The 57,671-nt window shown below is 40.4% G+C and carries 48 protein-coding genes and 1 pseudogene (2 of these 49 running past the window's edge); 25 read left to right on the top strand and 24 right to left on the bottom strand.

Translation table 11 applies throughout. From position 1 onward, the window contains the following. Positions 1–1,619: the 3' portion of a TonB-dependent receptor domain-containing protein gene (locus IEE83_RS15230; protein WP_194121400.1), read on the top strand. 844 nt of this gene lie to the left of the window's left edge; only the last 1,619 of its 2,463 coding nucleotides appear in the window; its start codon lies off the left edge, out of view; the stop codon is at positions 1,617–1,619. 5 nt (positions 1,620–1,624) lie between these two features. Here IEE83_RS15230 and IEE83_RS15225 read toward each other — a convergent pair whose 3' ends face one another. The 6 genes from IEE83_RS15225 to IEE83_RS15195 form a co-directional block, all read right to left on the bottom strand. Beyond that, positions 1,625–2,356: a DUF2490 domain-containing protein gene (locus tag IEE83_RS15225; protein WP_194121399.1), complete on the bottom strand. Its 732-nt coding sequence runs from the start codon at positions 2,354–2,356 to the stop codon at positions 1,625–1,627. Between the two features lie 22 nt (positions 2,357–2,378). After that, entirely contained in the window at positions 2,379–3,566 is a 1,188-nt protein-coding gene (locus IEE83_RS15220; protein WP_194121398.1) for a chromate transporter, read from the bottom strand. Positions 3,567–3,658: 92 nt separating this feature from the next. Continuing rightward, positions 3,659–4,648, bottom strand: a complete 990-nt coding sequence (locus IEE83_RS15215) for a DUF1259 domain-containing protein (protein ID WP_194121397.1) — start codon at positions 4,646–4,648, stop codon at positions 3,659–3,661. An 87-nt stretch (positions 4,649–4,735) separates the two neighbouring features. Continuing rightward, positions 4,736–5,581 carry a chromate resistance protein ChrB domain-containing protein gene (locus tag IEE83_RS15210; RefSeq protein ID WP_194121396.1) on the bottom strand — a complete coding sequence of 282 codons (846 nt, stop codon included), beginning with the start codon at positions 5,579–5,581 and terminating at the stop codon, positions 4,736–4,738. Between the two features lie 585 nt (positions 5,582–6,166). Further along, entirely contained in the window at positions 6,167–7,693 is a 1,527-nt protein-coding gene (locus tag IEE83_RS15205) for a sulfatase family protein (protein WP_194121395.1), read from the bottom strand. Between the two features lie 957 nt (positions 7,694–8,650). Further along, positions 8,651–8,965: a hypothetical protein gene (locus tag IEE83_RS15195; protein WP_194121393.1), complete on the bottom strand. Its 315-nt coding sequence runs from the start codon at positions 8,963–8,965 to the stop codon at positions 8,651–8,653. Between the two features lie 645 nt (positions 8,966–9,610). Here IEE83_RS15195 and uvrA point away from each other — a divergent pair. Continuing rightward, positions 9,611–12,148: an excinuclease ABC subunit UvrA gene (uvrA, locus tag IEE83_RS15190; protein WP_194121392.1), complete on the top strand. Its 2,538-nt coding sequence runs from the start codon at positions 9,611–9,613 to the stop codon at positions 12,146–12,148. Between the two features lie 376 nt (positions 12,149–12,524). On the opposite strand, the gene IEE83_RS15185 is transcribed toward uvrA, so the two are convergent. The 3 genes from IEE83_RS15185 to IEE83_RS15175 form a co-directional block, all read right to left on the bottom strand. After that, on the bottom strand, positions 12,525–13,283 hold the full coding sequence (locus tag IEE83_RS15185) for an SDR family NAD(P)-dependent oxidoreductase (protein ID WP_194121391.1): 759 nt from the start codon (positions 13,281–13,283) through the stop codon (positions 12,525–12,527). Between the two features lie 77 nt (positions 13,284–13,360). Continuing rightward, on the bottom strand, positions 13,361–13,984 hold the full coding sequence (locus IEE83_RS15180) for an NADPH-dependent F420 reductase (protein ID WP_194121390.1): 624 nt from the start codon (positions 13,982–13,984) through the stop codon (positions 13,361–13,363). A 15-nt stretch (positions 13,985–13,999) separates the two neighbouring features. Further along, on the bottom strand, positions 14,000–14,752 hold the full coding sequence (locus IEE83_RS15175; protein WP_194121389.1) for an SDR family NAD(P)-dependent oxidoreductase: 753 nt from the start codon (positions 14,750–14,752) through the stop codon (positions 14,000–14,002). 106 nt (positions 14,753–14,858) lie between these two features. Between IEE83_RS15175 and IEE83_RS15170 the strand changes: the two genes are divergently transcribed. The 7 genes from IEE83_RS15170 (at position 14,859) to IEE83_RS15140 (ending at position 23,906) form a co-directional block, all read left to right on the top strand. Further along, the gene (locus IEE83_RS15170; RefSeq protein WP_194121388.1) at positions 14,859–15,239 is read left to right on the top strand and encodes a winged helix-turn-helix transcriptional regulator; all 381 of its coding nucleotides are present in this window, start codon (positions 14,859–14,861) and stop codon (positions 15,237–15,239) included. A 251-nt stretch (positions 15,240–15,490) separates the two neighbouring features. Further along, positions 15,491–15,736, top strand: a complete 246-nt coding sequence (locus tag IEE83_RS15165; RefSeq protein ID WP_194121387.1) for a DUF3253 domain-containing protein — start codon at positions 15,491–15,493, stop codon at positions 15,734–15,736. Between the two features lie 442 nt (positions 15,737–16,178). After that, on the top strand, positions 16,179–16,907 hold the full coding sequence (locus tag IEE83_RS15160; RefSeq protein ID WP_194121386.1) for an MBL fold metallo-hydrolase: 729 nt from the start codon (positions 16,179–16,181) through the stop codon (positions 16,905–16,907). A gap of 208 nt (positions 16,908–17,115) precedes the next feature. Further along, entirely contained in the window at positions 17,116–17,862 is a 747-nt protein-coding gene (locus IEE83_RS15155; protein ID WP_194121385.1) for an SDR family oxidoreductase, read from the top strand. A gap of 374 nt (positions 17,863–18,236) precedes the next feature. Continuing rightward, positions 18,237–20,528, top strand: coding sequence for a DUF1549 domain-containing protein (locus IEE83_RS15150; RefSeq protein ID WP_194123420.1), 2,292 nt, complete (start codon positions 18,237–18,239; stop codon positions 20,526–20,528). A gap of 105 nt (positions 20,529–20,633) precedes the next feature. After that, positions 20,634–22,055, top strand: a complete 1,422-nt coding sequence (locus IEE83_RS15145; protein ID WP_194121384.1) for a DUF1501 domain-containing protein — start codon at positions 20,634–20,636, stop codon at positions 22,053–22,055. A 153-nt stretch (positions 22,056–22,208) separates the two neighbouring features. Then, entirely contained in the window at positions 22,209–23,906 is a 1,698-nt protein-coding gene (locus IEE83_RS15140) for a hypothetical protein (RefSeq protein WP_228101823.1), read from the top strand. Positions 23,907–24,155: 249 nt separating this feature from the next. On the opposite strand, the gene IEE83_RS15135 is transcribed toward IEE83_RS15140, so the two are convergent. Together IEE83_RS15135 and IEE83_RS15130 are read right to left on the bottom strand one after the other, a co-directional pair. Continuing rightward, the gene (locus IEE83_RS15135; RefSeq protein WP_194121383.1) at positions 24,156–24,749 is read right to left on the bottom strand and encodes a TetR/AcrR family transcriptional regulator; all 594 of its coding nucleotides are present in this window, start codon (positions 24,747–24,749) and stop codon (positions 24,156–24,158) included. Between the two features lie 119 nt (positions 24,750–24,868). Continuing rightward, a complete protein-coding gene (locus tag IEE83_RS15130; protein WP_194121382.1) occupies positions 24,869–25,234 on the bottom strand; it encodes a hypothetical protein in 366 nt (121 codons plus the stop codon). Positions 25,235–25,666: 432 nt separating this feature from the next. On the opposite strand from IEE83_RS15130, the gene IEE83_RS15125 reads away from it, so the two are divergent. From IEE83_RS15125 to IEE83_RS15110, 4 genes are all read left to right on the top strand, one after another. Beyond that, positions 25,667–28,042: a TonB-dependent receptor gene (locus tag IEE83_RS15125; RefSeq protein ID WP_194121381.1), complete on the top strand. Its 2,376-nt coding sequence runs from the start codon at positions 25,667–25,669 to the stop codon at positions 28,040–28,042. Positions 28,043–28,087: 45 nt separating this feature from the next. Beyond that, positions 28,088–29,320, top strand: a complete 1,233-nt coding sequence (locus tag IEE83_RS15120) for a DUF4374 domain-containing protein (protein ID WP_194121380.1) — start codon at positions 28,088–28,090, stop codon at positions 29,318–29,320. Positions 29,321–29,455: 135 nt separating this feature from the next. Beyond that, on the top strand, positions 29,456–30,757 hold the full coding sequence (locus IEE83_RS15115) for a PepSY-associated TM helix domain-containing protein (protein ID WP_194121379.1): 1,302 nt from the start codon (positions 29,456–29,458) through the stop codon (positions 30,755–30,757). Positions 30,758–30,912: 155 nt separating this feature from the next. Beyond that, complete coding sequence (locus IEE83_RS15110) at positions 30,913–31,797, top strand: helix-turn-helix domain-containing protein (protein ID WP_194121378.1); 885 nt, start codon at positions 30,913–30,915, stop codon at positions 31,795–31,797. 28 nt (positions 31,798–31,825) lie between these two features. On the opposite strand, the pseudogene IEE83_RS15105 reads toward IEE83_RS15110, so the two are convergent. Beyond that, positions 31,826–32,125: pseudogene (locus IEE83_RS15105) on the bottom strand (zinc-binding dehydrogenase); the annotation flags it as partial. Between the two features lie 221 nt (positions 32,126–32,346). Between IEE83_RS15105 and IEE83_RS15100 the strand changes: the two are divergent. Continuing rightward, the gene (locus tag IEE83_RS15100; protein ID WP_194121377.1) at positions 32,347–33,255 is read left to right on the top strand and encodes an RpnC/YadD family protein; all 909 of its coding nucleotides are present in this window, start codon (positions 32,347–32,349) and stop codon (positions 33,253–33,255) included. Between the two features lie 348 nt (positions 33,256–33,603). On the opposite strand, the gene IEE83_RS15095 is transcribed toward IEE83_RS15100, so the two are convergent. Next, positions 33,604–38,646, bottom strand: coding sequence for an ExeM/NucH family extracellular endonuclease (locus tag IEE83_RS15095; RefSeq protein WP_194121376.1), 5,043 nt, complete (start codon positions 38,644–38,646; stop codon positions 33,604–33,606). Between the two features lie 367 nt (positions 38,647–39,013). Between IEE83_RS15095 and IEE83_RS15090 the strand changes: the two genes are divergently transcribed. Further along, entirely contained in the window at positions 39,014–39,226 is a 213-nt protein-coding gene (locus tag IEE83_RS15090) for a hypothetical protein (protein ID WP_194121375.1), read from the top strand. Positions 39,227–39,233: 7 nt separating this feature from the next. On the opposite strand, the gene IEE83_RS15085 is transcribed toward IEE83_RS15090, so the two are convergent. The 3 genes from IEE83_RS15085 to IEE83_RS15075 form a co-directional block, all read right to left on the bottom strand. Then, positions 39,234–39,884 (bottom strand): HD domain-containing protein, encoded by a 651-nt coding sequence (locus IEE83_RS15085; RefSeq protein ID WP_194121374.1) that lies wholly within the window; start codon positions 39,882–39,884, stop codon positions 39,234–39,236. A gap of 91 nt (positions 39,885–39,975) precedes the next feature. Continuing rightward, a complete protein-coding gene (locus tag IEE83_RS15080) occupies positions 39,976–40,845 on the bottom strand; it encodes a helix-turn-helix domain-containing protein (RefSeq protein ID WP_194121373.1) in 870 nt (289 codons plus the stop codon). Between the two features lie 13 nt (positions 40,846–40,858). Continuing rightward, complete coding sequence (locus IEE83_RS15075; RefSeq protein WP_194121372.1) at positions 40,859–41,731, bottom strand: tetratricopeptide repeat protein; 873 nt, start codon at positions 41,729–41,731, stop codon at positions 40,859–40,861. Between the two features lie 339 nt (positions 41,732–42,070). Between IEE83_RS15075 and IEE83_RS15070 the strand changes: the two genes are divergently transcribed. After that, complete coding sequence (locus tag IEE83_RS15070) at positions 42,071–45,049, top strand: glycosyltransferase family 117 protein (RefSeq protein WP_194121371.1); 2,979 nt, start codon at positions 42,071–42,073, stop codon at positions 45,047–45,049. Between the two features lie 67 nt (positions 45,050–45,116). Here IEE83_RS15070 and IEE83_RS15065 read toward each other — a convergent pair whose 3' ends face one another. The 4 genes from IEE83_RS15065 to IEE83_RS15050 all read right to left on the bottom strand — a co-directional run bounded on the left by IEE83_RS15065 (position 45,117) and on the right by IEE83_RS15050 (position 48,134). Further along, on the bottom strand, positions 45,117–45,557 hold the full coding sequence (locus IEE83_RS15065) for an SRPBCC family protein (RefSeq protein ID WP_194121370.1): 441 nt from the start codon (positions 45,555–45,557) through the stop codon (positions 45,117–45,119). Between the two features lie 18 nt (positions 45,558–45,575). Further along, a complete protein-coding gene (locus IEE83_RS15060; protein WP_194121369.1) occupies positions 45,576–45,902 on the bottom strand; it encodes an ArsR/SmtB family transcription factor in 327 nt (108 codons plus the stop codon). A 239-nt stretch (positions 45,903–46,141) separates the two neighbouring features. After that, complete coding sequence (locus tag IEE83_RS15055) at positions 46,142–46,774, bottom strand: YiiX/YebB-like N1pC/P60 family cysteine hydrolase (protein ID WP_194121368.1); 633 nt, start codon at positions 46,772–46,774, stop codon at positions 46,142–46,144. A 34-nt stretch (positions 46,775–46,808) separates the two neighbouring features. Beyond that, positions 46,809–48,134 carry a cytochrome P450 gene (locus IEE83_RS15050; RefSeq protein ID WP_194121367.1) on the bottom strand — a complete coding sequence of 442 codons (1,326 nt, stop codon included), beginning with the start codon at positions 48,132–48,134 and terminating at the stop codon, positions 46,809–46,811. 136 nt (positions 48,135–48,270) lie between these two features. Here IEE83_RS15050 and IEE83_RS15045 point away from each other — a divergent pair, with 136 nt between their 5' ends. The 5 genes from IEE83_RS15045 (at position 48,271) to ybiA (ending at position 51,338) form a co-directional block, all read left to right on the top strand. Then, the gene (locus tag IEE83_RS15045) at positions 48,271–48,936 is read left to right on the top strand and encodes a class I SAM-dependent methyltransferase (RefSeq protein WP_194121366.1); all 666 of its coding nucleotides are present in this window, start codon (positions 48,271–48,273) and stop codon (positions 48,934–48,936) included. 19 nt (positions 48,937–48,955) lie between these two features. After that, entirely contained in the window at positions 48,956–49,870 is a 915-nt protein-coding gene (locus IEE83_RS15040; protein ID WP_228101822.1) for a helix-turn-helix domain-containing protein, read from the top strand. A gap of 70 nt (positions 49,871–49,940) precedes the next feature. Then, positions 49,941–50,405: a hypothetical protein gene (locus IEE83_RS15035; RefSeq protein WP_194121364.1), complete on the top strand. Its 465-nt coding sequence runs from the start codon at positions 49,941–49,943 to the stop codon at positions 50,403–50,405. Then, on the top strand, positions 50,357–50,725 hold the full coding sequence (locus tag IEE83_RS15030) for a DUF3817 domain-containing protein (RefSeq protein WP_194121363.1): 369 nt from the start codon (positions 50,357–50,359) through the stop codon (positions 50,723–50,725). The genes IEE83_RS15035 and IEE83_RS15030 overlap by 49 nt, the downstream gene beginning before the upstream one ends. A 61-nt stretch (positions 50,726–50,786) precedes the next feature. After that, on the top strand, positions 50,787–51,338 hold the full coding sequence (gene ybiA / locus IEE83_RS15025; protein WP_194121362.1) for a riboflavin biosynthesis intermediates N-glycosidase: 552 nt from the start codon (positions 50,787–50,789) through the stop codon (positions 51,336–51,338). Between the two features lie 18 nt (positions 51,339–51,356). Here the strand turns inward: ybiA and IEE83_RS15020 are convergent, their stop codons facing one another. Continuing rightward, positions 51,357–52,544 (bottom strand): esterase, encoded by a 1,188-nt coding sequence (locus IEE83_RS15020; protein WP_194121361.1) that lies wholly within the window; start codon positions 52,542–52,544, stop codon positions 51,357–51,359. 191 nt (positions 52,545–52,735) lie between these two features. Here IEE83_RS15020 and IEE83_RS33435 point away from each other — a divergent pair, with 191 nt between their 5' ends. Then, positions 52,736–53,212: a response regulator transcription factor gene (locus tag IEE83_RS33435; protein WP_194121360.1), complete on the top strand. Its 477-nt coding sequence runs from the start codon at positions 52,736–52,738 to the stop codon at positions 53,210–53,212. Positions 53,213–53,328: 116 nt separating this feature from the next. Further along, entirely contained in the window at positions 53,329–53,853 is a 525-nt protein-coding gene (locus tag IEE83_RS15010) for a DUF4199 domain-containing protein (protein WP_194121359.1), read from the top strand. 90 nt (positions 53,854–53,943) lie between these two features. Here IEE83_RS15010 and IEE83_RS15005 read toward each other — a convergent pair whose 3' ends face one another. Next, positions 53,944–55,266, bottom strand: coding sequence for an acetyl-CoA hydrolase/transferase family protein (locus IEE83_RS15005; protein ID WP_228102028.1), 1,323 nt, complete (start codon positions 55,264–55,266; stop codon positions 53,944–53,946). Between the two features lie 423 nt (positions 55,267–55,689). Here IEE83_RS15005 and cysC point away from each other — a divergent pair, with 423 nt between their 5' ends. Continuing rightward, complete coding sequence (gene cysC / locus IEE83_RS15000; protein WP_194121357.1) at positions 55,690–56,277, top strand: adenylyl-sulfate kinase; 588 nt, start codon at positions 55,690–55,692, stop codon at positions 56,275–56,277. Then, positions 56,267–57,094, top strand: coding sequence for a sulfotransferase family protein (locus tag IEE83_RS14995; RefSeq protein WP_194121356.1), 828 nt, complete (start codon positions 56,267–56,269; stop codon positions 57,092–57,094). Before cysC ends, IEE83_RS14995 begins: the two co-directional genes overlap by 11 nt. A 27-nt stretch (positions 57,095–57,121) precedes the next feature. On the opposite strand, the gene IEE83_RS14990 is transcribed toward IEE83_RS14995, so the two are convergent. Together IEE83_RS14990 and IEE83_RS14985 are read right to left on the bottom strand one after the other, a co-directional pair. Continuing rightward, positions 57,122–57,364, bottom strand: coding sequence for an Atu4866 domain-containing protein (locus tag IEE83_RS14990; protein ID WP_194121355.1), 243 nt, complete (start codon positions 57,362–57,364; stop codon positions 57,122–57,124). 49 nt (positions 57,365–57,413) lie between these two features. Further along, positions 57,414–57,671, bottom strand: partial view of an oxidoreductase gene (locus tag IEE83_RS14985; RefSeq protein ID WP_194121354.1) — the final stretch only. It continues 591 nt past the right edge of the window; the window shows 258 of its 849 coding nt (coding positions 592–849); its start codon lies beyond the right edge, outside the window; its stop codon occupies positions 57,414–57,416.

Here is a 57,671-nt window from a genome sequence, read left to right as displayed (position 1 = left end):
TACGTAACGACATCGCCGGCCGAAGAATAGGGGATGTCAACACGACTATCAATGATGTTTTTACCTCTTTTCCCTCAACCGGTGAGAGAAGTTTTGTCCGCTACAATTATACAGTGAGAAGCGCGGTTTCATTTACTCCAAATGCTCAAAATGTATTCTCTGCCGGCTTTTACAGAGGGTACCGGAAGCAGTCACGCCGTGCCGACCTAGTTTACAATAACATCAAAACCGACCTTGCCAGTGGCGAAGTTCTTGGCCGGATTACCTATTTTAATTCAAACCTCGCCCGTAAATCGGGAGGCGTCACACTAGGAAATCTGGACTACACACACACTTTTACCAATAAATCTTTTGCTGTTGTTTCCGGTCTTTTTGAACAGGGAAATATGGTGGGGTTGACGACAAACGTTAATCTTGATGAGCCAGACAGGCATAATATTTTGCAAAGCACCCGTAATCCCAGTACAAATCCGCTAAGAGCTTTTCGGCTCAGGGCAGATTATACACTGGCTATCGGAAAGGGAAAGTTTGAAACTGGCTATCAATACCGAAACCAGGTTCAAAAAGGAAACTTTCAGTACCTGGATCTTGACCTTGAAAGCGGATTGTTCATACTTGTTCCCGAATTTAGCAGCAGCACCAAAGTGATCAATCATATCCATGCTGTTTACGGGCAATATTCCGCCAAAACCGGAAAGTTTGACTATGTTGGCGGGCTTCATTATGAGTATGCTGCGCGCGCATTTACTGCAGGCAGTCAAAATACCCGCAACCTGAATTTGTCCAATCTTTTTCCAACGCTGAATTTACAATATCAGGTTAGTAAATCGTTTCGGGTCAAAGCCGGATATAGCAGGCGCGTACAGCGCTCGACCAACAACGAACTGAATCCATTCCCAGAGCGCGAGCATTCAGAAACGCTCGAATCAGGAGATCCCAATATTCTCCCCGAGTTTATTGATCTGACCGAAGTAGGCGGAGTTAAAGATTTTCAAAAAGGAAGTGTTTACGCTACGCTTTACAACCAGCGTATCAAAAATGTTGTCAACCGGGTGAATAGTGTATACAATGATACGATCTTAAACCGAATCTATACCAATGCGGGACTGGCAACTTCCTGGGGAATCGAGGCAGGAACTACACTGAATCTTACCAAATGGTGGCAATTTTATGGTGGAGGTAATGTTTACAACTATAAAATTAAAGGATCTCTTTTTAACAATAAGGTAGATGTCAATACTTCGAGTCTGGCTTATTCGGTTAATGCAAATACTACTTTCAAGTTTTCTGCCGGCTTTCAGCTCCAATTGGCGGTGAATTACCTTTCAAAAAGAGTTACAGCCCAGGGAGAAGATTCGCGTTTTATCACGCCGGGAGCTTCCGCTAAAAAAACATTTTTGAAAGGCAGGCTTGCGGCAACACTTCAATGGCAAAATATCGATTTGGGCTTGTTTGGTTCCAATAAGCAAAGGATAACAACTTTTGGGAAAGACTTTTTTACGACAACCAATTACATTCAGGAGACCGATATTTTTCTTATTAACCTAAGCTACAACCTAAACCAAACTTCGAAGAAAGCTAAACTTCCTTCGAGTGAGTTTGGTGAAAAAGAGTTTTGATCACTTTACTTTTTAGACCGGAGGTCCAGGTTGTGGAATACGAAAATGCGAAGCACGTTATTGCTGTTAAAATGATTTCCCGAAGGAAGCTGCTGAAACTGGTTCATATAACCGGCCTGCACATTAAGCCCTTTTGTAAACTGATAACCAAGTCCGACAAAAAAGCGGTTTTGATCAAACAGGTTGTAGGTAATCTGTTTGCCTGCATTGATATGGATCTCATCGTTGAAGGCAAAAAACAGGGTATTAGGTTCTAAAAAATCCCGGTTCAAAGGCACCATCAGATTCAAAAGATAACGAAACCTGAAATTGAAGTTTGAGCCGTTTTGCAGCTGGTCATTCGAAATTTTTCTGTTAAACCGTTCCTCTAAACGTATCCATTGCTGGGTCTGCAAACGCTTTTGCTTGCTGGTCCAAAGGACCTGTTGCCATAGTCTGTTTTCTGGCCTTACGGTATGAAGTCCTGCCGCAGGGAAACTACGAGCATAGGTGTAGCCGGCGGTAAAACGAAGATGATCATTAGCATAATAAGTGATTCCCGGACGAATAAGCTGGGCGGACCAGCGGTCGAGGAATTCTGTCCTGCGGGCGTGAACGTCTAGCCAGATGCCCCACTTATCTGTAAGTCTGGTTTGATTAAAATAACCCAGCCATACACCGCTTTGTTTATTAATCTGTTTTTGACCAAACACAGGAATCGTAAAAAATAGAAGGGAAAGAAGGAAATATTTTTTCATAAGGGATGTTGATATGGATACCTTAAAAATAGGTTTTTAGTAAAAAGCCAATGATGGCAGCGGCAAGTATCAGATAAGGTTCTTGTATTTTTTTTACATAGATCAGCGCAAGAATTGTAAAAATCGCCATGATGCCGGAGGGTATATCGACGATGGAGCGGGTTGCTATCACAAATACAGAACCCACCAGGGCTCCGACAACAGCAGCTGTAATTCCATCTACAAAGGCCTTGATGCTACCATTTTTTGCGATCTTTTTGAAATAAGGTGCCGGTAGCACTGTGAAGACATAACAAGGAAGAAAAACACCAGCGGCCGCCACAAGAGCACCTGCAAATCCGGACACCAGATAGCCGATAAATCCGACGGTAATCACAACAGGCCCGGGTGTAATCATCGCCACTGCTACCGAATCCAGAAATTGTTTCTCATTGAGCCAGCCCATCTGGTCGACAACGCCTGCCTGTAAAAAAGGGATAATCGCCAGTCCGCTGCCAAAAACAAAGGCGCCGGCTTTGGTAAAAAACCAACCGATTTTTAAGAGCTGTAAAGGCTCATATTGCCAGAAACCAATTCCAGTTAAAAACACGGTTGAGAATGCTGTTCCTTTCTTGATCAGCCATTTCGGCGGTGCTTTAACCGCCATGTAAATAAAACCCATCAATATAAAAAGATAGACTTCTTCGCGCTGGGTGATTGCGGTAACGATCGCCATAACTGTAAAGAAAATCCATAAAAGCCACCGGCCTTTGATGGCTAAAATTTCGAGCTTACTCACTGATTTAATTGTGAGTTTGTAACAACTTAGTGTAATGATGCCAATGACCGAAGCGCCAACACCGTAAAAAACGGCCTGCATCCAAGGCAAGCCGCCATAAAGTTTATAGGCCATTCCCAGCAAAACGACCATCACAAAAGAGGGGAGTACAAAGGCTAGTCCGGTCAAAGTTGCGCCCAAAACTCCATAATGCACATAACCTAGATAGATCCCAAGCTGAGCCGCCAGAGGGCCAGGGGCAAGCTGAGCCAATGCCAGCCCTTCGCGGTACTCATCTTCACTGATCCATTTCCGGTCTTCTACCAAATCCCGGTGCATGTATCCGATTAGTGCCACCGGCCCCCCAAATCCCAATGTTCCCAGTTTTAAAAAATAACGGGTAAGATCGCCAAGGCTGTATTGGGTGGTTTGTACATCAGTTACGGTTTCCATACGCTTTTTAGTTTTTGAAGAGTTCCATGCAGTATCCGTCAGCAGATCCAAAAATTGTTGACATACAAATGGGGTTATTACTTTCTGATCTCTTAGTGGGTTGGATGTAAGTTCTTTGTTGGTATCGTCCCCAAAATATTAAGCGCCTGCCGAAATCCTGTCGCCAGTGTCAAAGCCGGACCGCGGCCGTAATAATGCAGAAAAATAATTCTTGGATTTTCTCCAAACATATGGTTATGTAAGGCCACAACTTCAAGATTATTTTCACGAAGGACTTTGATAACAGCGTTTACTTCACCTTCAAGCATTGCAATGTCTCCAGCTATATGCGCACTTTCTTTATCTCCGGCAAAACTTGCCCAGGAATTTAGACCGATGGCTGATGTCATTTCAGCGCCCATGGCTATCACCGAAAGATCATCTCTGCCTACTGTGTATTTGTAGGTTGGACCATTTACTATGCCGGTATATTTTACAGCGCCATCAAGCGTAGAAAGGTCGAATAAATCTTTAGCTGTAACTGCCGGTAGTGAGGCAGGAGCGGGTTGATTTTTAGGTGATATTTTAGCATCTTTTATCGTTGAAGCAAATTTTTTAGCAAGATCCTCCGGTGTTCCCATGCCATGAAGATGCATGTAGAAAATACGCGGCTGCTCATAGAAAAAATGGTTGTGGATTGCCCCGATTTCAAGGCCACTAGCCTGAGCAGCTGAGATTAAAGGATTGACCTCCTCTTCCAATAGGACGGTATCACTCATCAGTACGGCCGATTTTCCATCGACTGTTTTCTTAATCGAGACCCATCCCCCGAAACCGAAAGGAATCGGCACTGGCTCTCCTTTTATCGTCAATTTAAGATCATTACGCGGTAGTGGTGTAGTGTGCACGGACTGGCCTTCATTGTAATTTCCCTTTTTGCCAATAGCTGTTTCAATGGCCGAAATTTCTTCTTTAGTCAGCGGCGGTGTTTTGGCGGAAAGATTTTTGGCGATCGAATATTTAAGGCCAAGCAGCTGGACCGTGCCTGCCAGTCCGCTTGCAAGCAGCCAATTTCTCCTTGAAAAAATTGTGTCTTTACTCATATCATTATTGGTGGTTGCTTTATGAAGTACAATACTAACCTGCCTCCGCACCAAATGATAGAATGAAAATGACGATTTGTACAGAAATTACTTTTTAGGCAAACTTTTCCTGTAATCAGACGGGTTTTGCCCTGTATGGGCTTTGAAAATCCGGTTGAAATGACTTTGGTCCGAGAATCCGGTCAGATAGGCAACCTCAGATAAGGTGTGATCCGGATTTGCCAAAAGATCAATTGCCTTCTCAATCCGGAGTTTACGGATGTATTCTCCGAAAGAAAGATTACTGAAATATTTGGAAAACTCCCTGGATACATAGGATGGATGAATCTGCAAGCCTTCTGAAATTTCTTTCAGGCTCAAACTAAGGTTTGTATCAATCTGGTCCTGTATAATTTCCTTAAGCTCTTTTGCCCATTTAGGCGTTTTAAGGTTTTCAGATTTTTGTTTATCCAGATAAGTGTTAAAAACCGCTAGCAGCAGTTTTTCGGAAGGGCTCTGTGTATGTTTTTGTTTTTGAAGATTTTTAGCCCAGCTATAAAGCGCGTCGTAAATCAGCATTCCCTTTTCTAACAACTCATGATCGTCCGTAATGTTGTATGCAAGACCGGACGAAATAGCCCATAGTCCGGAGGATTGGCTGGCAAGCGAATGATCATCGGTATCAGCGCCACGGATGATTACGGCCATATCTTTTAAAGCCTGGTCTTCCAGTTCATACCTTTCAAGAAAAAAATCGAAGGTGCAGCGGTCTTCATAATGGGTGAACTCTGTGTCGGGAATATCAAAAGGAGTTGCGTCCAGTTCCCGCGCTTTCACCCGGACCTGATCGAAAGGAACATAATAGATCTTCGCTTCCGGATCAATGAACCTTTTAATCAGCCAAGGGCAGGCAATGCGGTCAATTTTTGGGCGTTCGCGGGTGATCCAGTTCATTTGATACCAATTATTACGATTTACGTTAGCCATGTTATCATTCAATGCAAAGTAACAATCACTTTGGCAGCGGTTACATAGATTTGCAAAATTATAGATAAAGCTGGGTTCATTGATCGGTTTTACCAAAGGATCAGAATGAAATTTGGCCGCCTTCTCAAATAAGCATGAGGCGATTCGAATCTCATTCTTTCTCATGCCTATTTTTTCATTAAGTCATGTGATGGTTGTTTTTCTGTTAATCTGTACTACATATTATTATTCCTTAACTATGGAAATGCTGGGCGTGATAGCTGATCTGGTTGGATTTCTTGGCTCCGGGTGAGTAATCAGCTCTCACCAGACATTCGCCACAGTAATAAATGAAATAGGTATAAAATATTCTGATTTCAGATATCACAGTGCCGGTTAAGATTTAAAAGTTGCTGACAAACACCCTTCGGCAGTGATCGAAGAATTGGATAATCGTAGAAGTTTGTTGGCCAAATGGAGTTGAGAAATCGTTCTTTTAAATTTTCTTCATCAGCTATTTTGATCAATTGATGATACGTCAATTTACCGTGCTAGGTATTGGAAACCGATTTTTTATTTTGGCGCTGGAAAATTCCGTATTTCACCGTTGAGCCTTGGAAAAGATTCGAGATAGTCGCCGTTACCGGTTTCACGAGGATCTTTGGTTGCCAGCTGGTATGTTGTCAGCTTGGTTCTTAAACTACTGATCTGCTGTCTGTACTTTTTGTTGCGGATAAGATTTTTAAGACAGGCCGGATCGCTGAGAATGTCGTAGAACTCTTCTGCTGGCCGCTTATCGGTTGCCAAATGGAAGTAGGGTGCAATATTTGGATCCTTCCATTGCCTGATGACGATGTTATCGGTAGACTCATCTATATCGTGAAAAGCGGTGTTAGGCGCCTCCAGATTTCCGTTTGCATCAAATTTTTGGGGATCGCCGGCGGGCCATCTTTCCGGTTTATAGTTTTTAATAAACAAATATTGCCTGGTCCGAATACTACGCTGTGGATAGCCGAGATTATTATAGCGTGAGGAAGAATGCCGTTCGCGTGATGAAAAAACGGCATCACGGATGTTGGTCCCGTATTTCAGTAAGGGTATTAAGCTCCTGCTTTCAGTGGCATAGGGTGGCATAGCGGCCCTTCCAACGTCAAGAAAAGTTGCATAAACATCGATCAGGCTTACCACATTATTAGCTGTAACTCCTTTTCGAATATGATTCCCCCAGCGGATCGCCAAAGGCACATGTATTCCATACTCATATACATTAGCTTTGGCACGGGGAAACGACATGCCATTGTCAGCGGTAACAACAATCAGGGTATTATCAAGCTCGCCCGAGTGTTCTAACTGTGCTAGCACTTTTCCCAGTTGCGTATCAAACCATTGTATTTCAAAAAGATAATCAAGAATATCGCTTCGCACTTCCGGCACATCAGGCAGAAACAACGGGACTTTTGCGTTTTTGATATCAAAACCATTGGCGGCTCCTATTCCTTTTTTGTAAGTCCGGTGGGGTTCGTGGGTACCCAGCCAGAAAAAGAAGGGCTTACCTTTTTCTTTTTTATCATAAAAATCTTTAAAATTTTCTGCATAATCAATATCAGAAATACCTTCCGGACTTTTTTGCTTTTTCTCCAAAAACGCATCTCCGGCAGGGTTCCTGTATCTGCCGGAAGCTTTGAAATCACCCGGTGCCCATCCTTTCCCAGTGTATCCGACTTGATAGCCAGCTTTTTCCAATAAGTCAGGAAATACCACAAATTCAGTTGGAAAACTGCTGGCGTGTGTTCCGGCTTCTTTAATCTGCCAACAATTCAGGCCTGTCAAAATTGCGGCCCGTGATGGACTGCATCCTGGGGAGGCTGCAAAGGCATTGCTGAAAAGTATTCCTTCCCTGGCGACTCGGTCAAAATTAGGTGTTCTTGCAGCTTTATCCCCATAAGCTCCTGCGTAGGGATACGATTGATCATCAGCAATTACAAAAAGGATATTAGGCTTTTTATCTGGTTTTTTTCTGGCAGGGATTTGAGAAACCAGAGTAAAGCCAAATATAAACACAGATGTTAAAATATAAACTGCTTTATTGCCGTTCCGCATAATCCAATGTCTAGAAATCACGATTAACAAATTTTAAGTACATACTATCTATAATTTCGTTTTTTACCTTAGGGTTTTATTCTACGGCAAATGTTTTACCACCGTGTGATAATATGCAAAAAGACCAATAATGGCTCAGCAATATTATAAATAACTTGGTTATATGATTGATATTAATTTCTTTGTCTACCAACTTAATAGAATAATTTCTTTTAACCACTAAAAGGAAAGAATATCATAATCTGTAATGCTGAAAATAATGATTCTTTCCATCCTTTCGAAACAGTCGCTTCGTATAAAAACGTAGCTTTCTCTGACATCCAGGTCACTTTATAAAGAATTATTGTTGAAACGGTATTATTCTGGATTGATAAGTGCCCTTCGCACATTACTGATGAAAGCATCTATGGATATTAAAGCTATACTGACCAGGGCATAGAGATCAATCGACTAGTTCTGTTGCCAATCATGACATATTTCTAATTTCGTATACAAGAATGGGTTCGCGCATTGTCTGTTATTTATTTGTCTTATTTCGACCTTAATCACCAAGTCGCAAGATCTCTTAAATTGGCCACAAGGACCATATCGCTGGCATTTTTTATGTTCATTTCTAAACAGAATTACTATGAAAAGATAACAATCCTTGCTGTGGCAAGCTGTCTCACTATTTGACGTAATAGGAAAAGGCTTATTTATAAATGTAATCCAAATAATACCAGGTCAAATGAAAATAATCCCTACCAAAAGAATAGCCGGAATGTTATATTTTACCCTTCTAATAACATGAAGCTTGTCTGCACATTACAGCCCAACATCTGCTTTGAGGAAAATAAGGCGTTCTGCAAAATCAGAAGAAAAGCGTGGAGGATATAGGTTACGTTTGATACCGGAGTAAGTAAGTTTTTAAAAGTGCTGATATAATTGAAGATCTTATTGCCCCGACTTTATGCGTTTCTATATTCTTCTGTAAACCATCAATGGAGGTAATGAAGAAATTTTGCATCTTAAACTGCATAGTAACGCGCAGTCATCATCGGTGCTTGCCTCAGTCGGCCAAACTAATGCTTCATCTTTCGTTTTGTCCGACAATCCATGGATAACTTCGGCCATTTTGATCTTCGGAGAAGTCTGAGCTAATTCCGACTCAGTGATTTTCTTGTATGCGTAATTACCATGCATACCCAGGTAGCCAACATCATTTGGATGGTCAACCGGAGTAGAAGAAAACCCAAGGAGCGTAGAAGCTGCCGGGAATATCTGTTTTTTCAATAAGGTGAATGAGTACTTGCTCTGCACTTGAATTTGCACGCCGTTCCCTAAAAGAGGGAAATGTTTTAGGATTCGTTAATGAGCTTACCTGCGGCTTCAATCTGATAGGACTTTAAAACAACGCGTAGGCAGTAATAACGATGCTTTCCCATTTTTTTAAGATTGCTTATAAATCAATGCCTGCTGCATCCTTGGTGATGTCAGGCAGGAATGGCCAGGGCTTCCGGGACCGGGCAGTACAAAATGCTTTTGCTCCAATCCACGGAATTTCATCAGTGTTACCAACATTAATCCCATTTGTAACCGAATAGTCCTTCCCGTCAAAACAGTTTTCCAGAAAAACATCGCTTATTATTGCGCTGATATGATTATATTACTCGGGAAAATTGTATTTCTAATCGACGTCTATTAAAGTTTGTTGGTTGTATCCGGATTTTCAGGCAGTGCCTGATATGAATTTTTTATACTGCTTAGCAATCTTTTGATCCAAAATAAACTAATTGGGCATCATCTGCCTACTATTGGGCTTGGTACGTAATTTATAAGAATGTCCATCAAGCCCATTTTTGCCATCAGTATTATCCCACAGGATTCTCGCCGATATAACCCGGACTCCATACAATTGATAATTTAATCCTTGATTTAATGTCGAAAGAATCAACAGAATTCCCAATCTCAAACTTTGTTAGCGTGCGGGGTGCCAAAGAAAATAACCTCAAAAATGTTGATCTGATCATTCCAAGGGGCGCACTGGTGGTATTCACGGGTGTTTCCGGGTCGGGAAAATCTTCGCTTGCTTTCGGAACCCTGTATGCAGAAGCGCAGCGCCGTTACCTTGAATCTGTTTCTCCATATGCAAGACGGCTTTTTAATCAAATGGCCATTCCCCAAGTCGAAAGCATCGATGGTCTTCCGCCCGCTATCGCCTTACAACAGCAGCGGGGAGCGGCTAGCACACGTTCTTCGGTTGGCAGTGTAACTACGCTTTCCAATCTGATCAGGATGCTATATTCCAGGGCGGGAGATTATCCTCACGGTCAGTCCATCATCTATGCTGAGTCCTTTTCACCGAACCGGCCGGAGGGTGCCTGCCCGGAATGTCACGGCCTGGGAGTCGTTTATCAGGTAACAGAGAAATCCATGGTGCCCGATGATTCACTCTCGATCCGGGAAAAAGCCATAGCTGCGTGGCCAACAGCGTGGCAGGGGCAGAACCTGCGGGAAATATTGATGACACTTGGTTATGACGTGGACATTCCATGGCGTGATTTGCCAAAGAAGGACAGGGAATGGATCCTGTTTACGGAGGAGCAGCCTGTCGTTCCGGTTTATTCAGGACTTTCGGCGGCGCAGGTTCGACAAGCCATTGAACGCAAAATGGAGCCCAGCTACATGGGGACTTTTACCGGTGTCAAACGCTATGTAATGCAGACATTCGCAAATTCCCAAAGCCAGGCGATGAAAAAGCGTGTGTCAAAATTTATGCTGAGCGCAGCGTGTCCGGTTTGCCATGGAAAGCGCCTTCGCGCTGAACCGCTGTCTGTGAAATTTGCGGGGATGGATATTGCCGAAATTTACCGTTTGGATATTAAGGGCCTGCACAGGATTATCTCCTCATCTTTGAGCACTGCAAGTAAAGGGTCAGACCAGGTTCGTCCCGAAAAAGTATTGGTTCGTCAACGGATAGGGGATGATCTTATATCGCGTCTGAATGTACTTATCGATCTGGGACTTGGGTATTTGACTTTGGAAAGGAGTACACCGACACTTTCGCCGGGTGAGTTGCAGCGCCTGAGGCTGGGGACGCAAATACACTCTAATCTTTTTGGTGTTGTGTATGTGCTTGATGAGCCGTCCGCAGGTCTTCATCCGGCTGATACGCAATCTTTGCTCAGGGCACTTGATCGACTAAAAGCAGCAGGTAATTCGCTTTTTGTCGTTGAACATGAGGTTGAAATTATACGCCATGCCGACTGGATTGTGGATGTCGGACCCGGAGCGGGCGAAAAGGGCGGCGAAATACTTTATAGCGGCCCGTTTGACGGACTGGAAAAAATTGAAAGATCCGTCACAAAAAAATATCTGTTTAATGCAGAGTCGAAGCAAAGGGTTGATAGGAAGCCAACCGGGTGGCTGAAGATAAAAGATGTATCGCGCAACAATCTAAAAAATGTTGACGCTGATTTTCCATTAGGCGTACTCACCAGTGTTACAGGCATATCAGGTTCAGGCAAAAGTAGTTTGATCAGTCAGGTCCTTGTCGAGCTTGTTTCAGAAAAACTAGGACAAAGGGTAGCCAACGAGGAAGTACAGGAGGATAATCTGCTAAGTACAGAAAAAGTACAAACAACGAGTGGGTATATTGCCGAAGGTATGGATCAGGTTCGCAGACTAATTCCGGTAGATCAGAAACCCATCGGGCGTACACCAAGATCAAATCTGGCAACTTATACGGGTTTGTTTGATCATGTCCGAAAATTATTTGCAGAAACAAAAATGGCAAGGGAAAGAAAATATGATGCCGGCCGTTTTTCCTTTAATGTCACAAAAGGCCGCTGTGCAAACTGTGAAGGAGAAGGTTTTGTGATGGTGGAGCTTTTATTTCTTCCAAGCGTCTATGCTCCCTGCCCGGTCTGCAAGGGGACCCGTTATAATGAAAAGACCCTGGAGGTTACCTATCACGACAAAAATATCGCTCAGGTATTGGCGCTTAATGTGGATGAGGCATTTGTTTTTTTTAAGTCTGAACCCCAGATCAACAGGGCGCTTGATGTTGTTCGTCAGGTAGGTCTTGGTTACCTGCGGCTGGGACAACCCGCTACCGAACTTTCAGGAGGGGAGGCTCAGCGGATTAAATTAGCGACCGAGTTGCAGAGGGCGCAACGTGGTGATACCTTGTATATTCTGGATGAACCCACCACAGGGCTACATCCTTCTGATGTTGAAAATTTACTTCTTCAGTTGAATAAATTAGTGGATCAGGGAAATACGGTCATTGTGATCGAACATGATATGCACGTTGTTGCTAGCAGCGACTGGGTCATTGACGTTGGTCCGGGAGCAGGAAACGAAGGGGGTAAAATAGTAGTCTGCGGTCCAGCGCCAAGTGTTGCTGCCGAGCCGGTAAGTGAAACGGGAAAATACCTTAAAGCTTATTTGAAGAAGACTAGTGAACATAAATGATAAAGTGAATTTTCGTTGATTATATAAATGAATCGGTTTGCCGGGCAGCAGCATCCAGCTTGGGTAGATATTCCTGCAAAGGTGAGGGTTTGAAACACTATAAATTCAATAATTGTCAAGTGGCCAGGCACCTAAACTCAGTTTTTATGTCTCAGCCGCACTAACGCAAAAATTATTGCAACGAAACAAGGTCTTGTCATCAGTTTCGTTTGTCAGTTTAAATTGTGGTTTGAAAATCAAGAAAGTCACAGATCTCAAAATGTCTGTGGCTTTCTTGTCTAAGTTATGGCACTGATGATTTCGTTTAGTTCATAACCGGTAGATCACCGTTAATCCATTGTGTTGGACCATTAATTTTATTTTTTTCGCGGATGAATTAAAAACCATACATTCCACCCGAAACAGAAAGTTGCTCCCCTGTAATCCAGGCTGCATCATCGGAAGCCAGAAATACAGCAGCTTTCGCAATATCTTCCGGCTGACCTCTGCGACCAAGCGGTGTTTTTTCGATAAACATTTTTTCATACTCACTACCTGCGGTAACACCGGCACTGGCTGCGCCTTCAGTATCCGTAGCTCCCGGCAAAATGGAATTGATACGAACTTTCTTTGCACCCAATTCTTTGGATAACGCAATGGTGAAAGCATCTAATGCTGCCTTAGTTGACGAGTAAAGTGAAGCATTCGAAAGCGGATATTTACTTGCTCCTGAGCTGATATTGATAACATTGCCGCCCTTACCGCCGAAAAGTTTTAAAGCTGCCTGGATAGTCAAGATTGGTCCTAAAACATTGACGTCAAAGCTTTGACGGAAAGCTTCTACCGATATTTGTTCGACAGGTGCATATCCCTGAGAAACTGCATTATTGACTAAAATATCCAACGAACCGAAAGCGTTCTTTGTTTCGTAAAACAACCTGGTTACATCTGCCTCATTGGATACATCGGCCTGAACTGCAATGGCTGTACCTCCATCATCGGTTATAGATTTCACTACTTGATCCGCTGCTTCTTTACTTGAAGCATAATTGACAACAACTTTTGCACCTTCTTTGGCAAATGCTTTTGCAATTCCTGCACCAATTCCTTTTGATGCACCTGTCACTATCGCTACTTTGTTTTCTAACTTACTCACTTTTTTATTTTTTAAGAATTATTACTGTATATCTCTGCTCACAGCAAAATCGCTTTGAAGTTTGCTATCATGGTTCATTAGTTGAATTTCACCAGGTCCTTAAAGATCAGTTGTCCCCAGGTGTTTCCGTGCGACTGCACAAGCAGTCCACCTTCCGAAATACCGCCAAGGTTGATTGGCGCAAAACCAAGATTGTAAGCCAAGGTACTAATCTGCGTTGCAGCGTTGTCATCGTCGCTCGCCAAGAATACGACTCGCCTGCCACCATGAACGGCCGGATCTTGTGCAAGTATGGCTGCACCCAAATGGTTGAACCCTTTAACCACTTTTCCACCTGTAAATGCCTGCGCTACAACCCTGGCAGAAGAGCGTCCTCCCAACTCATCAGAGGACATGGCGTAGGTGTTAGTTACATCAACAATGATCTTCCCCAGCCAGCTAGGTAGCGCTTTGGCGACATCCGGGTGAGACTCGAAACGTACAGCCAAAAAGATTACATCAGCTTTGACCGCTTCTGACAGGGTTGTGGGAATGATTGTTGATCCGATCGCGGCCGCATCGGCGGCAAAGCTTTCCGGGTCACGCGTGGTTGCAACGGATACCTCTATATCTTTGCGGGCAAATGCCCTGGCCAGGGCATGGCCGATCTTACCAAAGCCGAGAATGGCGTAGCTCGCTTCTTTATTTTCTGAATTCCTCATTTGAAAATTATTTAATTATTTAGCCAGATAGGTCATTCCGCCATCGACAAGGAGTTCGGCGCCAATCATAAACGATGAATCATCAGAAGCAAGGAAAACAGCAGTTTTGCCAATGTCAGATGGCTGCCCAATTCTGCCAATCGGCATTTCACTTGCAAAGTGTTTTTTTAAACCTTCAATTTGTTCTGAGGGAACAAACTTTTCAAATGCGGGTGTATCTGTTGTACCTGGGGTAATAACATTTGCTCTGATCTTCCTTTCTAATAGGTCACTTGAAAATCCTTTTGCAAAATGGATCACAGCGGCTTTTGCAGCCCCATAAAGTGAAAAATTCGGATATGCCCGATGTGCTGCATTTGACCCAATCAATATAATAGAGCCGCCATCATTCATATAGGGCAGTGCATTATGAACCGTGAAATAGACACTTTTCAGGTTTAAATCAATTGTTTTGTCAAAGTCGGTTTCACCAAGTGTAGATACAGTGCCAATAGCTCCACCACCCGCATTGGCAACAACCACGTCAACATTACCGAATTTTTCAGAGGTTTCTTTAAACACTCTTTCCAGATCCGCCAGATTGGTTACATCGGCATTTATGGCTATAAAATTACCGCCAAGCTGAGCCACAGCACTATCCAGAGTTTCCTGATTTCTTCCGACAATAGCTCCTACAGCACCTTCATTTTCAAATTCCTGGGCAATGCCAAACCCGATACCGCTATTACCACCCGTAATCACGGCTACTTTGTTATTTAATTTACTCATTATCAATCTATTTTAAATTTGTCTTGCAAAGGAAATCTAATTAGTTTAGTTTTGAAACCAAATTAGTTTATTCTGGTTACCATTGGGTAACTACAAATTTCTAGACATGAAAGACGAAAGATTTTGCAATTCGAACTGTCCCTTTACGAGAGCAATTGGCACTATTGGTAATAAGTGGAAGCCAATGATAATAAATGTAATGGGCACCCGCACCATTCGTTTTGGACAGTTGGATGCCATTGTACCACATATTTCAAGGAAAGTACTAACGGAACAGTTAAAAGAGCTGGAAGAGGATGGACTGTTGGAAAGGGTTGCCTATAAGGAATTACCACCAAGGGTAGAATATAAGTTATCTGAAAAAGGCTTAGCTTTTTTGCCAATCTTAGAAAGTATCAAAGAATGGAATCTGAAATATGAAGTAGCTACAATTTCTCACGAGACGCACTATCAATGGAGCAAACCTCCGCAAGATTGCTTATCCTAAAAAGACTGAAGTTAAAAGATTGGTAGCATGCGATTGTTTTCTTTTTTGACAATGGTTCGTGCGTATAAGAAAACGGCGATTTTTTTAAGAATTATAGTGGAGAACTCGAACAGCTTGGCCAACAGATTCTGCGGCAGGTCAGACATCGAAGATTATTTTGAAAAAAATGGAGAATGGCAAGATTCCAGCATCTGGTTTAGCAATTATCTGAATCTTTGATGTAGTATTATCGACAACCTTTTTAGCGTAGCATGCAGCATTCCGAAAAAATAAAAACAACCATCCTTTCTACTGCCATTCATCGTGGCGCAGAGAAAAGTACCTGCCCCTCTGAAATTGCACGCATGCTTTTTCCTGACGACTGGCGTGAGCATATGAAAGATGTACTCGCGGTCGCGATTGATTTGCATAACAAAGGTAGCGTAGTGATAACCCAAAAGGGAGAGCCTGTTGATGTTAAGCATTTCAAGGGGCCGGTCCGCATTAAAATTGTCTGAAACTAGACTATATCCGTACCACTTGCCCCAAGAGCGGAAATAGTCCTTTGGCAATCGCCGCTCCTCCCTGGACACTTAGAATGGATAAAAGAACAGCCGGAATTGGAGATATTTTTATTAATGATATTTTCATAAGAATTATAAGACATTCATATTAATTCCGAAATGTCAGGCTTGTGCTAATCAATTATTTGACAGGAATTACCAGTTTTATAACTACGTTCTTATACTTAAAGTTTTTCTTCGTTGCATTTATCCAAGGTATTATTCTCAGCTCTGACAATCCGTAAAAAACCTGATTTATAGATTACATTTTCTGTTAGCATAAGGCTGTGTAAATTTATGGGTAAAAGCAGACTTGATAATTATTATCAAGGTCTCTTACAAACCTGATTGAGGTTTTTTACCGTAAGACCTGACAGTATTAAATTTTAGACGATACATGGAAATATTTCCCATTGAGGAAGGAATATACAACGTTGATAAAGAAAAGAACTTGACAATATTAACGGAGGTAAATAAACCTGTTCCAGAATCGATACGAATGGCGGTCCGTCCGTTTTTGATCAAGTTGAAAAATGACGTTGTACTTTTGGATTGTGGTCTTGGAATCCGGAAACAAGGCAGTTTCATGATTACTTCTCTTTTAAAACAACACGGTATAGAAGCAAATCAGATAACGAAAATATTATTATCTCACCTTCATAAAGATCATGTTGAAGGTCTGGGCTATTTCCAGGACGGTTTATTTGTACAACATTTTCCAAACGCAAGTGTTTACGTAAACAGACAGGAATTAGAATATTCGCTGATGCAAAGAGGTAATCCATCTTACAATTACAATTTGCTTTTCCAATTATCTGTAATGCCGAACCTGCAAATCATGACTGAATTACAGGGTTATATCAATCCCGAAATATCGTTTGAGGTAGTTGGAGGCCATACGCCTTACCACCAGGCATTCTGGATTTCAGAAATGGATGAAACGATCTTTTATGGAGGAGACAATCTGCCTCAGGCACATTACCTTGATTTCCCTATAGCCTATAAAACTGATTATGACGGCAGAAAAGCCAGGGAGTTGAGGCAACTTTGGGAGCGGCAGGCGAAAAGTAATCATTGGAAAATTCTTCTGTATCATGACTTGATTCTTCCAAAGCTCACGTATTAGGTTCATTAAAAAGCGAACCGAAGAGTCGTCATTTCATGTCAGAAAAAATTCTATAATTATAGATTGAAATTCGTAATTCCAGGATTGAATTTTGCAAATACCAGGAGTCGATTTCGTGACAACTTTGTATGGCCGGGCATTAATATTTTAGAGTGACGGTATTCTTCATTTCATCAAAAAAATATTTAGATAATAATCAAAGAGAATCATGAAATTAACGGGAAACACAATCTTAATCACAGGAGGTACATCAGGCATAGGCCTCGCTTTTGCTGAGGAATTTCTAAAAGAAGGCAATAAAGTCATCATCACCGGCCGCAGGGAAGAAAAATTGAAAGAAATCAAAAATCGTTTACCGGAAATCATTGTCCGGTTATCTGATGTTTCAGATGCGGCGCAAAGAATTGAATTGGCTGATTGGATATTAAATAGCCATCCTGATACAAATATTTTGATCAATAATGCTGGTGTACAGTTAATTACAGATTTGACAAGTGAAATTGATCTCAACCGGGTTGGGACAGAAATCGAAACAAATTTTACCGCTCCTGTGCATTTAACCTCTTTGTTTGTAACCCATCTGAAAGGCAAAGAAAATGCATCAATAATTAATATCACTTCCGGACTAGCCTTTGTACCTATTGCAGCTATGGCGATTTATTGCGCTACAAAAGCTGCCATGCATTCCTTAACATTATCTCTTCGTTTTCAACTAAAAGATACTGGAATAAAAGTTTTTGAAATTGCGCCACCATCCGTAGATACAGAACTTGGGCATGACCGACGTGAAGATAAAACCCAGTCGCATGGAGGAATTCCGGTTTCAGAATTTATCGAAGGCGCAATGTTAGCTTTGAAAAATGATGAACTTGAAGCAGCAGTTGGCCAATCGGCTGGATTACGTGCAAAACGTGAGACTTTATTCGAGCAGATCAACAGTGGTTTTAACGCCTGATAACTAGAATCTTTTAGTCTTAACACTTTTGGAAAACTTCATAAAAGGTACTTGTAATTATTTTGCTGGTACCTTTTTATTGTCAATTCAAATTAATTCTTACCGATATTCCGGTTCGTAATCTTCTAAAATTTTGAAAGTGTGTTTATTGAATTCTGGTAATTCAATAAACAAGTTCTGTTTTTGGGTAAAAATCTTATTCTTTTGACTTATTTGATTGGAAAATAAAATTGAAATTCGGGCTAATTAAGCCAAAGAATCATCGTTTTATTTTAATTAGGAAGATTGATTTTATAACCCTTATTTTCACCGTGTTACTTCAAACTACTGAAACATTCTGGCTTTGGCAATTCTTGGGGAGGCTTCACCCGCTCATGGTCCATTTTCCGGTTGGTTTACTCTGCATTGCCCTGCTCTTAGAAATTATAGATTGGCGAGGTAAAAGCGGGAAACTAAAAGATGCTATCAATATTCTGGTTTGGGTTGGTGCAGGAAGTGCTGTGCTGGCAGTAGGTTTTGGCTGGCTTTTGGCAAGTGAAGGAGAATATGGCGGAGAGAGTCTTGAAATTCACCGGTGGTCGGGTATTGCCACAATGGTACTTTCGTTGGTAACTGCATTTTTAATCCGGTATAATAAAATTGCTGCCTTCCGTTCATTTTTATTCCTGACTGTTTTTGGAGTTTCATTTGCCGGACATTACGGAGCCATGCTGACACATGGAGACGATTATTTATCCAGTGTTCTTCCATTTGCAAAACCCCAAAAGCCTGACGCTGAGGAAGCTGATTTTGTTTTGACAAATAATGGTGCCTTAAATCCACAGCAGATCCAGGAGCTGAATGTTGAAGTCAGAACAATTCTGGCACACAACTGTTACAGCTGCCACGGAGAGCAAAAAATGAAAGGTGATTTAAGGCTGGACAGCAAGGATGGAATTATGAAAGGCGGTGAAGGCGGCGTTGTTGTAATCCCAAATCATCCCGACAAAAGTGAGCTGATTAGAAGAATATCACTGCCGGCGGGAGATAAGGACGCGATGCCGACAAAAGGAAAAAGATTGACAGAAAAGGAAGTGACGGTACTCAAATTCTGGATAGAAAAAGGTGCGCTCTGGCCTGACGGTAAAGAAAAGAGTATTTACCGTGTTGCCGCTTTGGAACCACGTTTGCCTGCTCTTCCGGCAGCAAGCGGAGATATCGTCCAGCCTATTGACAGGTTTGTCAATGTATATTTTCAAAAAAATAAAATTGAATGGAAACCAGTGGTTGATGACCGGGTTTATATCCGTCGTGTGTATCTGGATATAATCGGATTACTTCCGCCGCCAGAAAAAGTGGAAGCTTTTGTAGCGGATAAAAATCCTGAAAAAATAGCTGCACTAGCCAAAGAATTATTGAACAGAAATGATGATTACGCCCAACATTGGCTTTCATTCTGGAATGATGCGCTTAGAAATGACTATACCGGAACGGGTTATATCACAGGCGGGCGTTTTGATATCACCAAATGGCTATATACATCTTTGGAAGTAAACAAGCCTTACAACTGGTTCGTAAAGGAATTGATAAGTCCGGTTAAAGGTTCAGAAGGTTTTATAAAAGGAATAAAGTGGCGCGGAACAATTAATTCAAGTCAACGTACTGAAATGCAGGCTGCACAAAATGTTTCCCAGGTTTTGCTGGGGTTAAATTTGAAATGTGCATCCTGTCATGATAGTTTTATCAGTGACTGGAAATTGGCTGATTCCTATGCTTTTGCCAATATTTTTGCGGATACATTACTGGAAATAAACCGTTGCGACAAACCAATCGGAAAAATTGCCGGTACTAAAATCCTGTATCCTGAACTTGGTGAAATTACGGTGAATGCCAGCACTGAAAAACGTTTGCGCCAACTTGCTGATTATCTCGTCCAACCAAAAGATGGCCGGCTTTACAGGACGGTTGTGAACCGGATCTGGGCGCAGCTTCTGGGGCGTGGAATTGTCGAACCCGTTGATATGATGGATAATATGCCATGGAGCGAAGATCTTCTCGACTGGCTTGCTTCCGATTTTGAGAAAAACGGATACGATATGAAGAAACTGATTTTCGCCATTGTTACTTCAAAAACGTATCAGCTTCCGTCGTCATCTGTTAAAGAGCCGGGCGATATCATGGCGAACTCTTTTAAATTCACAGGTATGGTAAGAAGAAGATTGACTGCGGAACAATTCTCCGATGCGATCAGCACTTCTTTTAAACCGATGTATGCAGATTCGGCCATTGTTTTTAATCTTTTACCTGAAAAAATAAAAACAAAAATTCCATTTGCGCGTGCCGCTTTGGTTAAAAATGATCCTTTTCTTACTTCTTTGGGCAGACCAAATCGGGAAACGGTCAGTACAAGTCGTACTTCCCAGGCCAATTTGCTGCAAGCGCTGGAACTTACTAATGGAAATAAATTTACCCAGACTTTGAAAACCGGGGCAAAGGAATGGATTGTAAAATATCCGACTACCGATACTTTGGTAACAGCGCTTTATAAACGCGCGCTGGGAAGAAATCCTGTGCCAAAAGAATTGACAGCCGCCCGGAAAATCCTTGGGCCTAAACCAAGTGAAGAAGGGATTCAGGATCTTGTCTGGGCGCTGGCACTAGTGCCGGAATTTCAGTTAATTTATTGATATATTAATACTTGTCATAAATGATATAGGGTTTCAATATAAAATATCGTTAATAATAAAGGTGCGTCAAGCTAAATCCTAAACGCTAAAAGTTAAGACCTAAAAATGAAATCCACCTGGAACAGAAGAGAATTCCTGCAAAGAACCAGCGCTGCGACTTTGGCCGCTCTGGCCGCAGGTTCGCCGTTAGCAAACGTTTTGACAGGCTGTAAACCCGGAGCAAAATCCACCGCCGACACCGTTATTCTATTATGGATGGCTGGCGGCATGGCGCATACCGAAACTTTTGACCCCAAACTTTACACGCCTTACAAAACAGGTATGGAAGGCAACCGGGTACTAAGTACTTTTAAATCAATGCCGACTGTCCTGGATGGGATTCATTTTTCGGAAGGTCTGCAATCGATTGGAAAAGTAATGGACAAAGGAACTTTGATCCGTTCCTACACCGCCGCAGATATGGGTCATATCCTTCATTCACGTCATCAATATCACTGGCATACCTGTTATGAACCGCCTCAGACGGTTGCAGCACCACATTTGGGTTCATGGATTGCAAAAGAATTGGGTCCTAAAAATCCGGTAATTCCGGCTTTTATAGACATCGGACAGCGTTTTACTTTGGGAGAAGGAGAGGAACTGAAAGCATTCCATACCGCAGGGTTTCTTGGAAATGAATTTGGGCCCTTTTTTATTCCGGATCCAAGTCAGGGATTGGACAGTGTGCGTCCGCCGGTTGGTATGGATGCAAAACGTTTTGAAAGAAGAAACCAGCTTTATAATGAACTGATTAATAACAGTCCGGTGGGAGAGTTTGGCAGCGATTATCAGCGAGAATCATTGAAACGTTCCATGGAGCAAGCTTATGCTTTGTTGAATTCGCCGGAATCCAAAGCATTTGACCTGAGTACTGAGCCGAAGGAAAGTTATAATATTTACAACACCGGTAAATTTGGTTTGGGTTGTCTGCTTGCAAGAAGATTGACTGAACAAGGAGCCAGGTTTATCAGTGTTACTACTGAATATGAGCCATTTAAAGGATGGGATACACATGAAAATGGTAACACCCGGCTTGCTGACATGAAAAAACAAATCGATGGTCCGATTGCCCAATTAATCAAAGATCTGGACAAACAGGGATTGCTTGACAGAACAATGGTGGTTTTGGCCAGTGAATTCAGTCGGGATATGATGGTGGAGGGCAGTCCGGATTTGAAAGTACAGGAGCAGGTACCACAGCCGGATATTTTATCGGACATGAAATTTTACGGAATGCATCGTCATTTTACAGATGCAGGTTCCATGTTAATGTTTGGCGGAGGAATTAAAAAAGGCTTTGTTTATGGTAAAACAGCAGATGAGCGGCCTTGTAAAACCATAGAAAATCCTATTAAAATTGATGCCGTTCACCAAACTATTTATCACGCTTTGGGTATCGCAGAAGACACGCAATATGAAGTTGAAAAACGCCCGTTTTATACAACACCAGATGGAAAAGGTAAGGCTGTCATGGAACTTCTAACCTAGAATTTAATTGGAATTGTCTTTAAAATTATATTTAAGACAGAATTCAAAAGCGTAGATTATTTTGAAATGCAGCTTTGTGTTTGAAAATAATCTACGCTTTTGAATTATACCAGTTGTGTTATTTGAATTTTGAAAAATCTGTCAATCTTGACCATGCGATTAAATATTAAATTCCTTTTTTTACCGTTGCTGATAGCTTTTACCGCTCCTGTATTCAGCAAGAATTTTGATGACAAGAAAAAGGAAAAAGCCAATTCCGCCCCACGCATATTAAATATTGTCAACTTTATCAGACAATCCGAACCCCGGGACGAAGCGATCACGGAAACCGTTCTTCTTGAAACGACACATTTAGAAATGCAGCTTTTGGCAAAATACAAATTGCCGGGAACCTGGCTTATACAGTATGACGCGCTGATCAATCCCCGCTATCAAAAAATGTTAAAAGAAGAAATCGGAGCGGATTCGGAAGTTGGAGCCTGGTGGGAAATTACGCAGCCACATGTGGAAGCAGCGGGATTAAAATGGCGAGGAAGATATTCGTGGGACTGGCATGCCAATGTCGGATTCGCAACCGGATACAGTCCGGAGGAAAGAGAAAAACTGGTTGATGTTTATATGGCAAAATTTAAATCGATCTTTGGGAAATATCCAACGGCCGTAGGGTCATGGTTTATCGATTCGCATTCCCTTGCCTACATGTATGACAAGTACCATATTGTTGCATCCAGTAATTGCAAGGACCAGATCGGGACGGATGGTTATACACTTTGGGGAGGATACTGGAATCAGGCTTATTATCCAAGTCGCCTAAACGCATACATGCCCGCGCAAACAACTGCCGGACAAATTGGAGTTCCTATTTTCAGAATGTTGGGTAGTGATTCTATTTATCAGTACGACAGCGGTTTAGGAGATGGTTCATCAGGTGTAGAATCCCTCGAACCGGTCTATCCAAGAAGTGGGGCAAATCGTAAATGGGTTGAGTGGTTTTTGAAATCCATGGCTGAGGAGCCTTGTTTGTCTTTCGGGTATACACAGGCCGGACAGGAAAATTCTTTTACCTGGGCAAATATCAAGAAAGCGTTTGAAATGCAGATTCCGATCATCGATTCGCTGAAAAATGCAGGTAAGATTAATGTTGAAACTTTGTCAGAATCGGGAAGATGGTTTAAAAATAAATTCCCCTTAACGCCGGCAACGGCTGTAACTTCCCTGGCTGACTACCGCGAAGAAGGCAACAAGACGGTTTGGTATGACAGTCGTTTTTATCGTGCCAATTTGCTGTGGCAAGGGGAAAAGTTTCGGTTTCGGGACATACATTTATTTGACGAGAAATTTGAATCAACCTATTTAAGAAAAGCAGGGACTTCCACGCAGTGTATTTATAAAACACTTCCGATACTGGATGGTTATTCATGGAGTACCAAAACAAATCTGGCAGGTTTGAGAATTGTGAAAATAGGAGCAGATGGAAAAGCGGTTGAAATTCCTTGCGGAAATCCTGTCGTCACCGAAAAAGCTGCCAATGTCTTGCAGGTTGTTTGCACAGCGCCATCAGGTGAAAAATTTCAAATCGTATTTTATGAAGACCGTTTTGAAGTAGATTGTGATACAAAAAATAAAAACTTCAAATGGGCACTTGAATTTAAATCGGCACCAGGTATTGAGCTGCCATTCAAAATGATATCAGCAAACCTGATTCAGGCGACTTCAAATAATAATTTTGCTTACAGCATCGTAGCCAAAACCGGCTCGTTCAAGAAAGGCGCTTCATCTGACTCTTATGTTTTCAGAATTCAGCCAATCAATAATCAGTTGGTAATCAATTGTAATAACAAAGAAAGATAATATTGCTGGTCCTGTTCAGGTGGAAATCAGGATTGGTTTCAGATTAAATACCAAAGGCAATTTTAGGCGTCTTTGGTATTTGAGTTTATATTAGTTACTCAAAACAAATCTTTCTGAATTGAAGAGATCGTCAGCACAACCCGTTTTCAGAGTAACAATCTTTGAATTACAACCCTCATTTTATGCGATCGACTAAAATCGGGATCAGTTAAAGTATTTTATGTATTAGTTGATTAAATTTTATAAAAGCTAAGCTTTAATTTCGTGAAGTTCCAGATCTTTTTTGAGCATTCTGATCAGGTCATTCATTGGCTTATTTGAACCCGTGACACGAGAAACCATCATTGCGCCTTCCAGGGTTGTGAATAATTTCAACGCAAAATCTTGTGCATCAAGCGTATCCGAAAATTCTTTATTGGTAATTCCGCTGTTTATGATTTCGGTCAGCATTGTTCGCGTGCCCTCAATAATATCTTTTACTTTTTTCTTAACAACCGAACTTGTATCGTCAGATTCCACGCCAAAATTTAAAATCGGACAGCCACCTTCTATGTACGATGCCAAAGGATTTTTGTAAACATTCATGAAAGCGAAAAGCTTGCCTTTGGCTGTTTTCTCCTTGCCAATTTCCGAAATTACTCTGTCAGAAAGTTTCCCCAACAGAAAATCGACCATCGTATATGCAATTTCCTCTTTACTGTTAAAATGGCCGTAAAGGCCGCCTTTTGCCATTTTCGTAGCTGCCAAAACATCGTCTATCGTGGTTCCGGCAATTCCTTTTTCATTAAAAATAGGCGCTGCCGTCTCGATAATAAATTGCCTTGTTCTTTCTGCTTTTTTCATAGCCGTATAGTAAATTTCAATATAAAAATAGACTAAAAAGTCTAATGGCAAAAATTAATTTAGAACAAAAAAATCCGGTCAAACTTTGAAGGTATGACCGGATTTGAAAATTATGGCTGCTATTTTTTCCCAATGGCTCTTTTTATCTCTTCACACATTTTTTTGATCCTGACATAAGAAGATTTGCTGTTTTCATTTTTGTTGATTTTGACCAAAACTTCACCTGGTGAATATTCAAGGTCAAATTTGGTCTTGTCTTCCAGAGTGGTTGTTACATCAATTTCATTAGCATCGGAAGAGATCGTGGTGGGCGCAATATTTACATTGATTATTTTCACAATCTCATCCATCTTCTTTTCGTCGAAATAAGCTGTGAATCGATACTCGTCATCGGAGTCTTTGACAGAAATTTTTACATCACCTGAATGTTTGCAGGATGATAGTATGCTTAAAGTAAGCATTAATAGTAAATATCTAATTTTCATGGCTAAAATTAATAATGTTTAACAAGGTACTATGCAATATACAGTACTTGTTAAAATTTTGTCCAGACAATACATGAACGGAAAAATATCGGGATGAATGAAAGAAGTCGGGTGCAGATTGTCCAACTGAACCGGCAAATTGTATAAGTGTAACTAATTTTCGGCACGTACTTTTGTGCTCTTATTTAGAATGAGTCTATTTATTTATAATAGAGCGAGTTAAAAATAAGTTTTCCGTTTGACTGTGGGAAGGCCGGTTTGAAGCTACTATCAGTTAAACTTCTATAATTTATTTTACCTAACAAATAAAATCATGACGTGACCGCTACTATAAATCCCCTCTATCCTAATAATTAAAAAACCGGATGGCTGCAACCACCCGGCTCATTGCGCAAAAGCGCAATGCTTATAAACGCTGAACATTTTAAAGCAATGCAAATTAGTAAAATTCTGCATACAGGGATACTTTGTGCCCTTTCAATCATAACTTTTGCCCAAAAATCTCCGGTAACGATTTCGGGTCATGTCAAATCTGCTGATGGCGAACTTTTGCCAGGTGCCGCAGTTGCGCTAAAAGGAACCTCTTTTGGCACATTTACCGCTGCTGACGGAAAATATAATTTCGAAAAAGTTAAACCAGGCGCTTACCAGCTCACGGTTTCTTTTATGGGTTATCTGGCTCAGTCAAAACAGATTACTGTAAAAGAAGGTGAGCAGCCAAAAATCAATTTTCATCTTGAATCTGATACGAAAGAACTGGAATCTGTTTCCGTTATCGGTCGGAGAGAAACAAAGGAAATTAATCGTCAGGCTTATAACGTAACGGCGATAGACGCCAAAAAACTTCAAAATTCAACACTCGATTTGTCACATGCACTTGATCGTGTTTCGGGCGTACGCGTTAGAGAAAGTGGTGGTGTCGGTTCTAACATGAACTTTTCTCTTAACGGATTTACCGGCCGACAGGTAAAATTCTTCCTGGACGGTGTTCCGATGGACAATTTCGGTTCATCTTTTCAGCTCAATAATATTCCGATCAATCTTGCTGAAAGGGTGGAGGTTTACAAAGGTGTCGTACCAATCTGGCTTGGTTCGGATGCTCTTGGCGGGGCTGTGAATATTGTCACAAATACAAAACAGAACAGTTATCTGGACGCATCGTATTCTTACGGATCGTTTAATACGCACCGTACCGCAATTAATGCCGGATATACTGCCAAAAATGGTTTTACTGCTCAGCTCAACGTGTTTCAGAATTTTTCAAACAATAATTACTGGATCAATGTGGACGTGGCCGACGTCAATACAGGTGAGTATTTCCGAGACCAGCGACTAAGAAGATTCCATGATACCTATCATAATGAAACGCTGATTGCGAATGTCGGCGTAGTTGGTAAAAAGTTTGCGGACAAGCTTTTGGTCGGGATAACATTGGGCCAAAATAAAGCTGAAATACAAACCGGCGCGCGCATGGTAAGTGTTTTTGGAAAATGGCACCGAAGAGGAAACATTGTGATGCCCAGCCTGAAATATCAAAAGAAAGATCTTTTTTTTAAAGGTTTGAATTTCAATCTTTCTGCAAATTATAATCTGGGGCAGGAACAAAACATTGACACCGTATATCGTCGTTACAACTGGTTTCAGCAATTCAAGCAATATGAAGGGCTGGGAAGCGAACGCGAAAGATCTCTGTACAAATTCAGAAATAATAACGGTCTGGCTACGGCGAATTTGAGCTACCAGATTGATGAGCGCCATTCTATCACAATAAACAACGTTTACAATACCTTCAACCGGAAAGGAAAAGACGAACTTTTTCCCGATGCCGACAAGTATGAACAGCCGCGTATTAATACTAAAAACGTTCTCGGTCTGGGTTATAAATTTGATTATAGCGACCGATGGAATACCTCCGTTTTTGTAAAGCAATTCTCCCAGCATAATAAGTTTTCGGTTTCCTACAATCCAAGTGGAAACTGGGGAGATGTGGCATACATGGATCAGAAAAACAGTTTTAGCAAACTGGGTTATGGAGTGGCGTCGACTTATTTTCTTTACAAAAATCTGCAATTAAAAGGCTCATTTGAAAAGAGTTACCGCTTGCCGGAAACAGATGAACTTTTCGGAGACCTGTTAAATCTGGAAGGAAATATTGACCTGAAACCGGAAACCAGTAATAACTACAATTTGGGATTCAGCTATCAGGGAAACATTAATAAAATCCACCGGTTTAGCATCGACGCCAATGTTTTATACCGTGATGCCCAGGGTTTTATCCGTCCAAAATTAAATGCCAACCAGACAAAACAGGTTATGGACAACCTTGCCGATGTTACCAATTTCGGTGTCGATGGTGAAGTGCGGTATTCTTTCCGACAATTGTTTACAGCAGGTGTCAATCTTACTTATCAGGATCTACGGAATAATACAAAATTTGAAGACGGCTACACCACAGAAAGTCCGCTTTACCGCGACCGGATTCCTAATATGCCATTCATGTTCGGAAACGCGGATGCGGCACTTTTCCTGAAAGATTTTGGCAAGAAAGGAAACACGCTGACTTTAGGTTACAATCTGCTTTATGTCCACGCTTACTACCTGTACTGGCCAAGTCTGGGAAGCGACAAACTGGACATTCCACGACAATTAAGCCATGATGTCAACATTGTTTATGCCATGGCAAATGGAAAGTATAACGTCGCTTTGGAATGTAAAAATATGCTCGACAGCAAGTTATACGACAATTTCAGTCTTCAAAAACCAAGCCGTGGTTTCTACGTTAAGCTTCGATACTTTATCAGCAAATAAATAATAATTAATTCAATAAGTTCAATAATTCTAATTAATCAAAAAATGAAAAAGTCATATTTACAGTGGTTTTTTGTGTTGGGAATGGGTGTGTTTTTAAGCGCATGCAGTGATGACAAAACCGTAGATCCGGGTACAGATCCTGTTGAAGTTACCGAGTCAAGATACGTGGTTGCGTCAACACCGATTGGTTCTTCCGGCGTGGCCGATTATCTGCTTACCACAAGCGATCTTTCACAAGGAACGATCAGTACGGTAGGAAAAGGAATTGAGCAGGATGGTTCATACCGTTATTATATCACCCATAAAAACAAGTTTTTCAGTTTGTTGTATGGCCAGGGAAATCCTGGTGCGGTTACCACTTATGCACTTGATGAAAAAGGAGAATTGGTAAAAACTTCTGATTTTCAAAGTGAAACGGTTCAGGTATTTGCCACTGCCGGAGATGACGTTTTGATTATCAAAGTGCCAAGAAGCGGGAATGAAAGTTCTTCATGGTTCAGAATCAATGCAGATCAATCTAAAATTGTTGCCGAAGGACAGGAAAATATCGTGAAACTTGCTGGAAACGGAGAACGCGCACATTTTACCGGAGCAACGCAGGTTGGAGACAAAGTTTTCGCTCCATATATGAGTATCAAAGGTGCTGCGCCGGATGTTTTTGGAACTGCATATCCGGACAGCAGCTGGATTGCCGTATTCTCTTATCCGACTATGAAGCTTGAAAAAGTGATTAAAGACAACAGAACAAGTTTCATTGGTTCATATTTCAACAATGGATTGGCTGTGGATGAAAACGGCGATGCTTATGGATTTTCACCTGCTTCTGCAACAAACAGCGGTGCGGCGTCATCTACAAAACCTTCTGCCTTTGTAAGAATTAAAAAAGGAACTACTGAGTTCGATCAAAGCTATTTCTTCAATGTACAGGAAAAATCAGGCGGTTATCACATTGCTAATCAGACTTATCTGAGTAAAGGTAAAGTGCTTTTGTACATGTATGGAACGGTAAATACTGCCACAGGAAATAAAAGACTTGCCATCGCAGATCTTTACAACCAGACTTTTACCTGGGTTACAGGAGCTCCGGAAGCGATCGCTTCTTCCTCTGCTTCTTACAACAACAATACTGTTAGCGCGGATGGAAAAACAGTTTACGTAGGAATTAATACCGACGCAGGAAGCTGGGTTTACGGAGTTGATATTGCTGCGGCAACTGCAAAACAAGGTTTGAAAGTTGAAGGCGGTGCAATTACGGCCATCGTAAAAGTGAAATAACAGCATATTTATTAAGGTTAGGCAAAGCTTGTCCACTTCTTCGGGAGGGATAAGCTTTGTTATTAACGAAATCCGTTTAGCGCACACATTCTATCATTCACTCATTCTATCACTCTGTCATTCAATCTTTATATTATGACAACTTTTAAAAAAGTCAACAACTGGCTCCATTTATGGCTTGGCCTTATTTCCGGAATCATCGTTTTTATCGTTTGCATCACAGGCTGTATCTGGGTTTTCAACGAAGAGATTGAAGGTTTGCTCGAACCGGAAACTAAAATTGAAAGACAGGATAAAGCGGTTATCATGCCATCTCAATTAATGAAAATTGCAAAGGCAACATATCCAGATGTGAAGGTTTCTTATGCCAATTACCAGCAGGGCAGAGCGATAAATCTGGGCTTGGGTGAGCGTCGTGGTCCTAATATTACACTAAAAATTAATCCATATACAGGCGAGATAATCAGTAAAGACGTTCATAAAAAAGGCGAAACCAGCTTTTTTCGATGGGTACTTAACGGTCACCGTTTTCTCTGGCTGCCGTTTGAAATCGGGCGTCCGATCGTCAATTATGGAACTTTGGTTTTTGTAATACTTTTAATAACGGGACTGGTATGGTGGTATCCAAAAAAATGGACAAAAAATACGGTCGATAAAAGTTTTAAAATAAAGTGGGGTGCTTCCTTCAAAAGAGTAAATCTTGATCTGCACAATGTCCTTGGTTTTTACTCCCTGCTATTTTTGCTGGCCATTGCGATGACGGGAATGGTTTATGGGATAAAATGGTACAGCCAGGGTTTGTATTGGGTGACAACGGGGAAATCACTTCCGGGTAGAGACAAGGAAATTTCTTCGGATTCTTTAATGGCAGGCAAATTTTATACACCGCAGCAGGCAATGGATAAGGCCTGGATTAAAGTGATAAGTGAAAATCCGAAAGCGGAGGGTTTTTATTATAGTTTCCCCGATACAGCGAAGGCAAAATCTTCAATATATGTAACGATCTATCCCAACAGCGGTCAGTTTTACAATAACCGCAGTTATTCATTTGATCAGCATACTTTGAAAGAATTGCCAAAAGATGAAGTTTTTGGGGCTGCTTATGAAGGTGCGGCATTTGGAACAAAACTCCGGAAAATGAATTATGATATTCATGTTGGAAGTATTCTTGGCTTCCCGGGAAAAGTACTGGCTTTTCTTTCCAGTCTGATTGGTGCAAGTTTGCCGGTAACGGGTTTTCTGGTTTGGTGGGGACGTAAAGGTTTTGGGAAGAAAGGCAAAAAGGATGCTAAAAAAGGACAAAAGTCGCAAAGCAAAAATATCACGGATAGACAGGAAAACACTGTGTCAGCAGCCAGACCAAAATTCAAACCTGGCGTGGTCAGAAATGCTGGTGTAAGCGAAAAAAACACAATCGATTCCTCTTCATCGGTTTGATCGAAAACTTGCAAATTTGGTATTAACTCATTGATTTAGAAAATTGTACTGAAATACGTAATTGAGTAATATTTATTTCGAACTTAGACTTAATAAATAAATGATTTAGTTTTGTTCCTGCTGAATTTGAAAAGTGCCGTGTGAATTGTAATGCCATGAAAAATAATTTTAATAAGTCATCTGAATTTATAAATGAAACCAAAAAGATAAAAAATACTGATTTCCCTCTGCATGAATTGGGCGGGGACTTTTTTGCTATGAGTAAAATTGAGGAAAGTAATGAGCATTACTTCAATGGAATTCATCGTCATGATTTTTATGAATTTCTTTGGTTTACAGATGTCAAACCGAGACAGGTACATTATATCGATTTTATAAAATATCCGATTCACCGCAATCAGTTATTTCTGCTTCTTCCGGATCAGGTCCATAATATCGACAAGCAGGATAAGGTTGGATACCTCTTTGCAATTTCGAACGATTTTTTTGAGCGGCTGATTGCCGGCGATATTTTTAAGTTATTTTACTATTCGGTTAATTTTTCAATCATTGTTCCGGATTCACAGGTTTGCCTGTTTCACAAGTTGATTGATTTGATTCAACTTGAATATGACGGCGAAAAACGTCCGGCCATTTTGGAATCCTATCTTCGGAGCTGGTTTTTACATTGTATTGAATTCCAAAAAGAAGCTAAAAAGGACGGGAACGCGGATAGCAGAATGAATCTGCTTATGGAATCCGTTGAAACCCATTTCAAGCAACAAAGAAGTGCCGCTTTTTATGCGAATGAACTATCACTTAGCGCAAAAAGGCTGAACGAATTATCAAAAGATACTTTTGGTAAAACAATTAACCAGATCATCAACGACCGTCTGATCCTTGAAGCCAAAAGAGAGATCAGCTGCTTTGACAAATCAATTAAAGAAATTAGTTACGAGCTGGGGTTTTCTGAACCATCTTATTTTACGCGGTTTTTTGGAAAGCAAACAGGACATACGCCGGAAGATTTTAGAAAGAAAACGGGAGATGTGATCCGCTGAGGAAGTAAATAAATATAAAGTCGCTTGACACAAGCCCTTTTTTCATGCTGTCAATTACATGTTCAAAATCCTGCCGGGTTGCATTTCTGCTGCTCATTAATGTCGCTTCCCGTTTGTGAAATTCGGGATGACTGAAACTGATTTCTCCCTTTTGCAAACCAATCAGCGCGTAAGTTCCGCCATGTGCCAGATAGGCGAAAGCAGTGTTGATGGCCCGTAAATTTGCTGTTGCATCAATAATAATCGTTGGCATATCACTGCTGGTAATCTCACTTAATCTTTCAGCTGCGTTTTCAGTAAGCGTATTGATTGTATGGGTTACACCTATCCCGCAGATTGTTTTGGTTCTTCGAATTCCTCATAGGAAAATTCTCCCGGAGTAATACAGACAAGAGTTTTCATTGAGGGTAAGTATCAAAATTTAAAATGGAAATGGCTGGTCGACTTTAAGGCCAAAATTAAAGATAGTTATATTCATACAATGACTTTTTTAACATTTTCACGTTTAAGAATCCATAGGCACACACATTTATTCTTTTTGTAAAGAAAATGAACAGAGATGATACACTTTGGAAAGGAATACTTGAAAATTTATGCGAGGATTTCCTGAGATTCTTTTTTCAGGATGCTGACAACGTGTTGAATATTGAAAAGGGATTTAAATTTATGGATAAAGAACTGGAACAACTTTTTCCATCAGAAGAAATCGAAGCACCGAAGTTTGTAGATAAACTGGTAAAAGTATTTACGAAAGCAGGAAAGGAAGAATGGATTCTGGTTCACATTGAGGTTCAGGGATATAACGATAAGAATTTTTCGAAAAGGATGTTCACTTATTTTTATCGTATTCTGGATAAGTATGGCAAACCTTTAACCGCCATCGCCATTTTTACAGACAGGAATAAAAGATATCACCCCTCGGTTTTTGAATATGAATTTCTTGGAACTAAAAACACCTTTTCGTTTAATACCTATAAAATAATCGATCAACATGAAGCTGATTTAACCAAAAATGAAAATCCGATTTCGGTTGTAATTTTAACGGTGCTTTTGGCTTTAAAAAGAAAGAAATTGAATGACGAAGATCTTTTCAATTTAAAATATATACTGGCGAGAAATTTGTTGAAAAGAAAAATTGAAAGAAAGAAAATAGATGATTTGTTAATCTTTTTACATCAATACCTAAGGTTTGCGGATTCAGAATATAGTATTAAATTTGATAAGGTTATTGAAGAATTAACTGAAAATAAACGAAATATGGGCATACGGGAAATGGTGCTTGATAGAGCTAAGCGAGAGGGGAATAATGCAGGAAAAAAAGAGGGAAGAGAAGAAAGTCAAGTTAGCATTATTAAAAATTTACTTCTATCAAATCGGTTTACAACTCAGGAAATAGCCAATTTTACTGAGGTTACGGAAGGTTTTGTTTTAAATGTGATGAAGACTATGAATTTGTAATCAGGTGATTTAAATAAACGGAAAGAGGATAATTCAATTCGGTATGACTTAAACTTCTTTTTACTAATTGGGATCTAATCGAAATGGAATAATGGGCATAAAGGAAATGGTGCTTGAGAGGTGTAGGAAAGAGGGGAGAGAAGAAAGTCAAATTAATTTTGTTAAAAAACTTCTTTTGGCCAAAAGATTTACAACTAATGAAATAGCCACTTTCGTAGGAGTTACGGAAAGTTTTGTTTTAAAAGTGATGAAGAGCCTTAATAAATAAAAATACTATTTTTTAAAACGGAAAAGCCGATTAAATCATTTTATAGTGATTTAACCGGCTTTTCCGTTAATTAAGCAATCTTATTTTACAACCACTTTAAGTGATTTCTTTTCATTATCACTGGTTTCCAGTTGAAGGAAATATACACCAGAGGTTAATGTTGCAGCAGGTTGAATGAACAAAGTCTCCTGACTTTCAGTCTTCTGCGCATTAACTTTAATTTCAACACCTAAACTGTTGTACAATCTCACAGAAGTATTTCCGGCATTTGAAGCGGTTACGGAAAAAACGCCGTTATTCGGATTAGGGTATACAAAGGCGGCTTGTGTTAATCCTTTCACAGATACACCAATGATTCTGGACAAATCGGTCGTACCATCTGTGTCACGTTGTTCCAGGCGATAGTAATAAATCTGACCTGTTTTTACGTCTGCATCTGTAAACTGGTAAGAAGATTTGGCAGATGTTGTGGCATTTCCGGATACATAACCAATTTTTTCGAAAGTGTTTCCGGTTGTGCTTTTTAGTATATCAAATCCTGCGTTATCCTTTTCATTCGCCGTCTCCCATTTCAATACAACAACTTGATCAACTGATTGTCCGGTGAAAGAAATATAATTAACAGGTAACGGCTTAGTCAGATTTAATCCGATTAAAATCGGGTCGTGGTCAGAAGCCCGAAATTGATCGGCGCTGTAAAGACTGGAAACCTGATAGGTACTTTTGAATTCTGTATTATAATCCAGCACACTTGGTTCGTCCGCATTGATGTGCCATTTTTCAGCACCGGTAACTTGTGATTGTAATGAACCTGTCGCAAGTGCATGATCAAGCGAGCCAACCTGGCCGTCAAAAACATAGGAATAAGATGTTACTGGAAGTAAATTATTATATCCCGCAGTTGCAAGTCTTGTAATCGGATCCTCTTTTGCATAAGCATTTAAATCTCCCAAAATGAGATAATCTGTATCCGTAGTTCCGGTCGGTTTTGTTGCAAGCCACGCAATTAAATCTTCGGCCTGGCGTGTACGTGTCCCATTTGAACTTCCCTGCCCGTCACCCGTATCTGTATCTCCGGCAGCACCAGCACTTGATCCTTTGGATTTGAAATGATTAACAACAATTGTGAAAATTTCGTCATTTGAAATTTGTCTGAACGTCTGAGCCAATGGATTACGACCAACCAGATTAAATGCAGCACTTGTTGAAAGTGTTGTTGGCGAACCGACAGGAGCTACTTTACCAATTTTATAAATAATCCCAACGGTAATTGCATCAGTCGCAATCGATCCCGGATTCACATAGGTATAAACGTTACCACCAGCTTCCGTATTTAAGCCATCCACAAGATCGGCCAATGCTGCTGTTGGCGTAGCTCCATTGTTTTGCAATTCCATCAAACCCATCACATCTGCTCCTGAACCGGTAATGGCTTTTATAACCTTTGTCCTTTGTCTGGTTAATTCCTCAGCGGTATTTGCGCCGCGAAAATCTGTGCCGCTTGCATTAAGATCAAGCGATGTAAAATAATTGAGCACATTAGCACTTCCAACTTTTAAAGTAGCTGAGCTTCCAACAGATGGAGGTGTTACCGGACGAACGTTAGCTGCTGTAAAATTAACGCCCGTCGCGGTTTGAATTCTGTATCCTTCCAGACGTTCATCCAGAATTCCCGTGACATTACTCACTTCATCTCCGCCTCTTAAAGTATTTGTTGCGCTTACTGGATTTCCTCCACGACCGAAGATAATCGGATCAGGATTTTGCCTTCCGCTTCCGTCATCAAGAATAATTTTGCGTTTTGCTATTTCTGCTAAATAAGCTGAGTAACCTGCCACACTCGGAGCGCTGAATTGTGTAAACTGGTCAAGTCTGGCATCTGTACCGGCAAGATTGCTGGCACCATCAGCGGCTAAAACAACTTGACCGTAACGGCCCAGTTGAAAATATTCTGTCACAGCCAGATTGCCCGTTGTAGCACTCAGATTTACCAGCATACCTTCATAACGTTCCAAATCTGAAACATTGGTTACCGGTAGTTTTATATAAGTGACAGTTGGCAGAGGAGCCGTTCCGATTTTTGTAAAACTTGTCAACGTTTTTAATTCCGTCAAACTCGTTGTAACACCACTCGTAGTGCTTACAAAATCTGTAACTGTCCCTGTGATATTAACTTTGTCGCCTTCGGTAGGTGTTACCAGTCCAATTGGATCTGCTGCGACATTGTAAACGAAAATTCCTTCCGAAGTTGCCGGATCTGAGTCTGCATCAGCATCTTCTTCCTGAACATAAAATCCACTCAAACCATTTGTTCCCAAAAATGTGCGGGTCACAATACCTTCAATTGTTTGTACACCTGTCAGCGCTGCCGAGCTGCCGCTTCCCTGGATGTTATGAATTAAAGTGGCAACCAGTGGCGTTGTGCCCAGGGTGACAATTTCACTACGGAATTTTTTGAAATTATTTTGTGACAAATCTTTTGCCGCTGTTGCATCACCATAAAAATCGGCATCGCCATTATCAACCAAAAGCTGAATCTGGCTTGTGCTGGTCAAATTGGCAGGAACATCAACAATGGACTCAAAACTTCCGTTAACATTTAATACGGTCAGATTTGCAGAACGTAATACCGGTGCATCGGCAGGAATTCCTGTCCAGGTGTATAACCTGAAATCCTTTGGTGCAATACCGGTTGCTCCATCCGACGGTCCAGCAATGATCAGATATTCTCCCGTACTATTTTTCTTAATTTCACGAATTCCTCGCCCACCAAGATTAAGTTGAATTGGCGTACCGAAAGTAGCGGGCCCGGTAGTAGGATTCCCGCTAACCAGAGAAGTCATATTAGTCCATGGAATGATCAGTGCACTGTTACGGGATGAAACCGGTTCAATGGGTCCGCGGAAAGCAATGTAGCCCGTTGTTCCATCCGGAGCAATTGTTAATCCTTCAATATTAAAACCATCAAGAGCAGGATCTTCCGGTATTTTTCCTGTTGCTGCACTGGCAGTCAAACCGAGAGCATTTGCGTTAGCAGCATCCCAGGCAAGTAAATCCGTTTTTAATCCGTCATATCTTCCAACATAACTTAATGTTGCTGATGCACCGGTTCCGGAAAGATCCGTGGCAAAAAGTCTGCTGCGGTTAGGTCTGTTTTTTCCTTCGGAGGAATTTCCGTGTGATCCTAACCAAAATATCCGGTTACCGATTTTTACGGATGATTCAATATCAACTTCGCGAGCCAAACCTCCTGACAAATCGGTAAGACCTAATGAAGAAGTATAATCAAAACCATTGACTGGTAAACCAGAATTTGTTCTGTTGTAAAGTCTTAAAACCTGATTTTCATCATCAGCAACTAAAACATAATTTTCATCCACCGCCTGTGCGGTAGAAGCATCGCTAACCTGTGTTAAAAATCTGGTTGTAGCAGGACTGCCTGAAGCAGCAGATGCAGCATATTTTATGACATATGAGTCGGATAATGAGCCATCTGAAACAGTAATGGTAATGTCGCTGTAACCAACAGCAGCAGGAGTTATTTTAAGATTACGACTGTTGCCAGTTCCTGAAATTATCAGGTTAGCATTTGGCACCACAGTTGTATTACTACTTGATACAGTCGCGACAAGTAAGCCAGCTGCTGTTTCAACATCACTGATATTAAACTCCAAACCAATTGTTTTCGCCGGATCGGTCGGATCATTAATAACACCACTTACAAAAGCCGCAGGTGTTGCAACCGGACTTGCATCCGGAATGCTCAAATAGGCCGTAGTTTTTTCAGGATCAATCACGGTTTCATTGTCAGCCAGAATTACAGGAGCATTTGCATTCGGAGCTCCGTCATTATCTGTAATTGTAATATTCTGAGAAGATGGCAAGCCAATTGTGAGACCCGTGGATGGATTTGTTAACGTTACAATAGCAGTTTCTGTACCTTCATCATCCGAGTCATCAATGATGGTAAATGTTGCAGTACCGGAAGTTTGCCCGGCAGGAATTGTTATTACAGAAGAACTTAAAGAGTAGTCAGAAGTTGTGATACCTGTCCCTGTGACTGAAATTGTAACTGTTTGATCCGTTGTTGTAGTAGCTGTGGAAGTTGCAGTAATGGTGACAACGGTCTGACTAGCCTCAGATGCCGTAGCAGGATTTACAGATAAGGTTACAGTTGGGCCACATGAAGTCAAAGGCGCATCTGTATTTGAAATTGTAATTGCTGTTGTGCCAGTGGCGGGGTTTACGGTATTAACTGATCCTGTTGCCCATGTTCCGTCGTCATCGGTTGCACAACCCACAACATTTCCGGTAGTAACACTTCTTTGTTCAATTCTTCTAACTCCATTTGGCAAAACATTTGGAATAATTGCATTCCAGCTTCCTGCCGCTGTGGCGTAACCGCTTACTACACTGGCTACCGTAGCACCGGTTGCTTCCACTGGTGCAATAAATAAAGGTCTGCCCGTTCCAATTGTATTATCGTAAATAGCGACTAGATTTTTGGCTGTCGCGGAAGAAGTTTCTTTAATAAATGATCCGGTATTGGCCGTCTGGGCGGTTCCATAGCCTAAAACTTTAATAGAAGTATCCAGAACATTGCGGAATAAAATGGTTCCTGTTGAACTGGCTATAACTATGACAGGATAAATATCGTTACCAGCAGTGAAGCGGGCATTTCCTGTATTTACAAAACCAAACCAGCCGGTGTAGTTTCCAGTGCCATCGGTTGTGAAAGTTTCATAATTACCAGCGGATGTGGTAGATGCGCCAGATGAATACGTATAAGTTGTACCGCTCGCGCTGATCATCAGTGGGTTACCCGCACCAGGATTTGTCCCGCCAAAATCAGTTGATATGGCGCCGCCTGTAAAGTATCTGTAAAGCGTGTTTGCCGTCAAGCCAGTTACTGTCGCTCTGAACATAACCGGCAAGCGGGTTGAAGTTCCACTTGACATGTACTGTGGAGTAAGGACGGATATGAACCCGCTTTGTGTAACAGCCTGTGCTTGTAGATTTTTAAAACCTATCAAGGAAAACAGGAAGATCAAAAAAGCATTTTGGACTGCCCGTTTTATCCGGCGGGTACAAATCGCATTTTCTTCTGTAAAAATTCTCTTCATTTCTTGTTTAAATTAGTTGGATTAATAATGTAGGATTTCAAAAGGAGCAGGGTAGGTCAATCAAAAAGAAGACGGATCAAAATTCTGGCAAATCTTCTGATATAGGTCCAGATTCCTGGTGAAGATTGTGTTACGATTTACCGACGAAGGAAATATTGGGATAATATGTTCGCAGAGTGTTGCCTGTAACCAGTTTTGGCCTCGCAGCCTAAGGCTAGTTTGCAGTATTATTTTACTGGTTTTGATTGATTTAAATCTGTGATAGAACCAAGCTGGAAATCCTTAATTATTTGATTGAATTCCGCATAACAAGGCCAATAAAATAGAAAGATTTTATGCTGGCTTTGGAGTTTTGCCGGGCGCGATTATGTCATCAACTGATGCTCCTTACGCATCTTCTGTTTTGAAAAACATATCGACTCCGTGGCGAATGATTGTGATTCTTGAAGGCGAAAGTATGATTAACGAGGTGTCCAGTTTAACGGCACCAGATTTTGAAGAAGGAGGGAAAAAACTAAGCGGTTATATTGTTGGAAAAAAAACAACCCTGCTGATATACGTCAACAGGATTATTTTTTGAAATTAAATTATTCACTCCATGGTGAATGTAAGATACAGTCACAGAAGTTTTTACGGTGAAAATTCGGGATCATATAAGCACAAACATCAGCTTTTATATTGCCAAAAGTTGTCTCAGTCTTATGTTCAAAACCCGAGAAAAATGTGGGGATAATATTCTTCTTGAAATCATTACGCGGAAATGCGGATATGATTTCCATACGATTTGCTTCACTCAGATTTTCATAACCTTCACCCATCACATCCAGCCCGACGCCAGAGTACATCAGCGCGACTTCCGCCTCCTTATGTTCAGCAATGCCAATTGTTGTGTGCAGCGCAATCGTGTCCCAAACAAGTTGCAGCGATTCTTTTGGCAAACCGTGGCTTTTTAAAAAATCACGCGCCGCATTAGCCCCGTCGACCTCAAAACGTAAATCCGAACTGCTGTAATGAGAGGTCAGGCCAAGATCATGGAAAATAGAACTTACGTATAATAATTCGGCGTCATACTGCAATGCATTTCTTTTTCCGTTCAAAGAAGCAAAAAGGAACACGCGAAGCGAATGATTATAAATGAACTCAGTACCGTGTTCAAGTAAAAGTTCTGTGGCCTGCGTGGATATGACGCTATCGGGAATTTGAATTCCGGCTACGGATTTTAATTTATTAACTGACATATTACTAATGATTTAACTGATTTGTTTGACATTAATTTCATGTACAAAATTAGTTAAGTCAGAAGCAGCAGAGAATGTCAAATCCGGTTGATCACATGCCAATTTTTACAAAACCAACCCGGTATAGCTGGGGAGAAAATTGCGTATATTTTTTGAAAAAATGGCTGAATTGTTCAGCAGAATTGAAGTTAAGTTCGAAAGCAATTTCTTTAACCGGCTTGGCGCTGAATTGTAAAGCCCGTTTTGCCTCCGTTATAATTTGCAGACTAATAATATCTTTTGGCCCCTTATTACTATTCCGCTTACAAATTTCCGAAAGTTTTCTTGTTGAAATATTCAGTTTTTCAGCGAAATCTGAAACGTCATGTGTTTTGTGAAACTGACTTTGTACAAGTTCCAGAAACTGCCGGTAAATCTGCTTTTCAAAATTATCATAAGCGTTCGTTAATGATGCATTGAGATTAGCCGTTTTGATCATGATTATTTTCAAATAAGCAGCCATCGCGTCCTGTTTATTGATATAATCTTCATTTTGATATTCCAGTAACAAAATATTAAACAATAAATCCATTTCCTGATATCCGGATGTCGGCACAGGAATGTTCTGATTTTCAGAAACATTATTGAACAAAACCGCCTTGCAGTTATTTGCACTTGCCGGTGTTTTTTCCCAGAAACAATCTCCAAAAGATAATTCGTAACCTGTTACAGCACTATGTTCAGAAAAGGAAAAAATCTGTTCTTTTGCCAATAAAAATATTTCACTGCCAGAAACGGGATAGGCAATTTCATCAATATAAAGTATGCCGCTTCCGTTTTTTATAAGTAAAATACGGTGATATTTTAGCCGAACAGGAATCTCAGTGACCGTAGTTTGATTATCTAATAAATTAATTGAAAATGAATCTTTTATATCATTTTCAACCTTTACTTGTAAGGAAATCGTATTTAACTGTTCCATTCGTTTTGTAAAATTAACCAGCGATAACTGCTCTTTTCAAAAATGCCCCGATAAAGCTTCCTGCAAAAGTCAAAACGCAGCTTCCATATAAACTGAAACTTTCCACTTCCTGACGACCAGCATTTTCAGGAAGATCGGTAAATAAAAAATAACCTGCTACCAATAAAATACATTGAAAAATAGCCAGAATCCAGCCTTTAACCGGTTCAACAATACCTATTGAAATGGCTGAAAAAACTGCAAGTAAAAACGGCAAATGAATACCATCCGATTTTTTGATGATGACGATCACCAAAACACTGGTTGCAATAATCAGGACAGAATTTATAGCCAATCGCTTGTCCAGAAATGGTTCTTTTGGCTTGGTTGCAACTGGGCTGGCTGTTAGTTTTTGCTTCAAAATGTCACTTTCTTTCAAAAAGTCTTTTTGCGCTTCGATATCCCTTCCAAGCGCCTGATACGTCAACCCGCGCCAGTGGTAAGTCGATTCATGCTCATCGCCGTCATATAAAACCGCTTTGTCAAAAGATTCCAGCGCATCCCTCAGTAACTGACCTTCAAATTCAATTTTACCCTTTTCCAGATGTAGTGGCGACAATGTTCCATCATAACTCAGGCCGGTAATCAAATCATTTTTGGCGGCAGCAACATTACCAAGTTTTTTGTAACAAAGTGCACGGTATAGATAGGCGAAACTGGATTTTGGTTTTGCCTTTATTTTCTGGTCGAAATATTCAAAAGCTTTTTCGATTTGTGATTCATTGTATAGCTTAATTCCTTCCTGTAATCCGGCGGCTTCTTTCTCAGATTTGGTTCTCAAATCCGCATAATTCCGCAAATAATATATGTAGCCGACCAGTGAAACAACAACCAGAAATTCGAGCATAAAAATAGATGATTAATACCGGGCACAAATTACTTATAAAAATCTTTGAGCCGTAAACCTGTAATGGACAAATAACGCTTAAAGATAAAAATCAGTTTACTGTCGGCGAAATTGGCGCTATTGTACTGATTAACGACAAGTATTGTTAAAGAAAGTTAAACAGGCTTCCGTACGTCAGTTCGTTAACTTTTTTTAAGAAGAATTGGTACGACAAAAAGTATTGATTTCAATAGTTTTGATCCATCAAAATAATCTATCTAATAACAGAGTCGTGATAATAAGTGATTTGCTATGAGCACTTTGCATCGCTACCGCTGTGTCTAAACATCACTGATCAAAATGAAAAATTTTAACCGTATTAATAACCTGACGGGCTGGATTGTCTTCGCCATAGCCTTCCTGACTTACGCACTCACGATGGAGCAGACAGCGAGTTTTTGGGATTGCGGTGAATTCATTGCCTGTGCTTTTAAATTGCAGGTGCCGCATCCGCCAGGAGCTCCTTTTTTTCTACTAATAGGTAGAATTTTTTCTATGTTGGCACTGGGCAATGTTTCCAAAGTTGCTTTCTGGGTCAATATGCTTTCTGTATTATGCAGCGCCTTCACAATTCTTTTTCTATACTGGACAATCACATTACTCGCAGCAAAGCTGATTGGAAAGAAAAATGAATCGTTGACAACCAGCGAAATTATTCTTGTCACCGGCTCCGGTATCGTCGGTGCGCTGGCTTACGCCTGGTCTGATTCATTCTGGTTTTCTGCTGTTGAAGCGGAGGTATACGCCATGTCGTCCTTTTTTACAGCCATTGTAATCTGGGCAGTTTTTAAATGGGAGCGGATAGAAGATCCGGCTGAGGAGAACCGCTGGCTGATATTTATTGCATACCTGACCGGAATTTCAATTGGTGTACATTTATTAAATCTTGTTACGATTCCCGCCCTGGCGCTGGTCTATTATTTCAAAAAATATCCCAAACCCACAGTTTTGGGAGGAATGCTCGCTTTTACGGGAGGACTTGTGGTGCTGGCCATTATTAATTCCGGTATTATTCCCGGTCTGCCCGGACTGGCCGGAAAATTTGAAATTTTCTTTGTAAACAATTTTGGTTTTCCCTACAAATCGGGTGTAATCGCTTTCGTTATTTTATTTCTGGGTTCGCTGGTTTGGGCAATCCGGTTTTCGCACCGACAAGAAAAAATTCTACTTAATACCTGTCTGCTTTCGTTTGCGTTTGTCTTGATAGGTTATGCCTCTTATCTGATGGTTCTGGTTCGTTCGGAATACAATCCGCCGATAAATGAAAATGATCCAAGTGATGTTTTGAGCTTTGTATCCTATTTAAAAAGAGAGCAGTACGGAAGTCGTCCATTGTTATATGGTCCTTCTTTTACATCTAAACCCATCAGTCAGAAACCCGAATCCACAGTATACGCTAAAAAGGATGGAAAATATGTAATCCAGGGTCATCGCTACGACTATGATTATGAACCGGGAAGCAGTATGCTTTTTCCCCGCATGTATAGCACGCAGCCAGGGCACCCGCAGCTTTACCAACAGATGACAGGATTGGCAGAAGGCCAAAAACCAACCATGGTACAAAATCTTTCTTTTTTGTTTTCTCATCAGCTGGGTCACATGTACTGGCGCTATTTTCTTTGGAATTTTGTCGGCCGGGAAAGTGATGAGGAAGGTGCAGGGACGATGCTGCCATGGGATATTTCCAGGAATTATCCATCCTCAATAGCGCAGAACCGCGGGCATAACAATTTTTTAATGTTGCCTCTGCTTTTAGGATTTGCCGGAATAATTGCTCTTTATTTTAAAAGAAAAAAAGATCTACTGGTACTCGGCTTATTGTTTATTCTGACTGGCGTAGCACTCGTTATTTACCTTAATTCGCCGCCGATTGAGCCCCGTGAGCGTGACTATATTTATGTAGGTTCATTTTATATTTTCTGCATATGGATTGGTCTGGGCGTGGTTGCGCTCGCAAACGGACTGCAAAAATGGGTTTTAAATAGTTCTAAAACTGCTGTTTTTGCAAGTGCTTTGGGTTTGGTAATTCCTGCGATTATGGTTGCCCAGGGCTGGGATAATCACAACCGTAGCAACCGTTATCATTCCGTAGATTTTGCGAAAAATCTCCTGAACTCCTGTGCCCCAAATGCGATTTTGTTCACTGGCGGCGATAATGATACTTTTCCGCTATGGTATGTTCAGGAAGTTGAAGGGTTTAGAACAGATGTGCGGGTTTGCGTGCAGACATTTCTGGGTATTGACTGGTACATCAGGCAGCTGAAAAGGAAAATGAATAAATCGGAAGCGCTGCCGCTTTCGCTGGATACCAATAGTTATGCTTTTGGAAAAAATGATTACCTGCCTTTTTATGAAATTCCAAGTGTGAAATCCGGAATCAATTTGAAAGAATACCTCCAACTGATCCAGCAGCAAAACCGGGCCATTCAGGTTCCACTAACCAGTGGTGAAATGGCTTCGATTTTACCTTCTTCTATTCTTTTTCTACCGGTAAATACGAAAGAAGTTGAAAAAATGAATATTATCAAAAAGGATCTTATGCCGATGCTGAGCGATTCCATGAGTTGGAAGATTGGTGACAAAGATTTGTATAAAAGTGATCTCGTTATGCTTGATATCATTGCCAGCAATAACTGGAAAAGGCCAATCTACTTTTCGAGCACGATGGGCAGTTCAAATAATCTTGGTTTGAAGGAATATATGCAGCTTGAAGGATATACTTACAGATTACTTCCTGTGCGTATTCCGGGGGCGTCTGACGGATATGTAAACTCGGATATAATGTATAACAACCTGATGAACAAGATGTTTTGGCGTGAACTGGATAACAAAAATACTTATTACGATCCGGCTTATCTTGGTTCCCCCGTTGCCACAGCCCGCATAGCTTTTTTGCGTCTGACGAATCAGCTTATCGCTGAAAACAGGAAAGAAGAAGCAAAAAAAGTGATCAATAAAGCCCTGACTGTTATGCCGGACAAAAGCATTCCATACGATCAGATTTCCTCCAATTATATCGGTTTGCTTTTTGAATTGGGAGAAAACAAAAAAGCGCTCGATACTGCCAAAACCATGGCGCTGAGGGCAAATGAAAATCTGGAATTTGCCAAAAAGAATGATGTTTCAAAAAGTCGTGATATTAATACGGACCTTTATATTTTACAAACCATCGTCCACGAATGCAGGGAAGCGAAACAGGAAGCGGCGGCAATGGAATACGATACCATTTTTCAGAAGCATCTGTTAGCCTTCAATTTATATAGTAAACAAGAAGAGTAAATTGTAAACCTTTCTTAATCAAAATGCCCGCACTCGGATTAGTACGGGCATTTTTTGTTGAGTAATATCAGTTTTCTTCAACAAATTCTTTAAGCATTTTTCCTGTAATTTCGGTCCAGCCCATGGCGAAGTTTTCTTTTTTGAATTCTTCCATATCAGGGAATGTTTCGAGGCCTTCGTGTGTAAGCCTCACTCTGGTTTTATCTCCTTCGGGAAATAATTCCCAGGTTACCGTGGAATCTCCCGGATAGCCATCGTACCGCCAGGTATGAGCCAGTTTTCTGCCTACTACAACTTCGGTGACCTTGCAGATATGTTTGAAAGATTTTTCTTCGGTACCGCCATAAAAAACAAATTCAAAACCAACTTCAGGCTTGAAGTCTTCGATATCAAAATACCACTGTTTCATCTTTTCGTTGTCGGAAATGGCCTGCCAGACTTTATCTGCCGTGGCATTGTAAGTTCGCTCTATGACAAATGGTTCGGTTTTCTCATTTTCTGTTTTCATACAAGTATAGCGTTTGGTTTAAGATTGATTGTCTTCCTGATCCAAAAAATCGCCCAAAGCATCCAGCTTTTCGGTCCAGAAGCGACTATATTTTTCTGTCCAGTCAGAAACCTGTTTAAGCTTTTTCAGATCTGCTTTGATATGTTTTTCACGGCCCTGTGTTTTTACAACAACTAACCCGCATTCGGTCAGAATACGAATATGTTTTGCTACGGCCGGCCGGCTCATTTCAAATTTTTCAACCACTGCATTCAGATTCATAGATTTGCCAGACAGCAAATTGATAATTTCCCTTCTCGTAGGATCGGCAATGGCCTGGAAAACGTCTCTCCGTGGTTGATTCATAATAACTGAGAAATTTTAAAGCACCTGAGTGCAAATAAATAACATCAAGATTTTTAGCTACTTATATTTTTGATAAAAATCATTGGTAAAAACAACCGAAAAACAAACAGGAAACCATTCGGTTTTAAATATAATGAAACCGAATGGTTTTATAAAAAAAGTAAAGACTTTTTTAAAAGCTTTGTAATAGTAAATTTTCGATTAATAAAAGAGGATTATCCCTGGTCGTAAGCAGATACTTAGGGATTTAATATTTCAATAAAAGGAGATGTGGAAATTCCGCCAGGGTTAATTCCGGGTTCGGCTTCGGGAATTGGTATTCCAAGTTTGGCGTAATACTGTATCCAGACAGGGAAAAATTTAGCGCTTCCAGGTTGTTTAAAAGTCATGGGTTGAAGCGTGAAAAAGTCCGTTCCGCCATTTGCTTTTTTGAAAGCATCATAGATCAGTTCAGAGCAGTAATATTTCTTATTGTTATAAATAAATTCGTCGTCATAAGGAACGCCTTTCTCTTCCAGGGCATACTTAACGGCAGTTTTTGCCAATGCATCATATTGTTTCTTAACACGCCCAACGAGCATAGGATTTGGTGTTCTTTTCAGGAAAGTTTTTAATGGAGTCAACTGTACTTCTTTCCCTATGGCTTCAATGATGTATGTGCTATCGTTTTGGACATAAACAAGTCCGATATGTGAAAAATGCCGTCCACCAAAACTTGTTGTGACCTGTTCAATAGCATCACAAAGCGGCCCGCAGTCAAGATCCTGGAAAATAAAATCGCCTGTTTTAAGTTTAATTCCCGTTGGAATTTGTGCGATGGATATTTGCGAAACCAGAAGGAAAATAATGAATAGTACTGCAACTTTTTCCACAACAATTTTTGGTAAGTAATTAAAGATGAAATCGTTATTTGATAAATAATTTGATTCCGTTTGTCGATTTTAAAACAATCTGCGGATAAATTCCGACTTTGTGTTTTGGATCAATTTCAAATTCAAATCTTTTCACAATTGCAGCAAGAATAAGCTGCATTTCCATCAGGGCAAATTGCTGTCCGATACATAAACGCGGACCAGCACCAAAAGGTAAATAATTGTATTTCCCCCGGTTTTTGACATTTTCAGGACTGAAATTTTCTGGATTAAAAACCAAAGGATTTTTCCAGATATTAGGATTTCTGTGCAGTTCGTAAACAGACATAAATACCGATGTTCCTTTTGGTATGCGCTGTCCATCGACGTCGTCATCTTCCAAAGCTTCACGTGTCATTGTCCAGGCAGGCGGAAAAAGTCTTAGACCTTCTTCAACAACTTGTCGGGTATATGATAATTTCATCAATTGTTCAAAACCCGGAACAGTATCAAATATTTTCGCTTCTTCCCGAATTTTTGCGACAATTTCAGGTTGTCTTGCCAGCTCTAAAAGAAGCCAACTCAGGCCAGTTGCGGAAGTTTCGTGGCCAGCTGCAAACATGGTAATAGCCTCGTCGCGGATTTGCTGATCATTCATTTGTGCTCCGGTTTCTTCATCCAGACTGTCCAGAAGCAATTGCAGCAAGTCGTTCGGTTTTTCTTTTACGCCATGTCTTTCATGAATAAATTCAAAAACAAGTTTATTGAAATATGCCAGATCCGTTTTGAAACGTGTTCTTTCCCCGTTTACAAACATCAAAGGAATTCGATAGGGGCGACGTACGCGTGTCACCAGATAACGCTGTGTTCTGTTGACCTGATGGAAAATCTGCATTTTGTCTTCATTGGAAATATTGCCAAACAAAGTTTTTAAAGCAATATCTGCGGTGATTCCCATCATTTTTGCATCAATATCGACAGCTTCTTTTCCTCTGAAAGTTTCCATTTCTTCCAGAAAATCAGCGGTGATCTGTCCCATTTTAACGAATAATTCCTGCAATCTCTCCCGGTGAAAGGCCGGCTGAACCAGTCGGCGCTGCCGAAGCCAGAATTCTCCTTCACTGGTAACAAGGCCATTTCCCAAAACCGGATTCAGCATTTTGGAAGAACTTCCTTTTTTGTAATTTTTATTGTTTGATACCAGAATATGTTTGAAAAAAGAAGGATCGCGGCTCACTATAAATTCCCTGAAAAGCTTGATACGAAAGGTATCCCCGCAATTATCGAAGCCACTTCGCAATGCCAAAAGTGGGTCCTTTGCAAAAATGAAAGGCGCCTGAATATCAAATTTGGCAATTTTAAATAAAGGAATTTCTGGCATAATAAACTTGTATTTTTTTGACCTGGTTAACGGGAAGAATTTTCAATCGACAGACCGGGAATAAAAGTAAATATAAACGAAAAGGAAATCAGTAAAATTTTCCTTACTAAATTGTCCCGACAAATAATGATTGAAAATGAATAAAGAGTGGAGCGAAGAAGAGTTGAAAGAAATGGCCCAACAACTTGCCAACCCGCATGGTTCGGAAGGTGTCAAAACGGGTGAACGCATGAGCCACGGTAACGGTCAGATGATTCACAGAACGATTGATTTGCTTGAAATAAAAGCGAATGATTATGTCCTGGAAATTGGCCCCGGAAAAGGCGCTCATGTCAGTTCGATAATTGAATTGGCCGAAAACATAAAGTATCAGGGAATTGATATTTCTGAAACGATGGTAGCGGAATCCTCTGAATTGAATGAAAATCTCATCTCAGCTGGAAGTGTTGCTTTTGCTCTTTCTAACGGAAATACAATTGAATTTCCGGATAACAGTTTTGATAAAATTTTTACCGTCAATACCGTTTATTTCTGGGAAAATCCACTGGTATATTCGACGGAAATATTTCGTATTTTAAAACCCGGCGGCACTTTTGCGCTTTCCTTTTCCGACAGCACTTTTATGAAACAGCTGCCCTTTACCAAATTTGGTTTTACGCTTTATAATAAAGCCGAAGCCGAAAATCTATTAATAGACGCTCATTTCAAAATTGAAAAAACAATTGAAGAACTGGAAGTGACGAAGCGTAATTTGGGAGAAGAAGTGGAAAGGCCGGTCGTAATTGTATTTGCTAAAAAGTAGCCCTTTTAATTCATAAGCTATGGATAATTCCGGGAAAATCAGGCTTTATGATACCAGGTCTTTTACCAGAAAATTTATGCCTTCTGATACATTAAAAAATATTGTGAAGGTCGAGGAGCATAAGTTTTTTATCACCAGGATAGAGGAAATGTATCAGCTGGTTCGACATAATGTGCCTGCTTCCCGATCCACGATTCATAGCATTTTGTATTTGACGGAAGGGGAGGCGGTGATGAAAATCGGGAGTGAGGTTTATAAAATTAAAAAGGATGAAATGCTTTTTGTTCCTGCCGGGCAAGTGTTTTCTTTTCAAACAGGTGATATTAATAAGGGCTATATCTGTGGTTTACATAATGATCTGCTGATCGGGAAGTTTGGGAAAACGGATCCTTTGAAGGAGTTTGAGTTTTTAAGAGTTTGGGGGAATCCCAGGATTACTCTTAATGCCGAAACTTCGGAGTTTATCCATCACATTTTGAAAAGACTTCTTGTTGAATACATACAGAATGGACTAAAAAATCAGGACATTTTTCAATCTTATCTTTTGGCACTTTTTTGTGAGGTTAAAAACGTTTATCAACCTCTGACAATATCCGGAAAAGCATCTTCCATCTCGATTACAAACAAATTTAAGGAGCTTGTTTTTTCCAATATCAAAGACAAACACCTCGTTTCTGACTACGCATCACTGCTTAATATTTCTCCGAATCATCTCAACAAAACAGTTAAAGCAGTTACTGCAAAATCTCCGACAAAATGGATTGATGAAGCTATTGTATCAGAGGCAAAAGTTCTTCTTTGTCAATCTGAGCTGTCAATCAGCGAGGTGGCTATGGAAGTAGGTTTTGAAGACCAGTCATATTTTACGCGTTTGTTTAAAAAATATGAAAAAATGACTCCTACCGATTTCCGAAAAATGATTGAAATGTCCTGAAAATGTATTGGTCTGTCCTAACATCGTTCTTCGTTTAATTTGACCTTTGCAATATGAAATTATAAACCCGATGTATTTTTATTTACTCTTTTTCCATTCTATTTTCCGCTGGCTTGTATTGTTAAGTTTGTTATATGCGCTTTTCCGCAGTTTGCGAGGATGGGGCGGAAATTTGTCATTTTCAAAATCTGATGACAGCGTTCGCCATATCACTGCAACGATATCTCACGTTCAGCTGACGATCGGTTATTTGCTCTATTTTAATAGTCCGTTCATCGCGTATTTTCGCTCACATTTTCATGAAGCCATCAAACAATTTGACTTCATGTTTTTTGGAATGATCCACATTACGCTGATGACGATTTCTATTATTCTGATCACTATTGGCTCATCAGCAGCAAAACGTCAGACGTTGGACTCGAATAAATTCAGGACCATAACGATTTTTTTCGGCATAGCCCTGGTAATCATTCTCGTGGCTATTCCATGGCCATTTTCACCTTTGGCCAACCGGCCATATTTACGGACCTTTTAAATGATGTTGAAGTTTTCAAAACAAAAGTTGGCAGGCTGCGGGTGGTAGCTTTGCTGGAAGGATTATCGCTGCTAATTCTGGTTTTAATTGCAGTTCCGCTCAAATACGCCTATCATGATCCATCGCTTGTTAAGACGATGGGCCCAATTCATGGCTTTTTATTTCTGTTTTTTGTAATAAATACCATCAGTGTAGGTGTTGAATACAACTGGAAATTTCAGGAAACAACCTGGAAAGTTCTGCTTGCCTGTATCATTCCTTTTGGTACTTTTTATGTTGATTATACGATTCTGTGTAAAATTCATACGACTAAGAAATAGTAATATTTTTTTTCTAAGCCAGCAAAAATTTGTATTCTTGAAACAGCATCGTGATTTAAAAATGAAATACAATTTAGAGTCGGTTTTAGAAAGTTTTGATCGTGGAGATCGTCAAAAGTTTATATACTTCTGGGGAAATCAACCCGATCGGAGTGGGTTAATTACTTCATCATGTCTCAGTCAATGGTGGGCAGCGCCTTTTGTTGAGGACGGCGTTATATATAAAACAGCGGAGCACTGGATGATGGCGCAAAAGGCCGCCTTATTTGATAATGATGATATTTTTCAAAAAATTATATTGGCAAAATCACCAGCTGAGGCGAAGGAATTAGGCAGGCAGGTGCGTGATTTTAGGGAAGATGTCTGGCTGGAAAAAAGATCAGAAATTGTAATCAAGGGATCTTTGCTGAAATTTTCCCAACATAAAGAACTTGATGCATTTTTGTCAAATACCAAAGACAGAATCTTAGTTGAAGCAAGTCCTGTGGATGTTGTCTGGGGAGTTGGCCTGGCGGCCGTCGATGAAAAAATTAAAAACCCGAACCATTGGAACGGGCTTAATCTTCTTGGTTTTGCATTGATGGAGGTCCGGGATATTTTGGAAGCGAAATAACCAATTCCAGAAACTAATTTATTTCTTCTTCCACAAATTCGGCAACAATTTATCGTTCAGAAGCATCCGCCATGTTCCCCAGTCATGCGCGCCGTCGCCACCTATGAAATATTCATGTTTGATACCATGTTTATCCAGTGCTTCATGGGTTGCGGCTGAGCGTTTTCCAACAAAATCGACTTCTGCACTTCCATGTCCAATAAGCAGAAAATCAACCTTTTCTTTCACTTTTGGATCATTAAAAAATTTGGCATTCATTTTTTCAGTTTCAAGATCCCCAGCACTTAAAATGCCAAAAGAACTGAAAAGATCAAGATCATTCATACCAACGACCTGGGTGTGACGTCCACCCATGGAAAGGCCTGAAATTGCCCTGCCTTTTCTGTCAGTAATGGTACTATAATTTTTATCAACAAAAGGTACAATTTGTGACCTGAGTTCTTTCTCAAACAGATCATAAGTTTTTTCTACGTGTTTAGGATCATTTCGGTGTATAACCTGGTTATTCGGCATTGCAATAATCATGGGTACAATTTTGCCTTCAGCCAATAAATTATCCGCAATAAAATTGGCACGACCATCCAGCATCCACCCGGAAGCCAGTTCGCCACTTCCTCCTAATAAATACAAAACAGGATATTTTTTCTTCGGATTATAGCCTGGCGGCGTGTAAACGAAGATTTCCCTTTCGCCGTTAAGCACATCAGAATGATAGATATTTCTGGTAACACTTCCATGCGCAACATTTTTCGCATCATAAAAAGCAGGTCCGTTTCCATGAACAACCACACTGCTATATCCCGGTTGATTTGATGCTCCGGTGATCGTATTATTTGGATCAACAATCGCAACACCATCCAGCAAAAGGCGATAAACATATATATTGGGTTTTACTGGTCCAACTGTCAAAGTCCAGATTCCGTCTTCTCCTTTTCTAAAAAGAACCGGATCTTTAACGCCAAGAGCCAGCAATATGGGACCGCCGGTCAATTTTACTTCATGCGCGTCGGGCGCTTTAAGACGGAAAGTTATGGTGTGATCATCCTTTACATCCGGAGACACAACATTACCGCCATAAGGAACAAGATTTTCAGTATTTTTCTGCGGATTCCAGTCCAGATTTACGTTTGCCTGCTGCGCAAGAGCCACCGAAGTTATCGAAAAAATTGTATAACTTAAAAGGAAAAAGGTTTTTCGTAAATTCATTTTATATCTGTGATGATTGACCATTAAAATGTATCGGAATGGTTCTTGAAATGAAAAAGTAGATATAGTAGACACAATACTCACAAAAGGATAATTTTTACTTTTCTTATTTTGAATTATTATTTAAAAGCGGACAGACTTTAAGGCGTCAAAATATTTTTATTTTTGGTTGAAATAAATATTAAGCAAAAATGAAAGGCGCATTGAATTTCTTTTCAAAGCATAAACATGTGATTACCTACGGTCTTTCCCTGGCGGTATTGCTTTTTTTATTGAAATGGCTGGAAATGCGCTTCATCATTATCAACCATTCGCTTGAAATTTACATTGGCACCATCGCAATTCTGTTTACCAGTTTGGGTATCTGGCTGGCGCTCAAACTGACAAAACCTAAAACGGTTGTTGTGGAAAAAGAAGTTTTTATTCCGTCGGGAAATGCATTTTTACCAAACGATAATGAAGTAGAAAAACTTGGTATCAGTAAACGTGAACTAGAAGTTTTGCAACTTATTTCAGCTGGTTATAGCAATCAGGAAATTGCTGATCAGTTATTTGTTTCACTGAATACTGTAAAAACGCATTCTTCAAATTTGTTTGGGAAAATGGAGGTAAAAAGTCGGACACAGGCTACCGAAAAAGCCAAAAGGCTGAATATCATTGCCAAATGAGGTAATACTTTGGAGTGAAATCCAGCATGGGCGACAAAATCACCCAAAAGTATGAATTGAAATAACACAGCACATATCACCTTTGCAGCATGTCAAACCTAAACATCATTGAGTAAATGAAAAGGAATATTATTGTTTGCGGATTAATTGCAGGAGCCATCGTTTCGACCATGATGATTACCTCAGCAAATCTCTGTTATAAAAGCGGGGATTTTGAAGGCAGCATGGTGCTGGGGTATGCATCGATGATCCTTGCTTTTTCCCTGATCTTCGTTGCTGTGAAAAATTTCCGGGATAAATTCAATGGTGGTAGAGCCACATTTCTGGAAGCTTTCAAAATCGGATTATATGTTTCCCTGATCGCTTCAAGTATTTACGTACTTGTCTGGCTGGTTGATTATTATTTATTCGTACCAGATTTTATGGATAAATATTCCGCAACGATGATCCAGCATGCCAAAGAGGGCGGAAGCACACCAGCGGAAATAAAAGACACAGTTGCAGAAATGGACAGCTATAAGGAAATGTACAAAAATCCTTTATTCGTTATTTTATTAACCTATGCCGAAATTTTCCCTGTCGGTCTGGTTGTTTCAATAATCTGTGCGCTGATTTTAAAAAGAACAACAGTTAGCGCATAAAATTTTTTCTATCAAAGCAGAATACGCAATGAAGCAATTCCTTTGCATCCATTGCGTATTCTATTGCGCCCATTGCGGTTAAATTAAACCTTACCCGTGAAAAACCCTTTCAGAAATTCCGGTCATGGCCGGACGATTATAACTTCCGAAACGTTCACAAAAAGCCTGCTCCAAAGATTCCCGATGACTGGGATGTGCAATGCTGATCAGTGCTCTCGCTCTTTGTTTCAAACTTTTTCCAAACAAGTCCACAATTCCGAATTCTGTTACTACCCAATGAATATGACCCCGGGTAGTCACCACACCAGCGCCTTCTTTCAGGAATGGAACGATTCTGGAAGCACCGGAAGAAGTTATGGAAGGTAAAGCAATAATCGGTTTTCCGCCTTCTGAAAGTGATGCGCCATGAATGAAATCCATTTGTCCCCCGATACCCGAATATTGATAAGTGCCCAATGAATCCGCGCAAACTTGTCCTGTTAAATCCAGTTCCAGAGCAGAATTGATGGCGGTAACTTTCTGATTCTGACGGATGATACTTGTATCATTTACATAACCAATATCCATGACCCTCACAGCCGGATTATCATTCACGAAATCATAGAGTTTTTTCGTACCCACCATAAAAGAAGTTACAGATTTTCCCCTGTTCAGTTTTTTACGACTATTATCAATTACACCATTTTCAATAAGAGGAATTACTCCGTCCGACAACATTTCTGTATGTAATCCAAGATTTTTCAGATGGTTAAGATTTTTCAAAACCTGGTCAGGAATTGCACCGATTCCAACCTGTAAAGTGGCACCGTCTTCAATCAGAGAAGCAATATTTTTCCCGATTTGGATGGTGGCATTTTTTACATTGAGTGAATAATCTACTTCCGGTAAAGCCGTATCATGCCAAACCAGATTGTTTATTTTGCTGATATGAACGAAACCGTCGCCATGCGTGCGAGGCATATTCGGATTTACCTGCGCAATGATATATTTGGCAGTATCCACAACAGCTCTCGCAATATCGACAGATGTGCCAAGTGAACAAAAACCGTGTGCATCCGGTGGAGAAACCTGAATCAATGCCACATCAACCGGCAACTTTCCGTTTTTAATCAACTGTGGAATCTGGCTTAAAAAAATTGGCACATAATCTCCATAATCGCTATTGACGACCGAACGCGTATTGGCCGAGACGAAAAGTGAATTGAAAAAGAAACTGTTGTGGTGGACAGGATTATTGAAATCGACTTCACCCAACGTTGTAATGCTTATAAATTCAACATTTTTCAACTCCCAGTGACGGCGCTGTAATGCTTCCACCAAATGTACCGGCGTAGCAGCACTTCCGTGAATAAAAACCCTGTTTCCTGATTTAATATGTTTTACCGCTTCTTCTGCTGAAACGTATGTTGGCATGCTCATAACTTAGATTTTTTTTATGTAGTTCAGGATGTTTTCAGAATCATAAACATGATTTCCAAATCCATTTCCTGATGTAAAATTCATCTTTTCGTATCCGTCGGGAAATGACCGAAGTAGGGTGAAACTATGACCGTAATCAGTTTATTTCCAGTCAGATAATTAAGGGATAAAAATTTTATTTTTGTATATTACTGAGAAATAGATTGTTAGATTGAAGTTAATTATGGTTACATTAAATTGTCTTAATGTTAAGCTGATGCAACAACCGGGGATTTTTGTGAGTATTAAAGAGCGGGACATATTATGAAATTGTAAAATTTCAGTTGCACGATTTTTGTATCCAATAATTAGTATAAAACACCTTCAAGAATACTTTTAAAATTTGATGATGCATCCCCGAAATAAAATAGCAGACTTATGATCATTCAATTTTGCGGTTTATCAGGAGCAGGCAAGACAACCCTGGCAGAAAATACGAAGAACCTGCTTCTGGAAAACGGGATACGTGCAGAGATTATCGACGGAGATGTTTACCGAAGTAGACTTTGTAAGGATCTTGGTTTTTCAAAGGCTGACAGGCAGGAAAATATCCGGAGACTTGGATTCATTGCCAGCCGGTTTTCGGCTCAGGGAATTGTTGCTATCATGAGTGTGATCAATCCCTATGAGGAAACAAGGGCGGAATTGATCCGGGAATATCCGAATGTCAAAACCATTTTTCTGGATTGTCCATTGGAAATTTTATATCAAAGAGATACCAAAGGGTTGTACAAAAGGACACTTCTTGCCGACGATGATCCTCAGAAAATCAAAAATCTTACCGGTATAAACGACATGTTTGAAAAACCTGAACAGCCGGATCTTTACATCAATACCTCTGAAAAAACGATCGAAGACAGCACAAGAGATTTGTGCGAGTTGATTTTGAAACAAATAAATGCTAAGAATCCCCAACCCGGGAAATTCAACGATTCTTTTCTCAAATCCCTGACCTATGCAAAATAAAACCCTGATTATTGCCGGAATGCATCGGTCTGGTACGTCGCTGACTACACAGTGGTTATATCGTTGCGGTTTAAATGTTGGTGAAAATCTTTTGGGTGCAGGCATTGGCAATGATGATGGCCACTATGAGGATATAGATTTTTATGAAGCGCAAAAGCAGATTTTGAGAAACAAAAATATAGAAGATTCAGGTTTTACTGATACGCCGGTTCCGGCATTGGTGCTGGAAGAACGTGAGTTTTTACAAAGTATCATTTCAAAGAAAAACAATGCTTTCAAAGAATGGGGCTGGAAGGATCCAAGGACCTGTCTTTTTCTTCGGGATTATGAAAACTTATTACCGGAAGCCTATTATCTGGTTGTTTTCCGGGATTGGAAATCTACGGTAAGTTCATTGATCAGCAGGACTTATAAGGTCATTTATCCAACTGATGATATTGTTAAAAAAGGACTGTTTAAAGAGTACAGGAAGAAGCTGGAAATTCAAAAAAGGATTCAGGAACTTTGTAAAGAACGGGCAGCCAACTTTTTGAAAATCTGGATATTATATAACAAAGAGATTCTGAAATCAATGTCCCGTTTGTCAAAAGAAAATTACACGGTCGTTAATTTCGGGGCACTTTTACAGTCTGATAAAGACGTTTTCAGAAAACTGACTGACCACTGGAATTTTGGACTTGATTATGTGAGTTTTAAAGAAATTTATAAGCCTAAATTGATCAGTAAAGAAATTAATACCAGCCGTTTTATTGATAAAGCGCTGATTGCAGAAGCTGAAAAAATTGAGACTATCTTACAGAAAAAAACCACCTTTTGAGGGGTGGTTTTTTTCTGTAAATTGATATTAATTTTCTTTGTATAATATCATTCCGGCGTGATAAAGGATGCCATCTTTAAAATCACCATCCGCTGTAAAACCTGTATCGTCCTTATAATCAATGTGATTTCCGGTCATTTTGTAATTTCCCTGATAAGCGCTTTTTCTGTTTCCGCGGGCTTCATCGTACCGGCCGCCGGGCAATAATTCGTGACGGATATAACCATCTTTTGTTACCCACATACCTAAATAAAATTCCTTGTTTTCCATTTGATTCTGGAATTGTTTCTTTTGAAAAATGATATTAATTGGTTGAATTTCAGGAATCGAAATCCGTTGAAATAGTCAGGCTTTTGTATGCTTCCAGATCTTTGCTTACGATTTCAATTTTGCCCTGAGCCATTTCGTAAGCATCTTTTCCAAGAAAGAGATGTACCGGTGTATTTTCTTCTGACGCGATTTTAATCAAAACGGCAATCGCCTTTTCCGGATCTCCTGGCTGATTTCCGGCAATCTCTTTTTCATGCGCTAATACCGATGCCCGTGCTGTGGCATAATCGTCAATCGCATTTTTAGG

This window comes from Dyadobacter subterraneus (assembly GCF_015221875.1).
GTDB lineage: Bacteria > Bacteroidota > Bacteroidia > Cytophagales > Spirosomataceae > Dyadobacter > Dyadobacter subterraneus.
Note: the sequence above shows the minus strand (reverse complement) of the source record. Positions and strands in the feature narration are given on the sequence as shown.

Excerpts from the sequence above, each read along its gene's own strand:
- IEE83_RS15225 (WP_194121399.1), bottom strand. The coding sequence starts at position 2,356 with ATGAAAAAATATTTCCTTCTTTCCCTTCTATTTTTTACGATTCCTGTG.
- IEE83_RS15220 (WP_194121398.1), bottom strand. The coding sequence starts at position 3,566 with ATGGAAACCGTAACTGATGTACAAACCACCCAATACAGCCTTGGCGAT.
- IEE83_RS15215 (WP_194121397.1), bottom strand. The coding sequence starts at position 4,648 with ATGAGTAAAGACACAATTTTTTCAAGGAGAAATTGGCTGCTTGCAAGC.
- IEE83_RS15210 (WP_194121396.1), bottom strand. The coding sequence starts at position 5,581 with ATGAACTGGATCACCCGCGAACGCCCAAAAATTGACCGCATTGCCTGC.
- IEE83_RS15205 (WP_194121395.1), bottom strand. The coding sequence starts at position 7,693 with ATGCGGAACGGCAATAAAGCAGTTTATATTTTAACATCTGTGTTTATA.
- uvrA (WP_194121392.1), top strand. The coding sequence starts at position 9,611 with ATGTCGAAAGAATCAACAGAATTCCCAATCTCAAACTTTGTTAGCGTG.
- IEE83_RS15180 (WP_194121390.1), bottom strand. The coding sequence starts at position 13,984 with ATGAGGAATTCAGAAAATAAAGAAGCGAGCTACGCCATTCTCGGCTTT.
- IEE83_RS15175 (WP_194121389.1), bottom strand. The coding sequence starts at position 14,752 with ATGAGTAAATTAAATAACAAAGTAGCCGTGATTACGGGTGGTAATAGC.
- IEE83_RS15170 (WP_194121388.1), top strand. The coding sequence starts at position 14,859 with ATGAAAGACGAAAGATTTTGCAATTCGAACTGTCCCTTTACGAGAGCA.
- IEE83_RS15165 (WP_194121387.1), top strand. The coding sequence starts at position 15,491 with ATGCAGCATTCCGAAAAAATAAAAACAACCATCCTTTCTACTGCCATT.
- IEE83_RS15160 (WP_194121386.1), top strand. The coding sequence starts at position 16,179 with ATGGAAATATTTCCCATTGAGGAAGGAATATACAACGTTGATAAAGAA.
- IEE83_RS15155 (WP_194121385.1), top strand. The coding sequence starts at position 17,116 with ATGAAATTAACGGGAAACACAATCTTAATCACAGGAGGTACATCAGGC.
- IEE83_RS15150 (WP_194123420.1), top strand. The coding sequence starts at position 18,237 with ATGGTCCATTTTCCGGTTGGTTTACTCTGCATTGCCCTGCTCTTAGAA.
- IEE83_RS15145 (WP_194121384.1), top strand. The coding sequence starts at position 20,634 with ATGAAATCCACCTGGAACAGAAGAGAATTCCTGCAAAGAACCAGCGCT.
- IEE83_RS15140 (WP_228101823.1), top strand. The coding sequence starts at position 22,209 with ATGCGATTAAATATTAAATTCCTTTTTTTACCGTTGCTGATAGCTTTT.
- IEE83_RS15135 (WP_194121383.1), bottom strand. The coding sequence starts at position 24,749 with ATGAAAAAAGCAGAAAGAACAAGGCAATTTATTATCGAGACGGCAGCG.
- IEE83_RS15130 (WP_194121382.1), bottom strand. The coding sequence starts at position 25,234 with ATGAAAATTAGATATTTACTATTAATGCTTACTTTAAGCATACTATCA.
- IEE83_RS15125 (WP_194121381.1), top strand. The coding sequence starts at position 25,667 with ATGCAAATTAGTAAAATTCTGCATACAGGGATACTTTGTGCCCTTTCA.
- IEE83_RS15120 (WP_194121380.1), top strand. The coding sequence starts at position 28,088 with ATGAAAAAGTCATATTTACAGTGGTTTTTTGTGTTGGGAATGGGTGTG.
- IEE83_RS15115 (WP_194121379.1), top strand. The coding sequence starts at position 29,456 with ATGACAACTTTTAAAAAAGTCAACAACTGGCTCCATTTATGGCTTGGC.
- IEE83_RS15110 (WP_194121378.1), top strand. The coding sequence starts at position 30,913 with ATGAAAAATAATTTTAATAAGTCATCTGAATTTATAAATGAAACCAAA.
- IEE83_RS15100 (WP_194121377.1), top strand. The coding sequence starts at position 32,347 with ATGAACAGAGATGATACACTTTGGAAAGGAATACTTGAAAATTTATGC.
- IEE83_RS15095 (WP_194121376.1), bottom strand. The coding sequence starts at position 38,646 with ATGAAGAGAATTTTTACAGAAGAAAATGCGATTTGTACCCGCCGGATA.
- IEE83_RS15090 (WP_194121375.1), top strand. The coding sequence starts at position 39,014 with ATGTCATCAACTGATGCTCCTTACGCATCTTCTGTTTTGAAAAACATA.
- IEE83_RS15085 (WP_194121374.1), bottom strand. The coding sequence starts at position 39,884 with ATGTCAGTTAATAAATTAAAATCCGTAGCCGGAATTCAAATTCCCGAT.
- IEE83_RS15080 (WP_194121373.1), bottom strand. The coding sequence starts at position 40,845 with ATGGAACAGTTAAATACGATTTCCTTACAAGTAAAGGTTGAAAATGAT.
- IEE83_RS15075 (WP_194121372.1), bottom strand. The coding sequence starts at position 41,731 with ATGCTCGAATTTCTGGTTGTTGTTTCACTGGTCGGCTACATATATTAT.
- IEE83_RS15070 (WP_194121371.1), top strand. The coding sequence starts at position 42,071 with ATGAAAAATTTTAACCGTATTAATAACCTGACGGGCTGGATTGTCTTC.
- IEE83_RS15065 (WP_194121370.1), bottom strand. The coding sequence starts at position 45,557 with ATGAAAACAGAAAATGAGAAAACCGAACCATTTGTCATAGAGCGAACT.
- IEE83_RS15060 (WP_194121369.1), bottom strand. The coding sequence starts at position 45,902 with ATGAATCAACCACGGAGAGACGTTTTCCAGGCCATTGCCGATCCTACG.
- IEE83_RS15050 (WP_194121367.1), bottom strand. The coding sequence starts at position 48,134 with ATGCCAGAAATTCCTTTATTTAAAATTGCCAAATTTGATATTCAGGCG.
- IEE83_RS15045 (WP_194121366.1), top strand. The coding sequence starts at position 48,271 with ATGAATAAAGAGTGGAGCGAAGAAGAGTTGAAAGAAATGGCCCAACAA.
- IEE83_RS15040 (WP_228101822.1), top strand. The coding sequence starts at position 48,956 with ATGGATAATTCCGGGAAAATCAGGCTTTATGATACCAGGTCTTTTACC.
- IEE83_RS15035 (WP_194121364.1), top strand. The coding sequence starts at position 49,941 with ATGTATTTTTATTTACTCTTTTTCCATTCTATTTTCCGCTGGCTTGTA.
- IEE83_RS15030 (WP_194121363.1), top strand. The coding sequence starts at position 50,357 with ATGGCCATTTTCACCTTTGGCCAACCGGCCATATTTACGGACCTTTTA.
- ybiA (WP_194121362.1), top strand. The coding sequence starts at position 50,787 with ATGAAATACAATTTAGAGTCGGTTTTAGAAAGTTTTGATCGTGGAGAT.
- IEE83_RS15020 (WP_194121361.1), bottom strand. The coding sequence starts at position 52,544 with ATGAATTTACGAAAAACCTTTTTCCTTTTAAGTTATACAATTTTTTCG.
- IEE83_RS33435 (WP_194121360.1), top strand. The coding sequence starts at position 52,736 with ATGAAAGGCGCATTGAATTTCTTTTCAAAGCATAAACATGTGATTACC.
- IEE83_RS15010 (WP_194121359.1), top strand. The coding sequence starts at position 53,329 with ATGAAAAGGAATATTATTGTTTGCGGATTAATTGCAGGAGCCATCGTT.
- IEE83_RS15005 (WP_228102028.1), bottom strand. The coding sequence starts at position 55,266 with ATGCCAACATACGTTTCAGCAGAAGAAGCGGTAAAACATATTAAATCA.
- cysC (WP_194121357.1), top strand. The coding sequence starts at position 55,690 with ATGATCATTCAATTTTGCGGTTTATCAGGAGCAGGCAAGACAACCCTG.
- IEE83_RS14995 (WP_194121356.1), top strand. The coding sequence starts at position 56,267 with ATGCAAAATAAAACCCTGATTATTGCCGGAATGCATCGGTCTGGTACG.
- IEE83_RS14990 (WP_194121355.1), bottom strand. The coding sequence starts at position 57,364 with ATGGAAAACAAGGAATTTTATTTAGGTATGTGGGTAACAAAAGATGGT.